Annotated in this window: 47 protein-coding genes (2 of these 47 running past the window's edge); 5 read left to right on the top strand and 42 right to left on the bottom strand. The window is 44.3% G+C overall.

The window, feature by feature from the left end; all coding sequences use genetic code 11:
- From nuoH to BW716_RS01440, 11 genes are all read right to left on the bottom strand, one after another.
- On the bottom strand, positions 1 to 321 hold the beginning of the coding sequence (nuoH, locus tag BW716_RS01490; RefSeq protein ID WP_179090958.1) for an NADH-quinone oxidoreductase subunit NuoH. Its footprint begins 717 nt before the window's first position; 321 of the gene's 1,038 nt are visible here — the first part of the coding sequence; the start codon lies at positions 319 to 321; the stop codon falls past the left edge of the window.
- Between the two features lie 23 nt (positions 322 to 344).
- Complete coding sequence (locus tag BW716_RS01485) at positions 345 to 1,433, bottom strand: 2Fe-2S iron-sulfur cluster-binding protein (RefSeq protein ID WP_083720324.1); 1,089 nt, start codon at positions 1,431 to 1,433, stop codon at positions 345 to 347.
- Positions 1,434 to 1,494: 61 nt separating this feature from the next.
- Entirely contained in the window at positions 1,495 to 2,859 is a 1,365-nt protein-coding gene (gene nuoF, locus BW716_RS01480) for an NADH-quinone oxidoreductase subunit NuoF (protein ID WP_083720323.1), read from the bottom strand.
- A 28-nt stretch (positions 2,860 to 2,887) separates the two neighbouring features.
- Positions 2,888 to 3,373: an NADH-quinone oxidoreductase subunit NuoE gene (gene nuoE, locus BW716_RS01475; RefSeq protein WP_083720322.1), complete on the bottom strand. Its 486-nt coding sequence runs from the start codon at positions 3,371 to 3,373 to the stop codon at positions 2,888 to 2,890.
- Positions 3,374 to 3,412: 39 nt separating this feature from the next.
- A complete protein-coding gene (locus tag BW716_RS01470; RefSeq protein ID WP_083720321.1) occupies positions 3,413 to 4,630 on the bottom strand; it encodes an NADH-quinone oxidoreductase subunit D in 1,218 nt (405 codons plus the stop codon).
- Between the two features lie 17 nt (positions 4,631 to 4,647).
- Positions 4,648 to 5,169 carry an NADH-quinone oxidoreductase subunit C gene (locus BW716_RS01465; RefSeq protein WP_083720320.1) on the bottom strand — a complete coding sequence of 174 codons (522 nt, stop codon included), beginning with the start codon at positions 5,167 to 5,169 and terminating at the stop codon, positions 4,648 to 4,650.
- Between the two features lie 51 nt (positions 5,170 to 5,220).
- Positions 5,221 to 5,784 carry an NADH-quinone oxidoreductase subunit B gene (locus BW716_RS01460; RefSeq protein WP_083720319.1) on the bottom strand — a complete coding sequence of 188 codons (564 nt, stop codon included), beginning with the start codon at positions 5,782 to 5,784 and terminating at the stop codon, positions 5,221 to 5,223.
- Between the two features lie 83 nt (positions 5,785 to 5,867).
- On the bottom strand, positions 5,868 to 6,260 hold the full coding sequence (locus BW716_RS01455; protein WP_083720318.1) for an NADH-quinone oxidoreductase subunit A: 393 nt from the start codon (positions 6,258 to 6,260) through the stop codon (positions 5,868 to 5,870).
- Between the two features lie 157 nt (positions 6,261 to 6,417).
- Positions 6,418 to 8,133: a lipopolysaccharide assembly protein LapB gene (locus tag BW716_RS01450; protein WP_143708679.1), complete on the bottom strand. Its 1,716-nt coding sequence runs from the start codon at positions 8,131 to 8,133 to the stop codon at positions 6,418 to 6,420.
- A 37-nt stretch (positions 8,134 to 8,170) separates the two neighbouring features.
- Entirely contained in the window at positions 8,171 to 9,094 is a 924-nt protein-coding gene (locus BW716_RS01445; protein ID WP_179090957.1) for a substrate-binding domain-containing protein, read from the bottom strand.
- 19 nt (positions 9,095 to 9,113) lie between these two features.
- A complete protein-coding gene (locus BW716_RS01440) occupies positions 9,114 to 9,353 on the bottom strand; it encodes a hypothetical protein (protein ID WP_143708678.1) in 240 nt (79 codons plus the stop codon).
- Between the two features lie 437 nt (positions 9,354 to 9,790).
- Here BW716_RS01440 and BW716_RS01435 point away from each other — a divergent pair, with 437 nt between their 5' ends.
- The 3 genes from BW716_RS01435 (at position 9,791) to BW716_RS01425 (ending at position 12,580) form a co-directional block, all read left to right on the top strand.
- Entirely contained in the window at positions 9,791 to 10,231 is a 441-nt protein-coding gene (locus BW716_RS01435; protein ID WP_083720314.1) for a low molecular weight protein-tyrosine-phosphatase, read from the top strand.
- 11 nt (positions 10,232 to 10,242) lie between these two features.
- Positions 10,243 to 11,595: a histidine--tRNA ligase gene (gene hisS / locus BW716_RS01430; RefSeq protein WP_083720313.1), complete on the top strand. Its 1,353-nt coding sequence runs from the start codon at positions 10,243 to 10,245 to the stop codon at positions 11,593 to 11,595.
- A 91-nt stretch (positions 11,596 to 11,686) separates the two neighbouring features.
- On the top strand, positions 11,687 to 12,580 hold the full coding sequence (locus BW716_RS01425; RefSeq protein WP_083720312.1) for a cation diffusion facilitator family transporter: 894 nt from the start codon (positions 11,687 to 11,689) through the stop codon (positions 12,578 to 12,580).
- A 100-nt stretch (positions 12,581 to 12,680) separates the two neighbouring features.
- Here BW716_RS01425 and BW716_RS01420 read toward each other — a convergent pair whose 3' ends face one another.
- The 17 genes from BW716_RS01420 to BW716_RS01340 all read right to left on the bottom strand — a co-directional run bounded on the left by BW716_RS01420 (position 12,681) and on the right by BW716_RS01340 (position 38,733).
- Entirely contained in the window at positions 12,681 to 14,651 is a 1,971-nt protein-coding gene (locus BW716_RS01420; protein ID WP_083720311.1) for a protein-disulfide reductase DsbD, read from the bottom strand.
- Positions 14,652 to 14,766: 115 nt separating this feature from the next.
- Entirely contained in the window at positions 14,767 to 15,222 is a 456-nt protein-coding gene (locus tag BW716_RS01415) for a protein-disulfide reductase DsbD domain-containing protein (RefSeq protein WP_083720310.1), read from the bottom strand.
- 49 nt (positions 15,223 to 15,271) lie between these two features.
- Positions 15,272 to 15,964: a phosphoribosylformylglycinamidine synthase I gene (gene purQ / locus BW716_RS01410; protein ID WP_083720309.1), complete on the bottom strand. Its 693-nt coding sequence runs from the start codon at positions 15,962 to 15,964 to the stop codon at positions 15,272 to 15,274.
- Between the two features lie 160 nt (positions 15,965 to 16,124).
- On the bottom strand, positions 16,125 to 17,111 hold the full coding sequence (locus tag BW716_RS01405) for a hypothetical protein (RefSeq protein ID WP_143708677.1): 987 nt from the start codon (positions 17,109 to 17,111) through the stop codon (positions 16,125 to 16,127).
- Between the two features lie 52 nt (positions 17,112 to 17,163).
- Positions 17,164 to 17,754, bottom strand: coding sequence for a Crp/Fnr family transcriptional regulator (locus BW716_RS01400; protein ID WP_083720307.1), 591 nt, complete (start codon positions 17,752 to 17,754; stop codon positions 17,164 to 17,166).
- A 9-nt stretch (positions 17,755 to 17,763) separates the two neighbouring features.
- Positions 17,764 to 18,837, bottom strand: a complete 1,074-nt coding sequence (locus tag BW716_RS01395) for a tetratricopeptide repeat protein (RefSeq protein ID WP_083720306.1) — start codon at positions 18,835 to 18,837, stop codon at positions 17,764 to 17,766.
- Positions 18,838 to 18,923: 86 nt separating this feature from the next.
- Positions 18,924 to 21,260, bottom strand: a complete 2,337-nt coding sequence (locus tag BW716_RS01390; RefSeq protein WP_083720305.1) for a mechanosensitive ion channel family protein — start codon at positions 21,258 to 21,260, stop codon at positions 18,924 to 18,926.
- A gap of 60 nt (positions 21,261 to 21,320) precedes the next feature.
- A complete protein-coding gene (locus tag BW716_RS01385; protein ID WP_083720304.1) occupies positions 21,321 to 24,029 on the bottom strand; it encodes a M14 metallopeptidase family protein in 2,709 nt (902 codons plus the stop codon).
- A gap of 9 nt (positions 24,030 to 24,038) precedes the next feature.
- Positions 24,039 to 25,487, bottom strand: coding sequence for an amidohydrolase (locus BW716_RS01380; RefSeq protein ID WP_083720303.1), 1,449 nt, complete (start codon positions 25,485 to 25,487; stop codon positions 24,039 to 24,041).
- Entirely contained in the window at positions 25,487 to 28,204 is a 2,718-nt protein-coding gene (locus BW716_RS01375; protein WP_083720302.1) for a M14 metallopeptidase family protein, read from the bottom strand. Before BW716_RS01375 ends, BW716_RS01380 begins: the two co-directional genes overlap by 1 nt.
- Positions 28,205 to 28,213: 9 nt before the next feature.
- Positions 28,214 to 29,509 (bottom strand): M20/M25/M40 family metallo-hydrolase, encoded by a 1,296-nt coding sequence (locus tag BW716_RS01370; protein ID WP_083720301.1) that lies wholly within the window; start codon positions 29,507 to 29,509, stop codon positions 28,214 to 28,216.
- A gap of 3 nt (positions 29,510 to 29,512) precedes the next feature.
- Positions 29,513 to 30,130 (bottom strand): hypothetical protein, encoded by a 618-nt coding sequence (locus BW716_RS01365; RefSeq protein WP_083720300.1) that lies wholly within the window; start codon positions 30,128 to 30,130, stop codon positions 29,513 to 29,515.
- A 26-nt stretch (positions 30,131 to 30,156) separates the two neighbouring features.
- Positions 30,157 to 31,740 (bottom strand): SusD/RagB family nutrient-binding outer membrane lipoprotein, encoded by a 1,584-nt coding sequence (locus BW716_RS01360; protein WP_083720346.1) that lies wholly within the window; start codon positions 31,738 to 31,740, stop codon positions 30,157 to 30,159.
- 10 nt (positions 31,741 to 31,750) lie between these two features.
- A complete protein-coding gene (locus tag BW716_RS01355) occupies positions 31,751 to 35,293 on the bottom strand; it encodes a SusC/RagA family TonB-linked outer membrane protein (RefSeq protein ID WP_083720299.1) in 3,543 nt (1,180 codons plus the stop codon).
- A gap of 204 nt (positions 35,294 to 35,497) precedes the next feature.
- Positions 35,498 to 36,418 (bottom strand): FecR family protein, encoded by a 921-nt coding sequence (locus tag BW716_RS01350; protein WP_083720298.1) that lies wholly within the window; start codon positions 36,416 to 36,418, stop codon positions 35,498 to 35,500.
- A 68-nt stretch (positions 36,419 to 36,486) separates the two neighbouring features.
- Positions 36,487 to 36,999, bottom strand: a complete 513-nt coding sequence (locus tag BW716_RS01345; protein ID WP_255373851.1) for an RNA polymerase sigma-70 factor — start codon at positions 36,997 to 36,999, stop codon at positions 36,487 to 36,489.
- A 219-nt stretch (positions 37,000 to 37,218) separates the two neighbouring features.
- Entirely contained in the window at positions 37,219 to 38,733 is a 1,515-nt protein-coding gene (locus BW716_RS01340; protein ID WP_083720296.1) for a hypothetical protein, read from the bottom strand.
- A 185-nt stretch (positions 38,734 to 38,918) separates the two neighbouring features.
- Here BW716_RS01340 and BW716_RS01335 point away from each other — a divergent pair, with 185 nt between their 5' ends.
- Positions 38,919 to 39,839 carry a TIGR01777 family oxidoreductase gene (locus BW716_RS01335; protein ID WP_083720295.1) on the top strand — a complete coding sequence of 307 codons (921 nt, stop codon included), beginning with the start codon at positions 38,919 to 38,921 and terminating at the stop codon, positions 39,837 to 39,839.
- Here BW716_RS01335 and BW716_RS01330 read toward each other — a convergent pair.
- The 8 genes from BW716_RS01330 to BW716_RS01295 all read right to left on the bottom strand — a co-directional run bounded on the left by BW716_RS01330 (position 39,829) and on the right by BW716_RS01295 (position 51,357).
- A complete protein-coding gene (locus BW716_RS01330) occupies positions 39,829 to 41,070 on the bottom strand; it encodes an anthranilate synthase component I family protein (protein WP_083720294.1) in 1,242 nt (413 codons plus the stop codon). The two genes, BW716_RS01335 and BW716_RS01330, sit on opposite strands and share 11 nt — an antisense overlap.
- Before the next feature lie 72 nt (positions 41,071 to 41,142).
- On the bottom strand, positions 41,143 to 41,604 hold the full coding sequence (locus BW716_RS01325) for a hypothetical protein (protein ID WP_083720293.1): 462 nt from the start codon (positions 41,602 to 41,604) through the stop codon (positions 41,143 to 41,145).
- 107 nt (positions 41,605 to 41,711) lie between these two features.
- Positions 41,712 to 43,001, bottom strand: a complete 1,290-nt coding sequence (locus BW716_RS01320; RefSeq protein WP_083720292.1) for an adenylosuccinate synthase — start codon at positions 42,999 to 43,001, stop codon at positions 41,712 to 41,714.
- A 122-nt stretch (positions 43,002 to 43,123) separates the two neighbouring features.
- Positions 43,124 to 45,376 carry a bifunctional (p)ppGpp synthetase/guanosine-3',5'-bis(diphosphate) 3'-pyrophosphohydrolase gene (locus tag BW716_RS01315; protein ID WP_083720291.1) on the bottom strand — a complete coding sequence of 751 codons (2,253 nt, stop codon included), beginning with the start codon at positions 45,374 to 45,376 and terminating at the stop codon, positions 43,124 to 43,126.
- A 136-nt stretch (positions 45,377 to 45,512) separates the two neighbouring features.
- Positions 45,513 to 46,229: a 2'-5' RNA ligase family protein gene (locus BW716_RS01310; RefSeq protein ID WP_083720290.1), complete on the bottom strand. Its 717-nt coding sequence runs from the start codon at positions 46,227 to 46,229 to the stop codon at positions 45,513 to 45,515.
- Positions 46,230 to 46,373: 144 nt separating this feature from the next.
- Positions 46,374 to 47,075 (bottom strand): response regulator transcription factor, encoded by a 702-nt coding sequence (locus BW716_RS01305; RefSeq protein WP_083720289.1) that lies wholly within the window; start codon positions 47,073 to 47,075, stop codon positions 46,374 to 46,376.
- Positions 47,076 to 47,362: 287 nt separating this feature from the next.
- Positions 47,363 to 48,820, bottom strand: coding sequence for an alpha-L-fucosidase (locus BW716_RS01300; RefSeq protein ID WP_083720288.1), 1,458 nt, complete (start codon positions 48,818 to 48,820; stop codon positions 47,363 to 47,365).
- 2 nt (positions 48,821 to 48,822) lie between these two features.
- Positions 48,823 to 51,357: a glycoside hydrolase family 2 protein gene (locus BW716_RS01295; RefSeq protein ID WP_083720287.1), complete on the bottom strand. Its 2,535-nt coding sequence runs from the start codon at positions 51,355 to 51,357 to the stop codon at positions 48,823 to 48,825.
- A gap of 140 nt (positions 51,358 to 51,497) precedes the next feature.
- On the opposite strand from BW716_RS01295, the gene BW716_RS38800 reads away from it, so the two are divergent.
- Positions 51,498 to 51,677 carry a DUF6728 family protein gene (locus tag BW716_RS38800; protein ID WP_083720286.1) on the top strand — a complete coding sequence of 60 codons (180 nt, stop codon included), beginning with the start codon at positions 51,498 to 51,500 and terminating at the stop codon, positions 51,675 to 51,677.
- Positions 51,678 to 51,790: 113 nt separating this feature from the next.
- On the opposite strand, the gene lpxB is transcribed toward BW716_RS38800, so the two are convergent.
- The 6 genes from lpxB to BW716_RS01260 all read right to left on the bottom strand — a co-directional run.
- Entirely contained in the window at positions 51,791 to 52,900 is a 1,110-nt protein-coding gene (gene lpxB, locus BW716_RS01285) for a lipid-A-disaccharide synthase (RefSeq protein WP_083720285.1), read from the bottom strand.
- Positions 52,901 to 52,996: 96 nt separating this feature from the next.
- On the bottom strand, positions 52,997 to 53,302 hold the full coding sequence (locus BW716_RS01280; RefSeq protein ID WP_083720284.1) for a hypothetical protein: 306 nt from the start codon (positions 53,300 to 53,302) through the stop codon (positions 52,997 to 52,999).
- A 51-nt stretch (positions 53,303 to 53,353) separates the two neighbouring features.
- On the bottom strand, positions 53,354 to 54,124 hold the full coding sequence (gene surE / locus BW716_RS01275) for a 5'/3'-nucleotidase SurE (RefSeq protein WP_083720283.1): 771 nt from the start codon (positions 54,122 to 54,124) through the stop codon (positions 53,354 to 53,356).
- A 93-nt stretch (positions 54,125 to 54,217) separates the two neighbouring features.
- On the bottom strand, positions 54,218 to 54,997 hold the full coding sequence (locus BW716_RS01270) for an ABC transporter permease (RefSeq protein ID WP_083720282.1): 780 nt from the start codon (positions 54,995 to 54,997) through the stop codon (positions 54,218 to 54,220).
- Positions 54,998 to 55,001: 4 nt separating this feature from the next.
- Positions 55,002 to 55,889: an ABC transporter ATP-binding protein gene (locus tag BW716_RS01265; protein ID WP_083720281.1), complete on the bottom strand. Its 888-nt coding sequence runs from the start codon at positions 55,887 to 55,889 to the stop codon at positions 55,002 to 55,004.
- A gap of 15 nt (positions 55,890 to 55,904) precedes the next feature.
- On the bottom strand, positions 55,905 to 57,671 hold the 3' portion of the coding sequence (locus tag BW716_RS01260) for a 3-hydroxyacyl-CoA dehydrogenase/enoyl-CoA hydratase family protein (protein WP_083720280.1). The gene runs 633 nt beyond the window's last position; only the last 1,767 of its 2,400 coding nucleotides appear in the window; the start codon falls outside the window, past its right edge; it ends in the stop codon at positions 55,905 to 55,907.

The raw sequence follows: 57,671 nt of genomic DNA, 5'->3' as shown, positions 1-57,671 counted from the left end.
TGCAATGGTCAGTGTATCGCCCCATGGAATTACTGCACTGGTCATACAGGCTACAATCATAGCCAGTGATGGACCTAAAATAAAAAGGAAATGATTGGAGGATCCTGGAATGATCTCTTCCTTGAAGAAGAGCTTACCACCATCCGCCAGCGGCTGAAACAAGCCCAAAGGACCCGCTCTGTTTGGTCCAAGCCTATCCTGCATAATACCCGCTACCTTTCTTTCGCCCCATGTGGAATACATGGCCACGACCAGAGATATTACCAATACACCTGATATCAGTATTATCTTCTCAAGAATGAAAAACCAGTCTATTTGCATCAAATACGAGTTATAATAGTTACTTACTTGTTAAAATCATCAGAGTGTGCAGGCCCCTCGATCTGCGACAGATCGATACTTGGACGGTTTACCTCGCTGATACTGTGAATATCCATCAGCAGTTTTGGCTGACGGCCATCCAGTACTTCTACCAGGGTATCCTTTGGCTTGTTTACTCCTACATAGTGGTTAGCAGAAATTACGCTCTGGCGTTCGATCTTACGTGGACCTTCCACTACCCAGTCTTTCGCTTCTTTCTTATCAAAACGGCAGGTATCGCAGATGAAATCTTCTACTTCGCCATATTTATCCTTACGTGCAGTTACACGGAACACTTCGTCACCACGCATCCAGAGTACGGTTTTACCACAGCACTTAGGATTCTCACAGTCACGGTGTGCATTCACCGGTTTCAGGAACCATACACGGTTTTTGAAACGGAAAGTTTTATCTGTCAGTGCACCTACAGGGCATACGTCAATAACGTTACCAATGAAGGGACTGTTTAAATTCTTGCTAAGATAAGTGCTGATTTCAGCATGCTCACCACGGCCCAGTACACCATGCTCACGGTTGCCAGCTACCTGATCGGCAGTGAATACACAACGGTAGCAAAGGATACAGCGGGTCATATGTAACTGGATCTTATCACCCAGATCTACTTTTTCGAAAGTACGACGTTGGAATTCGTAACGGGTACCTTCAGCACCATGCTCATAACCCAGATCCTGCAGGTGACACTCACCAGCCTGATCACATACCGGGCAATCCAGCGGGTGATTCAGTAACAGGAATTCCACCACACCTTTACGTGCTTCCAGCACTTCAGGAGAGGTGATGTTTGCTACTTCCATACCATCCATTACAGTAGTACGGCAGGAGGCAACCAGTTTTGGCATAGGACGGGGATCAGCTTCCGAGCCCTTCGATACTTTTACCAGACATGTACGGCATTTACCACCACTACCCTGCAGTTTGGAATAGTAGCACATTGCAGGCGGCACTATATCTCCTCCTATCTGACGGGCAGCATTCAGGATAGTAGTACCAGGTGCCACTTCCACAGAGATCCCGTCGATCTTGACTTTAAAGAGTTTCTGTTCTTCAGCCATTTTGTTCGCTTAAAAAGGCGCTCGTTCTTTACACGAAACGTCGTGTTAGTATTGTTGATTCTTATACTGCGGCAGGTGCAGCGATTTCCAGCGGATCTGCATAGTGTGCAAGACCGAAGTTGCGTGTTTGCGCTTCTTCAGGATTCAACACATGCCACTCAAATTCATCGCGGAAGTGACGGATAGCAGCAGCTACCGGCCAGGCAGCAGCATCACCCAATGGGCAGATGGTGTTACCTTCTATCTTACGCTGAATATCCCACAGCAGATCTATATCGCTCATTTTACCTTTACCCTTCTCGATGTTTTTGAGCACACGCTCCATCCATCCGGTACCTTCACGACATGGGCTACATTGTCCACAGCTTTCGTGGTGGTAGAAACGGGCAAAAGTTAAGGTGTTTTTCACAATGCACTGGTCTTCGTCCAGCACGATGAAACCACCGGAACCCAGCATTGTACCGGTAGCAAAACCACCGTCAGCCAGGCTTTCGTAAGTCATCATGCGCGGCTCACCTTTCGCTGTTTTCAGCAGCAGATTAGCAGGCAGGATAGGTACGGAGCTACCACCCGGAATGCACGCTTTCAGGCGTTTTCCATTGGGGATACCACCGCAATATTCATCAGAGTAAATAAATTCTTCTACTGAAATGTTCATTTCAATTTCATACACCCCTGGTTTGTTGATATTACCACAGGCAGAAATGAGTTTGGTACCGGTTGATTTACCAGTGCCGTATTTGGCATATTCTTCACCGCCGATACGCAGAATCGGTACTATGGTAGCCAGTGTTTCCACATTGTTTACCACAGTAGGACAATCGTATAAACCTTTCACCGCAGGGAATGGAGGTTTGATACGTGGATTACCACGCTTACCTTCCAGACTTTCGATCAGGGCAGTTTCCTCACCACAGATGTAAGCACCTGCACCACGTTGTACATATATTTCAAGATCGAAACCGGTACCCTGGATATTTTTACCCAGCCAGCCGTTTTTCTTTGCATCTGCAATTGCTTCTTCCAGGATATCAGGGATCCATGCGTACTCACCACGGATGTAGATATAACAGGTATTACATCCCAGGGTATAGCTGGAGATGAGCAGACCTTCTATCAACAGGTGAGGGATGAATTCCATCAGGTAACGGTCTTTGAAAGTACCTGGCTCAGATTCATCGGCATTACATACCAGGTAGCGGGGCACGCCTTCCGGTTTTGCAATGAAACTCCATTTCATACCGGTAGGGAAACCAGCACCTCCACGGCCTCTCAGACCGCTTTTCTTCACCTCTTCCAGCACCAGCTCAGGCGTCATGCTTTTCAATGCTTTCTCCGCCGATCCGTAGCCGCCGTTAGCCCGGTATACATCATAATACCGGATATTTTCTATATGTGCTTTGTCAAAAAGTAATTTGCGTCCCATCTTACTATTATGATTTGTAGATTGGCTTTTAGTTTGCGTTTGCCCTGCATTCTGCAATGATGGCATCCACCTTTTCAGGTGTCAGGTGTTCTTTGTAGTGCTTACCCAGCTGCATCATTGGCGCGTAACCGCAGGCACCCAGGCATTCTACTGCTTTCAGAGTAAAGAGGCCGTCTTTCGTCGTCTCTCCCACTCCTATATCCAGTTTCTTTTTAATATAGTCGATGATATTGTCTGAACCGCGCAGCATGCAGGGGCCAGTCTGGCACACCTCGAATACATGCTTGCCTACCGGCTGCAGGTTAAACATTGAGTAAAAGGTAGCCACTTCATACACTTCAATTGGCGTTATCTGCAGCAGGGAAGCTACGTAATCCATAGTCTCTGTGCTGAGCCAACCGCCAAACGCGTCCTGTGCAAGGTGCAGCACCGGAATAAGCGCGCTCTTCTGTCTACCCTGAGGATAGCGGGAGATGATCTCTTTTACTTTATTCAGCTTCTCTTCTGAAAACATATTCTATAGTTAAAAAAACAAAAAGGCGTTTCGTTTGCTTTATGCATCCAGCTCTCCTGCAATCAGGTTCAGGCTACTCATACAGATCAGGGCATCACTCAGCATGGCGCCTTTGATCAGTTCAGCATAAGCCTGGTAATAAATGAAGCACGGACGGCGAAAATGCAACCTGTAGGGGCTACGGCCTCCATCACTGATGAGGTAAAAGCCCAGCTCCCCGTTGGCACCTTCTACAGCATTGTACAATTCGCCTGGTAAAATATCGGATTCACCCATGATGATCTTGAAGTGATAAATGAGTGCTTCCATTTTGGTGTATACATCGCTCTTGTCTGGCAGGTAATATGCCGGCACATCTGCATGGTATACATCGGAGGGCAGGCCTTTCACTTTATCCATCGCCTGACGGATAATGCTGAGACTTTCCCACATTTCACCGTTACGAACCAGGAAACGGTCATAACAGTCACCGGTGGTGCCTACTGGTATAGAAAATTCAAAATCTTCGTAAGAGGAATAAGGATGAGCCACACGTAAATCGTAATCCACACCGGCAGCACGCAGGTTAGGACCAGTAAAACCATAGTTCATCGCTCTTTCAGCACTGATTGGACCTACGCCCTGTGTACGCTCCATAAAAATACGGTTGCGGTTCATCAGGGTTTCGAACTCCTTCAGGGCTTTGGGAAACTCAACCAGGAATGTTTCGATCTTATCGAAAGCAGCTGGTGTAAAGTTTCTTTCAAAACCACCCACACGACCAATGTTGGTAGTAAGGCGGGATCCACAGATTTCTTCGTAGATCTCATAAGCCAGCTCACGCCAGCGCATGAGGTACAGGAACCCGGTGAAGGCACCGGTATCTACACCTACAACCCCATTACAGATCAGGTGATCACAGATACGTGCCAGCTCCATAATGATCACACGCAGGTAGTCCACACGCTTAGGGGTTTGAATACCCAGCAGTTTCTCTACGGTAATGTGCCATCCCATATTATTGATAGGAGAAGAACAGTAGTTCAGACGGTCTGTAAGAGGAGTAATCTGGTAGTAAGGACGACGTTCTGCAATCTTCTCAAATGCACGGTGGATATACCCCACAGTAGATTCGGAACTGACAACACGCTCACCGTCTATTTCCAATATATTTTGAAACACCCCGTGTGTAGCAGGGTGGGTAGGTCCGAGGTTGAGGGTTTGTGTAACCCTTTCAATAGATCCTTCCGGAAGTGTTATATTATGTTGCTCTGACATGATCAACGAATAATTAATTATATGCCAATATGCCCGCCGCGGCCGAACATTTCATCATCTTTATCTATACGAGACTGGTCTTCCAGTGGGAATTCCTTACGCATTGGGAAGTAATCCATCTCATCCACGTTCAGAATACGCTTCAGGTTTGGATGCCCTACGAAGTTGACACCAAAGAAGTCGTAAGTTTCACGCTCCATCCAGTTTGCAGATTCATACAGACGGGTAGCAGTAAATACTCTTGGATCTTCCACACTGGTATAAACCTTCATACGAAGTCTTACGCGCTGGGCAAAATTGTAGAGATGGTACACTACTGCCAGCTCTTCTCCTGTACGATCAGGATAGTGCACAGCAGTGAGGTCTGTTAAAAAACGAAATTGCAGCTCCTCATCATCGTAAAGGAACTGCATCACTTTCAGGTTCAGATCTTTAGGTACTGTAAAATTAAGCATCCCAAAGGTTTCTTCCACCTGTGAGACAGCCTCACCAAACTTGTCGGTTAGTCGTTGTTTAATATTGTCGTTAGTCAAGGACATTGCAGTGTATATTTAAGAACACAGATACAGGAGTAAAGTGTATCGTGATCTTTATTGTATGCCGTAGGAATTCAACAGTTCTTTGTACTTATCGGAATGGCGGCGACGCAGGCTTTCCTGACCAATCAGGTCCTGGATACGCATAAAGCCATCAATAATTGCTTCAGGACGTGGAGGGCATCCTGGTACATATACATCAACCGGGATGACCTGGTCAATGCCCTGTAAAACGGAATAGGTATCAAATACACCACCGCTGCTGGCGCAGGCGCCTACAGCGATTACCCAGCGTGGCTCTGCCATCTGCAGGTATACCTGACGTAATACAGGTCCCATTTTCTTGGAGATAGTACCCATTACCATCAGTAAATCACACTGACGAGGGGTAAATGCCATTCTTTCTGCACCAAAACGTGCCAGATCATAAGTAGACGCCATCGTTGCCATGAATTCGATTCCACAGCAGGAAGTGGCGAAAGGCAGCGGCCAGATGGAGTTTTTACGTGCCAAACCAATCGCTTTGTCAAACGAAGTCGCAAAAAAACCTTCCCCGGAATATCCCTCAGGGATTTCCACTGTCTTCACTTTCGTATTATACTGAACCGGACGTGCCATAACCTTTCAGATTTAAAATTACAATATCAGATTTGTTCCCTTTAGCAGGCACAGCTTCACATGGGGCTGTGTGCCATCTTCTATTAATCTTCCCATTTCAGGGCTCCCTTCTTGAGTATATAGAGGAAACCTACCATAAAAAATACCACAAACATCAACATAGCCATAAACCCTTCCCAACCCAACAGACGGAAATTAATCGCATAAGGATAAAAGAAAATAACCTCCACGTCGAAGAGTACGAACAGGATGGCCACCAGGAAGTATTTAATAGCTACTGGCTGACGGGCGTTACCATGTTGTTCAATACCACTTTCGAAGGTAGCCAGTTTGTCTTTGGTTTTCCTTTTAGGACCCAAAAAGTGAGTGGCGAACATGGTAAGACCTACAAAACCCAGCGCAGCTATTAACTGTAATACAATAGGAAAATAGCTAAAAGGAGTAGTTGCTGACAATAATACTGTGTCTATAAACATAAGCTTCCCTATAAATCGTTCATCAGAATGAGCAAAAATAGGCTAAGTCTAGCAATATTCAAATCTATTGAAGGATTAAAATATTATGTTTTTTCCCCAACCGGAAATAAAAAAACCCCGGCAGTCGCCGGGGTTTTCTATTTAAAGCTCAGTTTGCTTATTTCTTGTTTCCCTGAGGAGCAGGCTTGGAGCTGGATTTAGCCCTGTTTGCCAGGTTTTCTTTGATCGCAGCAACAGTAGCGTTGTTAGGATCGATAGAAGCTACCTTGTCCATCCAGATCTTCATATTAGCATCATCATCTTTGTTGTAATAGTAGATCATCAGGTACTGATAAGGGAACATCAGCTGGTTTGGCTTCAGTTTCTCATCACCTTTGATCTCAAACAGATGCTGGAAGTAAGGCAGTGCGGCACCATCTTTTGCGTCTGGATCTTTCGCCATATTTGCACGACCTCTCCAATAAGTACCCAGTACTTCCTGGGTAGGATATTTAGCTACGAACTGACCCCATGTAGAATCTGCCTGATTGTACTCGTGTGCGTAGATTTCCATGGTACCTTTCCAGAACATATCCTGGATTTTACCGGTATTTTTCTCATCAGAGAAATCATTTACCAGTTTACCATACCATTCTGCTGATTTTTTGGTAGCACCCATTGCTTTGAAGGACTCAGCTACGTTTCTGTATTTTTCTGCATCTTTTGCAGTGTCAGCAAGTGCGTATTTTTCCAGGTACATAGCTGCCAGGGAGTCGTTCTGAGCTCTCTGTGCAGAATCACCTATGTTTGCCTGATATACAGCGCTTAACAGTTTGTAGTCGTTAGCCACCAGCTTGGAATCACCTGCCGCTTTTGCGTAAGCTTCCATTTCAGTTTTAGCGGTAGCTGTATCGCCTTTCTGCAGGTAAGCATCTGCCAGCAGGCGGGTAAATTTACCTCTGTTAGCTTCAGTTGTCTGTGGTAATACAGATTTAGCTTTGCTGATAGCTGCATCGTATTCTTTCTTGAAGAAAGAGATAGCCGCCAGGTTATACTCGTTTTCCAGTTTACCGGCACCTTCACCTACTACACTCATATATTTCTCCAGGTACTTTGCTGCATTTTCCAGTGACAGCTGAGCTTTGGTTGGAGTAATATAGAATTCGTACAGCTGATAGTACGCAGGACCATAGTTAGCATCCATGTTGGTTGCTTTAGTCCAGTCGTTTACAGCATCCTGCAGCAGCTTAGCATTGTAGTTTACCAGACCTTCTTTCATGGTAGCTTCAGCACTGTTAGGATCCAGCTCTAAAGCCTTCTCATAAGTGTTGATCGCTTTACCACCATTTTCACCACCCAGCATACGGTAAGCATCACCCAGCTCGATATAGTCAGCAGCGGTAGCTGTATAAACTTCTTTTTTCTTACGGCCTTCGTTGTTCAGCAATTTCTCCATTACACTCGCAGCATAACCGCGGTCACCGCCTTTAATTTCAGAGTTAGCATCTGCGATCGCACGGGCTACATCGCCATTACGACCCTGTGTTGCAGTAGTAGCAGCTTCAAACTTCTGCTTTGCAGCAGCAGCATCACCTTTCAATAGATCCAGTCTGCCCATACCCACCTGCAATAAAGAGGATGTAGGAACTGCTGTCAGACCTTTCTGAAAAGTAGCAGCAGCACCATTGTTATCACCCAAACCTAACTGAGCGATACCGAGATAATAATATGCTCTTTCTTCAGTAGGCTTGGCGGCTATTACTTTCTCCAGGTCTTGTTTGGCTGTTTCATACTTGCCATAATACAGGTCTTTCAATCCATCTTCTACAGATTGAGCCATTGCGCCGTTCGCGACGCATAGCATTGCAACAATTAAACTTTTCCGTCTGTTCATGAGCAATCCGGTTTTTAATTTTAGTTGTGTTAGTTTTTTACTTGATGTTCGCTTCCCTAAACACGATGTTCAATCTCGCAGGGAACAGTTTGAATTTACCTATCACCATTTGTCCTTCTTGTCCTCCGAGGAAGGTAGCGAACCCGGACCCCAATCCACTGTAAGGCTCTTTTAAGCAAAAGAATAAACCTCTTTTCAGCGGATATGAACCGAGAGCAATATATGCCTGAAATGGTTTTACAAATTCTGAACCATTATCAGCACGCACCTTCACTACGTTCACCTTGTTTGTAAATTCTATTGCCTGGGCATCGTTGGTATCTGATATCCAGCTTACCCCGATTACTCCCAGTGCATCTTTTGATTTAGCCACATAATCAACCACTTCAGGATTGGTTTTTGCCGCCATTACATTCTTTGGCAATGCCTTTCCCTTGTTGATTGAATCCTGGATATATCTTACTGTACTTGAATTCGAATTGTCAAAAATGATTTGCCATTTTTTTTCCGCATCTGTTCCGTCCATTATGTTGCGCACCTGGTCCAAAGTGAGGATAGAATCCGGATTACTATGATTAGTAATCAATGCTACGCCATCCCAGGCGAGCAACATACTTTGTGGCGATATCTTAACTTTTTTCAAATAATCCAGCTCCTGCTGATTGAAGTCCCTGGTTACGAGGATCAATCGTGCACTGTCAGCCATCAGGTCTCTGAAACAGTCTACTTCGGGTTTGTATTCCGCAATGATATGAGCTTTCGGATAAAGTGACTCAAAAACTTTTATTTCCGACTCAATCAACGGTCTGTATGTCTCATCTACACTTATTTTGATGGTGCCGGAAGTTGGCGTATCCTGCACCTGACCTGTTTTATTGTTCGATGTACAGGATGACAAGATAATCATTGTTGCCAACAATGCGATATAATTCCGGTTCCTTTTAATGATACTGGTAAACATATGCCTGACTATTAAATCGTTAATTCCTATTAAAAAATGCATTTTTCACTCCACGGTATACGCGGAAAATACCATAAGCGATTAAGACCCCTCCAAATATAGTGAGTACAGTCTGCGATACCTGGAACTGCCCGAAGCCGAGACGTTCAGCAAATATTGCAAATAATCCAAAGAGCATAAAAAATAACCCTCTAACTAACTCTCCAAGTGAGCGGTAATCGATGCTCATATTCCTTTTACCAGATCTTTCGTGTTCCATCAGCATTGTTGCGAATTACAAGTATACAAAAAAAAATTTCTAAACAAATACCTGTTCTATTAGAAGATTGTCAAGAAAAATGGGTTGCATGCTAAACGTACAACTAGAAAATCCGCCACTAGCGCAGGTTTCGTAAACGTCTGGCATTCATACATTTTTTCATATTCAATCTACAGTTAATTATAAACGAAGTTGTTAAAACCTTGTTAATACTAAGTAGAATCAAATTTCCCCCTATTTGCAATATATACGAGAATAATCTTCATCATAGTATCACGTAATTATTATATAGATGCAACATAATTTAAATTCCATAACTCATGCCAGGTAAACTGCACCGGCCCTGACAGTGCCCCAATTTCCGCCCTGCGGGCCTTTGGGCAAAATTGAGGTAGATTAATAAAATAATGTTAAAATCTTGTAGGTTTGCGGCAATTATGAAAATATTAATGGTTTGTCTGGGTAACATTTGCCGCTCTCCCCTGGCAGAAGGCATCCTCAGACATCTGGCAGACGAAAAAGGGCTGAACTGGGACATCGATTCAGCCGGCACTGGCAACTGGCACGTGGGTGACCCACCAGACAGACGGTCTGTTAAGGTGGCCAGGCAACATGGCATAGATATTTCAGGCCTCAGAGGCCGCCAGTTCCAGGTAAGCGACTTCGACGAATTTGACCGCATCTTCGTCATGGACCTGGACAATTACCGCGATGTGCTGCGCAAAGCCCGCACAGAAACAGACAAAGCAAAAGTACAGCTGCTCCTTGATAACCAGGAACCTGTACCCGATCCATGGTACGATGACGCCCTCTTCGAACCAGTTTATAATATGATCTATAAAGCCTGTCAACGCATAGTGTCAGGCACTGATATATAAAAATCAAAACGATGATAAAACCCAGTATACCAAAAGGTACCCGTGACTTCGGCCCTGTGGTAGTAAGGAAAAGGCAGTATATTTTTCAGACGATCCGCGAAACATTCGAACTGTTTGGCTTTCAGCCACTGGAAACCCCTGCCATGGAACAAATGGATACCCTGACCGGTAAATATGGTGAAGAAGGGGATAAACTGATTTTTAAAATTCTTGATAACGGCGAGATCCTGAGCCGCGCCCAGCAAGCAAAAGATAGCCGTGAACTGGGGATACTGCTGTGCGAAAAAGCATTGCGCTATGACCTCACCATTCCCTTCGCAAGGTTTGTGGTGATGAATCAGAATGATCTGGCGTTTCCATTTAAAAGGTATCAGATGCAGCCGGTATGGCGTGGCGATCGCCCTGCTAAAGGCCGCTACCGCGAATTCTACCAATGTGATGCCGATATCGTAGGTAGCAATTCCCTAATCAATGAGATCGAATTGCTCATGATTTACGATACAGTGTTCACAAAACTAGGGATGGAAGGCTATGAAATCCGAATCAATAACAGGAAAATCCTGGGCGCACTGGCGGAAGTCGCTGGTAAACCTGAGTTATTGACGGATATTACCATCGCTATTGATAAACTGGACAAAATTGGACTAGATGCTGTAAAACAAGAACTCTCTGAACGCGGCCTGAATGATAGCGAAATCTCAATTATTTCAAATTTCCTCAACATTGAGGGGAATAATGAGGAAAAATTGCAACAATTAGGCGAACTGTTCAAAAATAATGAAACCGGTAAAAAAGGTATTGAAGAGCTGACATATGTGCTTCATTCTCAGCCAGGTTCATTTAAAACCACGCCTATTCTTGATGTTACCCTTGCCCGTGGCCTAAACTACTACACTGGAATGATCGTGGAAGTAAAAGCACCAGCAGCTGTGAAAATGGGTAGCATCGGCGGCGGCGGCCGTTATGATGACCTCACTGGTCTCTTTGGTCTGCCTAATCTCTCTGGTGTTGGTATCTCCTTCGGTGTAGACCGTATCTATGATGTACTCGAAGAATTACAACTCTTCCCGGCTACTGCCCAGCAAGGTACCCGCGTGCTCATCTTTAATATGGATGCGAACACGACTGGCGTAGCTTTCCCTATGCTCGCCAGCCTCCGTTCCCGTGGCATCTCTGCTGAACTCTACCACGAGCCGGCTAAGATGGATAAGCAAATGAAGTATGCAAATAAACGCGGTATCCCATATGTGATCATCATGGGTGAAAGTGAAGTGAAAGAAGGCGTGCTCAGTATCAAAAACATGGTGAGCGGCCAACAGGAAAAGATCGCTGTACCTGCATTGGATAACTATAGCTTCGAATAAACATGTTACTACTTCTTTCACCCTGAATGCTCAAATTCAGGGTGAAAGAAGTTCTCCTCTACCTTCGGCATACTTTTATCAGGATAATAGTATGCACCCAAATAGAACTGTATATATCGCCCTGGCAGCTAACCTCCTGATTGCCATCATTAAATTCATTTCTGGCTTTGCTACCCGCAGCACCGCCATGCTCTCCGAAGGGGTGCACTCCTTAGTCGATACCGCCAACCAGCTGCTCCTCCTCCTTGGCATCCGCCTCAGCAAGAAATCTGCTGACGCCAAACGACCTTTCGGCTATGGCAAGGAACTCTATTTCTGGTCATTCATCGTCTCTTTACTGATCTTCGCCATCGGCGGGAGTATCTCTATCTTTCAGGGTATCAGTCACCTGCGTCATCCCGTCCCCCAACAGGATCCATTCTGGAACTACATTGTACTGGCCTGTTCTTTCCTCTTCGATGGCGGTTCCCTCGTAGTGGCGATTGTAGATTTCAAGAAAGTAAAAGGTAAAAAGTCGTGGTGGACAGCGGTGCATCAAAGTAAGGACCCCGCCAGTTTTCTCGTATTATTCGAAGACAGTGCTGCTGTATTAGGATTAGCCGTGGTAGCAATCATGATTTACCTGGGTCACAAACTCAATAATCCATATTTAGATGGTGTCGCATCTTTAATAGTAGGTGTACTCCTTACCGTCGTTTCAGTATTACTAGCCCGCGAAAGCCGTAGCTTGCTAATGGGTGAAGGCATTGCCACTGCTACACAATTCAAAATCCGTAGCATTGTGGAAAATGACGAAGCGGTTGAAAAAGTATTGCAGATCTTCTCTACCTATCAATCTCCTGAAGAGGTAATGCTATTATTATTAGTACGCTTCAAAGAAAACCTGGACACCCATGAAATAACAGATGCCATTGATCGAATCAAAGCCGCCATCAAAATAGAATTCCCTTTTGCCCATTACATCATTATCACCCCAGGGCAATAATAACCGACGACGACGCCAGTTTAAAAACAAACCGTCTTCCTTGCTGGCCCAGGCCACCCAGTAACAAAAAGGGCCGCTTTCTCAAGCAGCCCCTCTTTTTTTATTTTACTTTCTGATATGCCTCCAACCCCTTCTTCAACCAATCCGCATACTTATCCACATCCGGTGTATACCCCACCGGCGTAGTCAACAACTGCTCATCCGGACTAATCAACACATAATACGGCTGTGAATTATTAATAAAATTCTCCGTCTGCATCGTCGCATACTTATCTCCTATCGTCTTTATCTCTTTCTTCTGCCCATTTGTCGTCGTATACAAAAACTGCTGATCTTCCGGCAATACCTTCCTGTCATCTACATACAATGACACCAGAATATAATCGTCTTCTATCAGATGCTTCACTTCCTTCGTCGTCCACACATTCTCCTCCATCTTCCGGCAATTCACACATGCCCAACCTGTAAAGTCAATCAGAATCGGCTTATGCTGTGCCTTCGCCAGCTCCAACGCTTTCTCATAATCATTCACCACATTCGCTTCCACCCCTTTCACACGATTATTATAAATACTATAACTCAACGGTGGCGGAAAACCACTGATCAGTTTACGGTTAGCCCACTTTGTATTGCTCAAACCAGGCAACATATAAATAGTCAGTACGCTAAAGACTACAATAAAAGCCCAACGGGTAATGCTGAACTTCTTAATCGGAGAATCATGCGGGAAACGGATCTTACCCAACAAATACAACACAATCAGGATACCACAAATGATCCACACTGCGAAGAAAATCTCTCTTTTCACAATGCCCCAATGTTCCACCAGATCAGCATTAGAAAGGAACTTTATCGCCATACCTATTTCAATGAAACCCAGTACCACCTTCACAGAAGACAACCATCCACCGGATTTTGGTAATGCACTCAATAAATTAGGGAACAACGCAAACAACGCGAATGGCAATGCCAATGCAAAACCAAATCCCGCCATACCCGCTGTGAGCTGTACTGCACCACCATCAGCAGACAATGCGCCTGCCAGCAATGAACCCAGGATAGGACCCGTACAGGAGAAAGATACCAGTGCCAATGTAAGCGCCATAAAGAAAATACCTACCAGACCACCTACACCCGATTTGCTATCTACCTTACTCGCCAGACTACTCGGTATAGTGATTTCAAACACCCCAAAGAACGAAATAGCAAATACAATGAAGATCACAAAGAACACAAGGTTCAACCACACATTGGTAGAGATATTATTAAAGATCTCCGGCGCAATACTATTCAGGAAATAAAAAGGTGTGCTCAGTAATACATAAATCGCGAAAATGAAGAACCCATAAGTCACCGCATTCGCTCCCCCTTTCTTTCTGTCCTGCGACTTCTTGGTAAAGAAAGACACCGTCAGCGGTATCAATGGGAACACACAAGGCGTCACCAGCGCTACAAAACCACCGATCAGACCCAATAAGAAAATACCCCACAGGCTTTTCTTTTCATGCACCTGCTCTCCAGTTACAATGACTGCCTGGTCCAATTTGATATTGCTACGCTTCAGCGAATTGACCGCATCAGCCGACCCCTCCTGCAAACCTGCAGCTACACTCACTAATGTACCCGAAGCATCTGCCTTGAATTTATATTTAAACTCTTCAGGACCGCCTATCTCTTCACCTTTCTGGAACATATAGTTCACAGCACCTTCCAGTGATTTCACATCGCCATTCAGGTGAACAGCTACATTCAAAACCACTTTATCTTCAAAATATTTTACGACCGCATTGTCCAGCAGTGGCTCTTTCGCCTGTTTCAGACTACCTTCTTCTGTAATAGTACCAATGGTGGCTATGCTGTCAGCTACCACACGGGTATTGACCAGGGCATCATCAGGCATTGTGGTGGAGAATACTTTCACTCCTTTCTCAATAGTCCCTGTAAAGTGCAACACATAATCCTGCGCGCCCTTCTTCTCTGCGGTGTATTGCCAATGAACGACAGAATCACTCTGCGCCTGTACCCCAAGGGCTGCCGCAATAAGTATAATGAATGTGAGCAAATGCTTCATATAGATAATAGGATTTAGAGACTGATTCCCATTTCAAACAATAAACGAGTTCCTCAGGGAACTCGTTTCAATTGACGTGTACGGAAAAACTGTGGTGTACAGCTTCCTGTATTAATTATTTTCCTCCTACGGAAATAGCAAAGTCTACTGATTTCGGAGGCAGACACTCATGATCATCACAGGTCATGAATTCTACAGATCCTTTTACCTTGGTAGCTGCTTTACCTTTCACGGTTACTTTTTGTACGAAGTCTACCTGATTTTCGTAGTATTTCAGCTCTGAGTCAAAGTTCTTGTCGAAAGCCTTATGCAGCTTACCAACTTCAGTCACCTTACCCTCGTTTACTACCAGTGGGCTTTTGGTGAACTTGAAGGAGGTAGGTACCGGACCTTCTCCCGCTTCCTGTGCATACAGGTGCCAGCCACCTTCTATAGTAGCTGTCATGTGCAATTCATACGTGGTAGCGTTGATCTTCTTCGACGTAAAGCTCCACTTCACCGGATTCTCTATCTGCGCACTTGCCAGCAGGGGCAAAGCGAACAGACAGATCGCTGTTAATAATTGTTTCATACGTTTTTTTTAACTGGTTGGCTGATTTTATACTATACTTCTAAACAAATCAGTTGTTGTTGATCAGGCTCTGGAATATCAGCTGCCCATCGGTATTTCCCAGTACATCGCGGGTAGCCCTTTCAGGGTGAGGCATCAGACCAAATACATTCCGCTCCTTGTTGCAGATACCTGCAATGTTCAGGGTAGCACCGTTTGGATTTGCATCTTCCACTACGTTACCAAATTCGTCGCAATAGCGGAACAGGATCTGGTTGTTCGACTGCAGACTTTCCAGCGTCGCCTTATCAGCATAATAGCGGCCTTCACCATGTGCTACCGGAATCATCAGCGGACGACCGGTTACATCCTTAGTCATGGAAGCAACAGTATTTTCACTCTTCAGGTACACATTTTTACAAACGAACTGTTGATTCTCATTGCGCAACAGGGCGCCAGGTAACAGACCCGCTTCAACAAGGATCTGGAAACCATTACAAACTCCAATTACACGACCACCTTTATTTGCAAATTCGATCACGCTCTGCATCATTGGGCTAAAGCGGGCAATAGCACCACAACGCAGATAATCGCCATAAGAAAAACCACCTGGCAGTACAATGCAATCTTCTGTATTGAACATGCTGAGGTCTTTATCCTTGTGCCATAACTCTATCACTTCCTGCCCAAGGTCATTACGCAGGGCGTCTATCATATCATGATCGCAATTAGAGCCAGGAAAGGTGACTACGCCGAATTTCATATTAAATAGTTGAATTTTATGATCTTAAATATATCTTATTGATTTTAACCAATATTTACGACCTAGACCATTGGACGCAAAGTACCGGAAAAACCACAAAATTACTGTGCCGTTTGCACATTTCCATAGCCGTTCAAAATAAAAGCCGCTGAGAGGGGCTTTAATGATTCGCACTAAACCACTGCATCACAATCACATAAGCCACCGTTAATAGGTGGATTACATTAGCCATGGTATTATTCCGGATGGACCAGTATACATTGGCGACGAACATAGACAATGGCAATATAGCCAGTACCCAGTAAGCTGGAGAGAAATGTATATTAAAGAAAGGAATCAGCATGGCTACGAACACATATATCACCAATACTCCCCATATCTTCCGGCCCTGAATCAGCATCTTCTTCAGGCTTCGCTGCAACAGCAGCCATCCTAACAGGAAAAATACTACACTGATTACAATGGCACCCCATACCTTATAGTGCAACATGAGCTCTATGGAAAAACCAATTCTTGGGATTTTTGTGAATAATGCCCATTGGTCTGTGAGGAAAAGATAAGTACCCAGCAAATACAGCGGACCTACCAGTCCCAATACGGCAATAATCCATTCTGCCAGTCGGAACGGTCTCATTATCAACAAACTCATTAACAATAGCAGACAGAATATAATGGCCGGGAAATAGAATAATCCACAGATACCAAGTGCAAACCCTATATTAAATACCACATCTCTGGCGGAGGTGCGGGTATATAGCAATGTAATGGAAGAGAATACCCACAGCATGATGAGGTTCACAAGCAAAGCAGGTGAAAATACATTCCAGCCTTCCAGCAGGGAGGTGAAAAGCATGTATGCCATGGCAGGTAAATAGTTCGGCTTGGCAAAAAGACGCTGGTGATTCACAATCTTAGTGATCAGCAAAGCCTGCAATAACAGGATCATGATAGCCAGGGAGGTAAAAAAGAACGGACTGGGGCCTACGAGTGCCTTCAGCCATTTTACCAGCAGGTCATATAATAACCCTTCAGAGCCGTCGGCCAGGTAAGTAGCCGGATGGAGAAGGTAATAGAACTTTACTACCAATGTATATATTAACAGTAGTAATACTGTTAGAGGGTTGCCGGAGCGGAAGAATTTAACCACAATCTAGTTCTCTTTTCTACTTTTGAAAGCGTTCCAAAGGTAAAGTAAAATATTAATTTTTTTTCTGCATGCGCTTTCTGATCCTGCTCAATGATGGACCCGCTATGCCCAGGTAGGATGCGATATGATATAACGGCACCTGGTTCACCAAATCCGGATGCTGCTCCACTATCTGTACATACCGCTCTTCCGGACTCTTAAAGAGAAAATCCTCTGTATGCTCCATCATCAGGTTAAAAGCCACCTCGGCTATATATCTCCCAAACCGCTCCCACTCATGAGATTGTTTATATAATGCCTGTAAATGATCGACATGTATATATAAAATGGTAGACTCTACCATACTCTCCGTATAAAAATTACAGGGCCGACGGGTCAAAAAGCTCTTAAAAGCTGTCACCATCTGGTTCCTTGTATAAAACAACATGTTCTTCTCCTCCCCTGTCTCCGCATTCACATAATAGGTGCGGAACACGCCATCCACGATGAAACCCAGATGCTTACACACATTCCTGTACTCATTATAATACTCCCCCTTCTGGTACGTCCGCAATTCCCAATACGGCAATGACAAAGCAAAACTCTGCTCGTCAATACCGCAAAAGCTCCTTACCGCCGTTTCTAATTTTTCCAGTTCAGTCATGCACTAAAGTTAGTACTTCGCTCTATAAAACTTGTTCTCCTGTGTAATCTTCAAGGGATTCTTCTTAAACCACCCGATAAAATCCTCCCATTCCTTCTTATGTTCCCCTCTCCATTCTTCAAACTGCTTATCATCTCCTTCCGCAAGGATCCAGTAATTATATTCCTCCATGAAACCCGCATCTTTTACCTGCTGCTCATAGTCAAACAAAACGACCGGTGTCTTTTTCGCAAGTGCCATATTCTGGTAGTTTTCCACAAACCGGGTCCTGATCCTGTTTAAAGAAGGTAAATTAATAATCTTCTCCCCTGCCACGGACAGCAGCAATACAGGTTCATACACCATCACCCCAAAAGGCAGGTTGTACTTGCCATCCGGAGAAATTGCCATCACATTCTGCTTGCAAAAGCTCACCGTCACCAATGTATCGTCTTTAAACTGAATTTCCCCTTTATACGTCAGGTACAACTGCTTACTAATCTCGTCCGTCCGCCTGGAACCTCGTTCCAGGTTCAAAAAGATCTCTCCATATATCATCCCCCATACCTCTTCCTGTGTGCTCAGAAAGATTTTGGACGCCCAGTAATAATTGGAAGGAAACATAGGATCTACCTCGATCCCCTTTTCAAAATAACTTAAAGCTTTATTATAATCCTTGATACCGATCTCCATCACACCCCGTTCCAGGTACAGATTACCTGCATCCGGAAATGCCTTTAACCCTTTCTCATAAGCATCCAGGGCCTTATCCCGCTTGCCGGTCAGGTCATAGGCATTGCCTAGCAGCTGGTATACCCTGCTGTTGATATCCTTCCGCTTTGTCAGCTTTTTGGTAATATCGATCGCAGCTTTATAATCCTGTTGCATGTATTTCGAGTACGCAATCTCGTAATAATAACTCCATTCATCCGGGTTCAGTTTAATCGCTTCTTCGAGCAATGGTATTGCTGCTGCTGGTTTTCCGTCCTCCATCATTGCAATGGCTGCTTTATACCTGGCATCCGCCGTATCCTTGTTAGCCTGTGCCATAGCAGCTTGTCCCATCCAAATGCTCAATAACAGTAATAAGGTAATTTTTTGCATAAGAGGTTAAGTCGTTACGAATATAGGATGAAAAAAAAGCCCGGACTCCATAAGGAGTACCGGGCTTTTCTTTTTTAACATTTTTTTTATTGGGTCACAATACCCTTTTGCTCAAAATAATTGTATATGGCATTATTGATCTCTGCCTCTATCACAGTGACTTTCATGATGTCTCTGCACCAGAAAGCAATCCTTACAGACATGGTACCCGCACTGACCAGGTTCATAATAATCTCAACCTCTCTTCTTCCCAACACCTGCTCATTGGCGATGATCAGCTCTTTCAATTCCTGCTTCACAGTTTCAGGATCTTCCAGCCTGGCTACCTTATAATTGAAATTGATGCGGGCACTGTTATTACTCAGGGTCCAGTTGGTAATTTCTTTCGAAAGCACATCCCCGTTTGGCAATATCACCTCTGCCCCATCTTCGGTAAGCAGGGTACTACTGCGGATCCCAATCTCTTTTACACGACCTTTGTTACTACCAATCTCCACCATATCACCAATACGGAGTGGGCGGTCAAAGATCAGGATGATACCGGATACAAAGTTGTTGACGATGCTCTGTAAACCCAGACCAATACCCACACCCAAAGCACCCAGGATCACAGTAATCTTATCAACAGGCAAACCTGATGCACTGATAGCCAGCAGGAAAGCAAGCACCAGCAAGATCAGCCTGGTCACCAGCAATCTGGAACGCTGCCCCTTATCATCAAAGGCGGCATCGTCACCGATATCCCCAAAGAAATAGGCAATGTACTTCTGTAGGAAATTCGCCACCCAGATAATACCCAGGAACAATATCACCCCGCCAATTGTGAAGGAACTACTGCCAATGACAACAGAAGTCTGGAACAACGTCTTCAGGCCATCGTTGAATGTATCATAGATATTCAGGTTGGTGCTGAATACAATCGCCCAGATCAACACCGCCAGCACAGATATAAACCGGAAGAGGGATTTCTTGATATCTGCCACATCGAAGTGCTCAGGATAGTGCTTACGGATACGACTACCTTGTATTTGCAGGAGAAATGCCTCGATCGTTAATTGTACAAAAATGCTGAGACTCGCTACCTGTGCCAGTGCATATACCGCTGTGGAACTAAAGATCTGGGACAACGTCACACGACCAAACAGGTTCATTAATACTGCCAGCACATTCAGGAAGGTATACAATATCACCGCCCACCACATCAAACGATATTCTTTGCGGAAACTGCGGATCTGTATAAATAATACCCCAATTACAATCGCTACTACATCATGTACCACATTCGCATACCGCATAAGGCGCATAGGTAATCCTAATACCCTGATGATAGGCAGGAAGAGGAATAAGAGCATGAATAAACCCCAACCCATAAAGATCTGGCGGGGTAGTAATTTATAGAAGACAGGTGTCAACAACACCATCAGGAAAAACTGTGTCGTCTCTATATAAATAGCCGGTGCATTGTGATCAAATAAAGGCGCCAGGTTCAGGATCAGTACAAACGTCATAAGCCATGGTAACGCCTTGACATATTTGAAATCAAACTCCTTGATCGCACTGAGCTTATTTAATTTCTTCAGACTCCGGAAGTTAAAATTGATCCAGCCAAAGAATACAATGCCTATTATCCATAACAGGGAGCGCTTGCTGCGGGTATTTTTGAAGTAGTAACCTGCCAGCTTTTGCTCTGCATTCACAGACTTCTTAAAACCACCGGTAGGAGGTCTTCGTCCCAGCTCGGAAACGGGTTCCCACAGGTAGAGACGTTCTTTCGTAAATGCACGGCCACCGGCTGTTTTCAGGGCATCTTCTGTCTGATACCCCAATTCTTCGATGGTGATCGCATTGGTAGAAACTCTTGCCTTCAGGTCATTGAGGATAGCGGTATTAGATTTTACCAGACTATCCGCTCTTTTGAACTTGGTACGTAAAGTTTGCAGTTGTGGCGTAAAGGTGGCTCTGAGTACAGAATCCTTGAACAAACCACGCATCAGGGTATCCTTTCGGAGGTCCCGGATTTCCTTTTTGACCTCATCCAGTTTCTGGTCATAACCATTTAGTGTCTTTCCGAATTCTCCCATGGTATTGTTCAGTTCTTCCAATAAGGACTGGTACATCTGGAGGTTTCGGATATTGAGACTCCTGTCATTGCCGGAAAAACGGTCTTTCAGTATTTCCAGTACAGAATCGGCATCTTTCAGATGGGACTGGATGTCCGGAAGATGGGTAAAGGAACTCGTAACCAGTGGTACTTTATTCATGGTCTGAAAAACTTTTTCAAACCCGGCCAGGTAATCACTTCTTGTTGGTTGGTTATTGTCGCCGAATAAGGTCGTGTCGGAGCCACGTTGTGGTACTTTTTGTGCCAATGCGATACTACCGGTGTACACCAGCAGTAAAAGCAGAAGGATAGGTTTTTTCATGTGTGCTGTTGAATAGTACCGGAAATATAGGTGGAATTTTTGGTACAAAAAAAAGGGGGCTTATTGCCCCCCTTCCTGATATAGTGTGTTGAATAATAACTTAAACGTGCCGTGCGACTGTCCTCTGAAGGTGACTTCCGGTCCATAAGCATAAAACATTCCTTTGCCAACCGGTGCACAAAACGCTGCTACACCGTCTTTTAGGTAAGCTTGTCCCCAGGCCCATCCACTATGAAGTGGCGTTTCCGAAGTAAACCAGGCAATGGGTTTTACTTCTTTTGCACCTGCATCAATTTTAAAAACAGGGCTGTTATCAAAATTGATGTCACCAGTAGCAGGCATACCATATGCCGCCATTAGTGTACTATCAAATTGAGCCTTTAATATACTACCAGGTATAAAGTACTTCGTACCCGGCAATGGCTTTCCATTTTCTACCAGTGCATTCTTCACAGGTAAGCCTAAATGATAAGCGAGGTTCGTACTGGTACCGATAGTAACTATATTACCACCTGCTTCTAAGAAGGCCTTTAACTGAGGGATGGATGTGTCTTTGGTGATCTTACCGAGCATGCCACGATATTGCTCAGGGATTTCATTTGGTGAAGGCGCTTTTTGTGCAAAACCATAACGGTTTGATTCCTCTCCTGAAACAGGTGGGATGGCTCTTGTTACAAATACAATGACATCGTAGTCTTTCTTCAGATTGCCTTTGTCAATGTCTTTTGCATAGATCACTTTGAATGGGAAGTGGTATTGTTCTAATAACCATCTTACCCAACCGGAAGGAATGGAACCACCGTAACTATCCCACAATGCAACGCGTGCAGGTTTTACGGCTGCCAGATCAGCTGGCTTTTTGCTCAAAGGCTTTATATTGATGGATGCACCACCTAATATATCTACTGCTGCTTTCTTATTGCTTACATAGAAATCGCCCGTCTTTGTTCTATACACATCTATCCCTTCGTTCAGCAATTTGTTAACGACTGTGAATACATCATTCTGTTTACCACTAAGTAAATAACCAGCTTTGCCTGCTGGCAATGTTCCTGCCTTCACCTCCTGCAATTCACCATAAGGCAATTGTGCAAAAGGACCCCTAAAATCATTCAGTATCCTGTCAAACTGCACACCCATCTGGTAAGCCAACGTCCACCCTGCAGCATCATAAGGATGAATAGGAGGACCTCCCGGATACTGAAAATCATTCGGGTGATCCTGTGGTTCAAACATATCCAGTACATGCGGACGAAACGCCTGATTCGTACGAACAATAAAGGACCCCGCAGGATATTGTTGCCCTTCTATCGTAAAGGCAGTAGTCGCTTTCTGCACACTGATACCAGTTTTAATCAGTGCATTGATAAACTTCACAGCCGTAGGAAAATCTGCCTGATCCGCTGATATGATATACCCTCTTGGATCACGTGTAGCAGGATTCTTATACACCGCATCATAGTATGACATCGGAATATTATTTCCACGCTTCATCCAGCCATAAGGATCACTACCATCATCTTTAGTCGTATCATTCTTATCTTTTTTATAAGCAGCAGTAATAGCATTCGCACCTTTTGGAGATAATGTCCAGTTATCCCTGTTACCACGATCTATCGCATTCTTCCCCATCTTATAAATGTTGTACAACACTTCATCACGCTGTCTGGCAGCATAATCCAGCACAGAATAGTTCAGCGATACGGAATAATCGATTGACTGCCGGAAGTGCCATACATCCTGTGGCAATACCGGATTTGGTGTAGCACCATTCGGAATTAAACGCTGTGGTACTACAGGTACTTTTTCAGGTGTTGGGTTCCCAATGATCTCAGTAAGCAACCCGATCATATTGTGAAACTGTGTCGTAGTACGTAATCCACCATTATACCAGGTGGAAAAACTGGAACCATTCAATCTGGTATACCCCGGTTTATCTTCCGCATTCAGGCGATTGTACATAGCCGCACCCAATGCATCGATACCCGTAATCATCAAAGGATCGAATACATAATTGAACGGATCGCGGTATGGAGGCCCTGCTAATACAGAGCCTTCCGGACCGCGTTGGTGATGATTATACATGATCTGGGGCATCCATTCTAAGAACAGCTGCTTACCCATATTTACACTTTCGCTCATGTTCATCATATAGAAGTCACGGTTATTATCGTGACCAATATACTTTTGATACAACACAGGCACCTGGTCTGTAGTACGCTTCAGCGTATCTGTATTACGCATGTACCAGTTAGCCACCAGCTCCTGTCCATCAGGGTTGGCGTGCGTCATCAATACGATCACATTATCCAAAATGCGTTTTGTTTCATCATCATTTCTGCTGATGAGTTGATACGCCGTTTCGATCAACTGATGTGAACCCACCACCTCTGTTGCATGCAATCCTCCATCTATCCACACTACAGCTTTACCTGTAGCAGCCATCGCTCTTGCCTGTATTTCACTGATACCTTCTGCACGTGCCAGTTGCTGTGAAATCTTTTTATACTTTTCTAATTGCTGGATATTTTCAGGTGAAGAAATAACGAGCATATACTGATGCCTGCCTTCTTCAGTCAATCCAATATCCACCAGTTTTACACGTGGACTGGCAGCTAGCTTCTGAAAATACGCAGCTGTCTGTGTATAATTTGCCAGCTTGTAATCATCTCCCATATTAAAACCAAAATGTTCTTTGGGAGAAGGTACGGTTTGCCCATACAAAGTAGTGGCGCAAAATAATATGATGACGGACAATAACTGTTTCATACAACTATTTTATTTCTTCCTGTAATCCAGTGCCGGGGCTCTATCGCCCAGCATGGCTTCGTACTTGAAATCTTTTCCTCTGCGCTCTTTCAGTTCTGCCTGTGCAGATGTAACTGCCGTAGGATCATTGAACAGGTCATAGGCAGTGAGTGCTATCGTCTTGGCAGCTACCATCATTCCTTTCGCACCAATGCTGGACCCAGCAGCGGCCACGTTCTGCCAGCTATGCCCACCGGAACCCGCTACAAAAGTAGCCGCGCTCATACCTGCTGTAGGTGTCACCCAGCTTACATCTGCAACGTCAGAAGAACCGATACCGCCCTCTTTTACAATCGTGAATGGCTGTACTTTCATAGAAGCACTATCCATATCAGGAATGTTCTTCTGATCGATAAATGAAGATTGAATCTTCTTGCCAAATTCCTTTTCTTCAGCCGTATATTTAAATCCACCCACCAGATGCAGGTTCTTATCCATCATGTGAGACAGTGTTTCATTCGGCATCATGTTATACACACCACCGATGATTTCATATTTCATGGTAGTACCTGTTCCCATTGCCGCACCTTCTGCACATTTCACCAATCTATCCCAGGTATCTTTTACAACCTGCATATCCGGATGACGTACGTAGTAGTATACTTCTGCAAAAGCAGGCACTACATTCGGCGCATCACCACCTTTGGTGATCACATAGTGAATACGGGTATCCTGTTGGACATGCTCACGCATCATATTCACCATATAATCCATCGCCTCTACCCCATCCAGTGCAGACCTTCCTTTTTCAGGCGCACCTGCAGCGTGAGAAGCGATTCCATAAAATCTAAACTTTGCATTTTTATTGGCTAACCACGGAGCTAAACCCGCAGAGTTATCATTGCCCGGATGCCAGTGCAACACAGCACTTACATCATTGAATAAACCAGCTCTTACCATATACACTTTACCTGAACCACCTTCTTCTGCCGGGCAACCATACACTCTTAAGGTACCTTTGCCACCACTTGCTTTCATCCAGTCTTTCACTGCAACAGCAGCAGCTACGGATGCAGTACCAAACAGGTTATGTCCACAACCATGCCCTGCACCCTCCGGTACAATCGCCTTCTTTTCAGGGTTGGCTTCCTGCGATAATCCAGGCAGTGCATCAAACTCTGCAAGAATACCAATCACAGGTTCACCACTTCCATAAGTAGCGATGAAGGCAGTTGGAATACCTGCAATACCTGCTTTCACTGTAAACCCTTCCTGTGTCAGTTTCTCTTGCAGCAATGCAGAACTTTTCACTTCCTGGTAACCTACTTCTGCAAATCCCCAGATCTTTTGCTCTATGGTTGTATACGCAGGTGCCTGCGCATCCAATGCTGCAATGATCGCCGTTTTATCTTTATTTGCTTTCTGTGCATAGACAAAGGCAGGTGCACAACAAAGCAGAGACAATATTACTTTCTTCATTATTTATACAATTGGTTGAATAGTAACTTAAAGGTGCTATGTGATTGTCCACGGAATGTGATCTCAGGACCAAAGGCATACAATTTACCACTGCCTACAGGTGCTACGAATGCAGCCACACCGTCTTTCAGGTAACTCTGTCCCCATGCCCATCCACTGTGTAAAGGAGTGGCAGTAGAATACCACATCAGCTTCTTTACATCACCACTGATGTTGAACACAGGACTACGATCAAAATACACATCTGTCTTTGCATGCATACCGGCATTTTCGGCAGCCGTAGTATCTACATCTGCAATCAATAAGCTACCCGGTATATATAGTTTACTACCAGTTAATGTCTTATTCGTTTTAGGATCGATGAGTGCATTTTTCACAGGCAGTTTTAAATGATAGGCCAGATTCGTACTGGTGCCAATCGTAACAATATTACCACCCGCTTCCAGGAATTTCTTCAACTGAGGAACAGAAGTATCAGCAGTGATACGACCTAACCATGGTTTGAATTCAGCAGACAACTCTTCTGCCTTAGGCAACTTGCCAAACCAGTAACTATCTCTCTTGGGTTTGCCTGTATCAGGAATAGCCCCAGTGGCAAATAAGATGATATCATATTTCTTACGCAGGTCCCCTTTGTCAATTTCCTGTGAATAAATCATGGTACACTTATAATGATATTGCTCCATCAGCCATTGCATCCAACCGGCAGGAATAGAACCACCATAAGTATTCCAGATGGCAATCCGTGCAGGCGCTACAGCCTTTAATCCCGTAGGCGCCACATCAGCAGCAGTGACGGTTATACCCAGTTCGGTAGTCGCTTTTGTTAATATCTCTGTTGCTTTTGAAGAAACAGGTACATAGAACATACCTGAAGATATACGGGATACTTTTACACCTGCATTCAGCAGATCATTCACGGCAATGAATACATTATTGCCGGACGGGCTCAGGTAATATCCTTTTTTCCCAACAGGTAATGTCTTTGATGCCGGTGATTCTATCTGTCCATAAGGCAATTGTGCCAATGGCGCATTTATTCCATCCAGTACCCGATCGAATTTCACCCCCATCTGGAAAGCCAGTGTCCAACCCGCTGCATCATAAGGTCTGATAGGAGGACCTCCCGGATACTGAAAATCATTCGGGTGATCCTGTGGTTCAAACATGTCTAATACATGCGGACGAAATGCCTGTGCTGCTTTTACTACATAAGAACCCGCAGGATATTGCTTACCTGCTATAGTAAAATCAGCAGTTGCTTTGTGAATAGTCACACCTGCCCGACTCATTGCATTGATGAACTTCACCGCTGTTGGAAAATCTTCCTGATCTGCAGGAATGATATAAGCCCTCGCATCCCTGTATATGGGATTTTTAAAATAAGCATCAAAGAAGTTATTCTTTATAGTATCTTCTTTTCCAAGTGAAAGATCTCCACCACCTTCTTCTTTTTTAGCGGTATCTTTTTTAGTGGTATCTTTTTTAGATGCCGCCAACTTAATACTATCTACCAGGCGTGGATAGAACGTCCAGTGATCTTCGTTCCCTCTGTCAATCGCATTCTTACCCATATGATAGATGTTGTACAACAACGTACTCCTATATTTCGCAGCATAATCCAATACCGCATAGTTCAGCGAAACGGAATAATCTATTGACTGACGGAAATGCCATTCCTGTGGCACCACCGGATTAGGTGTCGCACCATTTGGAATCAACCTGTCCGGCGCCAATGGCACAGTCTCAGGTGTAGGCCCCCCAATGATCTCCGTCAGCAAACCCACCATGTTATGAAAGTAGGGCGCTGTACGCAACCCACCATTCCACCATGTGGAAAACTGAGATCCTCCCCGTTGCGTATACCCCGGTTTATTCTCTACATTCAAACGGTTATTCATAGCCGCACCCACTGCATCTATACTAGTTACTATGAGCGGATCAAATACATAATTGAAAGGATCACGATACGGAGGTCCTGCCAGTACAGAACCTGCAGGTCCACGCTGGTGATGGTTGTACATGATCTGCGGTATCCATTCTACGAACAGTTGTCTGCTGATGTTCTGGCTCTCTTTCATATTCATCATATAAAAGTCACGGTTGTTATCATGGCCTACATACTTCTCATACAACCTTGGAATGTTCATGGCCCGCTTCTTTGGATCTTCCGTTCGCATATACCAGTTGGCTACCAGCTCCTGTCCATCAGGGTTGGCGTGCGTAAAGAGGATGATCACATTTTGCAGGATGTTCATTGTTTCCTCATCTGTACGCGACACTAACTGGTACATACTTTCTATGAGCTGATGAGAACCGACTACTTCCGTAGCATGTAAACCACCATCAATCCATACCACCGCTTTACCTGTTACAGCCAGTGCGTGTGCCTGATCATCGGTAAGACCTTCGGCATGTGCCAGTTGCTGGGAAATAGTTTTGTACTTTTCCAGTTGCTGGATGTTTTCAGGTGCAGAGACAATGAGCATGTACTGGTGCCGGCCTTCTTCTGTGAGACCAATGTCTACCAGTTTCGTTCTGTTGCTGGCTGATAGTTTTTTGAAATAAGCTTCCGTTTGTGTGTAGTTGGCCAGTTGGTAATCATCTCCGATATTGAATCCAAAATGTTCTTTCGGAGAAGGGATCTGCTGTTGTGCCAATGCTGTGGTCGTTGAGAGCGTGAGCACCATCAGCATGCCGTAGAATGTTCTAGTCATAAGCCTTTGTTATTTTGCTATACCGGCTTCCGCCAATAAGATCAATAGAGCCTGCTGGATGCCCTTATATCCTTTATCATTCACCCACCATTCAGGGAGTGCATGTGCATTGCCGCCTATACCACCGGAACCAATGGTAATGGCGGGTACGCCTTTGGATATAGGAATATTGGAATTCGTAGAACCTACCCTCAGTGAAGGTGTGTCTCCCATATAAGTTACGACGGCCATCATGTGCTGTATCAATAGCTGTGTAGTATCACCCACACCTGATGGACGATCGCCGATCAGTTTCATGTCGACGGTGAGATCGACACCTGATTTCTTCATTTTATTCTCTTCTGCCAGTGCGCGGGCCACGGCTGCGTGCAATAATTTATCACAGTTATCCACACGTTCCGGACTTTCTGATCGCATATCCACCTCCATCCATGATTCAAATGGAATAGAGTTCACCGATGTACCACCACCTATCACACCTACATTGTAAGTAAGTCGTAAACCGGGTGCCTGTGTGAGTGAATCAGCAGCTACACACCAGTAGGCAATGGCACGACCCAGTGCATTGTGTGGGTTACCCAACCCAAAAGAACCGGAGGAATGACCACCCGGACCTTTGAAAGTAACACGATACCGGTGCGAGCCTAAACCTCTGTGTGTAATGCTTTCGCTATTCCAGCCATCTATGGCGATGTAACTATCTATCTTTCCGGGACCTTTGTCGCTGAACAGGTTCTTTACACCTCTCAGATCACCCTGTCCTTCTTCACCCACAGTGCCGATGAATAGCACATTGGCACTGGTTTCAATACCCGTCTTTTCCATAGCGGTCAATACCGTCAGTACAACGGACAATGCCCTTGTATCATCAGCAATACCCGGTGCTGCCAGCGTATCGCCCCTATGTTTGACTTTAGTATCGGTGCCTTCAGGGAATACGGTATCCATATGGCCTTCGAGTACCACCGTCTTCTTACCATCTTTGCCTTTGCGCAGTGCAATTACATTCCCCACATTATCTATCCACACACTATCCGCACCCGCTGCTTTCAGCATAGAGGCATATTGCTTCGCCCTCATATCCTCCTGGTAGGGAGGTGCAGGTATTTCTGTCAGTAAGATGTGATTAGCCATCGTCTGTGGTTCCATCTCCACAATCGTCTGAAAGGCTTTTTTCACCGATGGTTTCTCTGCAAGCGATTTGATTTCGGTTACGTATTTCTTATCTGCCACGCCTTTGCGGTCCTGTGCATACATACTCATCACCGTATGCAACAGTGCAGCCGTCAATATTATTTTTCTCATTTCTTACTGGTTTTTAAATCTTACTCCAACCCGACAGTCACCCGGTTCGCCACGGGATTCATCACAGATATTATTATAGAAGGTGACCACCCTCCTGCCATCGGACAGGTTTACAATGAATTTGAAAAGAAAATAATCGTTGACAGCCACTGCACTAAGGTCAACATTATTTAGTGCTGCTAATTCCGCTGCTGTGAAGTTAAAAGTTTTTGGGAATTCTGTAACAGTTTCGTACAAATGGTCATTCGTACCTACGATACTGGGCAGCGGAAACTGTGCTATATTGGTATATTGGTTACCTGGCGAAGAGATCACCAAAGGATAAGCGGGCACACTACTCTCTGCTTTGTTGTAACTGTTGTATACTTCAATAGAAGTGACCGTTACCTTATTGAACCCTGCCCATTCCAAAGTAAATGAAAACTGCTGCGTTGCCAGGTCAGCATCCTTCTTGTTGAAGAAAACGACCTTCCCTGCCTGACGGGTAGCCAATGCAGATTTGGTGGTATCTATGGTTACAATCGGCACCCCGGTATATTGATAATCTTCCCACTCATAGTGTGCTTTCTTACAGGCACCCACACAGATCATTAGTATTGAAAGAATGAATATTGGCTTCATAAATAATAATTTGGTTGATAAGTATCTTATTTATCCCAGAACACCGGCGTAATTTGCTGCGCCACCTGCAGACTGCTCACATCATCCCCCAGACTGGTGTTGGCACTCAGCTCTGTCTGTGAATAATACAGCCGCAGCGGGAAAGTATTGAGTGGCGACAATGGCGTGCGCAATACAGGTAATGCTGTTCTGCGGTAATCATTATATGTCTCCATGCCATTGCCATAAGTCGCTATATATTTTTGTGTCATCACCAGCGATAACTTACCCGCATCATCCGCTGCATCATAGGCAGCTAATTGCTTGTTCACATAACCTGTGATGGTTGCGGTTGACATCGTTACGCCTCCTCTTGTAGAACTGAAGGTGCTCACACTATTCAGATTTGCCGTGATACCATCTGCAAAATTCTGACGGGCATCATCACCTGTACCCAGCGTAAGTGAAGCTTCTGCACGGATAAATTTCACCATGGCATTTGTAATCAATGGTATGATACCTGATCCTGTACCATCTGTAGAAGCCACCACTTTTACACTACCTGTTGCATCGGTATTGGTCAGGTACACATTCGTTGATGGAAGATTATTGATAGGAGTCGCATCGTACAAACCACCAGCCGGATAGATCCCAAATGTAGAACGACGATTCAGATCCGCAGGTGCAGCCGTACCATCACCAGGATTACGCCCGTAATACCCATTGCTGTTTGTAGAGTTATTCAACCCAGCTGTAGCATTTTGTCTGAAGATAAAATAACGCAACCTTGGATCATCGTTATTAAATAGCAGGTCAATAAACGCCTGGTTCATGTAAAACGTCTTGCTGGATTGATACTCTGAACGATGCCATGGATGCCTGTTGTTCGGGTTCTGCAAAGGACCGAACTTGAATGTATAATCCAGGGTATTGCTATTGATCAAAGTAGAATCTGTCACCAACGCCTTGATAGCAGTGGCAGAACGGGTAGCATCCACCAATCTGATCTGATTGTACAATTTCAATTGCAGAGAGTGCGCCATCGCCAGCCAGGAAGTCTTTGTTCCACTGTACATCATATCTGCTGATGCAGGTACCAGTGTAGTAGTGGTCACTTTATTCGCATCGGCAATCGCATCCTGTATCAGCGTGAGTACGCTTTCATAAATATCGGCTCCCTTATCAAATGCAGGACTTACATTGGTTTGTCCATTCTCTGCTTCGGAGTAAGGAATATCTCCCCACATATCCACCATCAGACTCACCAGATAAGCCTTTTCAAGCTTCGCAATAGCTACATATCCCCAGTCGTTTTCCGTTGTTCCACTAGTAATGATGGCTTCCAGGTCATTCAGCGTCTGGCTGTAAAAACCATCCCATGGCTCATCAAAACTGGTGCCCTGCTGTTGGTAACGGCCCAGATCTGAAGAGAAGACAGTATGTTGTATAAACGTTTCCGTACCACTATTCAGCTCATACATGTTGGCTGCCATCGACACTTCGGTAGACGGTAGCAACAGGGAGCGCTGTGCAGTGGTCGGGTTATTCGGGTCTGTATTGATATCTACAAACTTCTTACAGGAACAAAGCCCTGCTATGAGAAAAGTATATAAAAGCGTTTTTGACTGCATAATCATACAATTAGAATGAGCACCTTAAATTGACACCAAATCTTTTAGTAGTAGGAACTGAGAGGTTATCATACCCCTGTGAGTTACCTACACCCAAAGAACTTACCTCAGGATCGAAATTGCTGTACTTAGGGAAGTTAGGCGCATTGTACCACAGGTTACGACCTGTTACTGAAATGCTGGCAGAGCCGAAAGGTGTTTTACCCAGGAAGCTCTTAGGCAGTTCATATGCAAGCCCTATTTCTCTTAATCTGAACACCGTCGCATCAAAGATGGAACCTTCCATCACACCACCAGGCCCCATACCACCGTTAAAGAAGTGGTCTTCGTAAGACATGGCCACATTGTTTTTGATCTTATTCCCATTCTCATCCCGCAGGGCGGTGAGGGTATTTGCATCACCCAGTACCCCTGGTGATACTAGCTGGAATTCACGCTTCTCTGTATCACGTGTCACACCACGCGACATCATCTGACCCACCGTATTGGAGTACATCTGTCCTCCCTGTTTCCAGTCGAACTGAATATTCAGCGAGATGTTTTTAAAGCGGAAGGTGTTCGTAATCCCCACGATGAAATCAGGATTCGGATTACCAATAGCTTTCAGTGCACCAGATACCAATGGTTTACCTGTACTAGGATCTATCAGTATATTGTTCTCATCATCACGTGCATAAGCTGTACCCTGTATCAAACCATATGGATTACCTACTATGTGCACACTGCTTGTACCACTCGTACCACCATAACTGAACTTCTCATAACCACCCAGGTCTTTGATCATATTCCTGTTACGGGTAAAGTTGGCATTGATATCCCAGTTGAAACCATTCTTCTTCTGGATCGGCGATGCATTGAATCCAATTTCCACTCCCTTATTAGTCGCCTCACCCAGGTTTAGGATCTGCGTGGTATAACCAGAAGATGGCGCAGCTGTTACTTCAAAGATCTGTGAAGTACTACGCTTGTTGTAGAATGTGAAATCAATACCAATGCGGTTATTGAAGAATTGTAACTCTGTACCCACTTCCAGTTCTGTAATGAACTCTGGCTTCAGGTTCGCATTCGTAAGCAGGTTGGACTGTGTTACAATATTATAAGTACTACCACCAGCAGGTGTGAATGGCAAACCTACATTTGAAGGAGTGGATGCACCACCAAGAATGGCATTGATCTGGTAGAAAGCGGCCGTTTGATAAGGCGAAGCCTCGTTACCTACACGGGTATAACCGGCTCTTACCTTACCAAAGTTCAACACATCTTTAGGTACCTGAAAAGCTTCCGTGAACACCAGTGATCCATTCACACCACCATAAAAGTAACTATGGTTGTTAGCAGGCAGCGTAGAAGAGATATCGTTACGGCCTACAAGATTCAGGGATAAATAGTTCTTATAATCGAAGGTGATATCCGTGAAGAATGCATAATACCTTTGCTTCAGCAGGTTCCTGTTATTCGTAAGTTGTACCCCTGTGATGGAACTGGTATTGTTAATATCATGGAGGTCTGCCACGATGATATTATCGCCATAAAATGCTTTCCTGTCAGTAAAACGCTGGTTCACGTTATTACCCAAAATCGCACGAACAGATATATCGGAAGTTACAGAATGAGTGGCTGTTAATAATAAGGTGTTATCCAGTTCCTGTCTGTAGATATTATCAGTAGTGATACTACCTGCGGAGTAAGAAGATGAACCTTTCCCTCTCACGCTCATTCTACGATCAGTATACGCATTGAAACCGATTGTATTTTGAACGTTGAGCCAGGTGAACGGATCGAAACCAACAATCAGGTTACCATAATACCTGTCTACATCACTGGTATTCGGGCTGTGTTTTACAGACCAGTAAGGGTTATCCACACCTGTATAATCATACACATTACTACCATCAATAGGGTTTTCATAGGGATAGCGGGTGAGGTCATAACTTGTAGGCACATACATCAGTGTTGACATGATAGACCCTGTAAGACCACCTACTGGCGGGGTCTTCTGGCGGGTGGTTACATAGTTAATGGAACCACTTGCATAGAATTTATTTTCAAGTTTGATATTACCACCGATATTCACAGAGGTACGTTTGATTTCATTTTCAGGCACCACCCCTTTGTTATCAGTGTTAGAAAAACCAGCTGTAAAGTTGCCTCTTTCTGTACCTGATGAAATAGAAATTGCATTCTCAAATACATTCCCGGTACGGAAAAAGTTCTTCGCATTTTGTGTCGCATAAGAACGGTAAGGCACCTGTATCGGTGTAGTACCATCTGCTTCATAAAACTCAGGAAACACGGCCGAAGTAAACTGCCTGGTTAGCTGATGCGGAATAGTAGAGCGGGTAGGCAACATGCTTTCCACTCCTTCAAAAGGTTGTCCCCAGGAAGCATATACCCCCTGACGATAATCATTATTAGTACCCTGACCATATTTAGTCTGATATTCTGGTAAACCAGCTACCTGTTCAAAAGAATAGCCGGCATTATAAGTGATCTCTGTTCCTTTGCGCGTTTTCTTCTTACCTGCTTTTGTAGTAATGATGATCGCACCATTCGCAGCTCTCGAACCATACAACGCAGCAGCAGCAGCACCTTTCAGCACTGTCATACTTTGTATATTATTCGGATCCAGGTCAAAGGCGCGGTTGGTTACCCCCACACCACCTACCGTAGATGCACCTACACTTGCAAACGTACTGTTATCAAAAGGCACCCCATCTACTACAAAGAGTGGCTGGTTATTTCCATTCAGCGAAGAGTTACCACGAATAGTGATATTGGTACCACCACCCGCTACACCACCTGCTGATTGAATATTCACACCTGCTACTTTACCTTGCAGGGCACGCACCGGATCAGGTTCTGATTTCTGTGCTAACTTATCTGAAGAGACAGTACTTACTGAATACCCCAGGCTGTTCTTTTGACGGGCAATCCCGGCTGCGGTTACCACTACATCATGCAGTTGTTTTACCGCTGCTTTCAGTTGAATTGTACTGGCATCTCCCACAGGTATTTCCATCACATGATACCCGATAGCAGTCACTACCAGTATAGCCCCTGATTTTACTTTCAGTGTGAAAGAGCCATCACCGCCGGAAGTGACACCGTTGTTGGTTCCTTTTTCCACAATGGTAGTACCAGGAAAAGGTTCGCCGTTTTCACTCAACACCTTTCCCCTGATGACGGTATCCGCTGCTATTATTGGAGTTGCGGGAATAACATTTTGTTCACTGCGATCTTTTAAAATAATAAAACCGTCATTCACTACGTACTTAATATCCAGCTGTCCCAATACCTTATTGAGTACGCTACCTAATTCCTCATCCTTTGCCCGGGCGCTTACTTTCGTGTCCATGGCAATGTGATTGGAGCTGTACACAAATTTTACATTAGTTTTATTTTTGATCTGGCTGAGCACATTGCGCAGACTTACATCATCCGCCTGTAGCGAGATCTTTTTATTTAGAATACTCTGGGCATAGACCATCTTCCCGCAGAGACAGACGAGCAGCGTCATCCGCAGGCCTCTGGTGATAAAAGCTTTTACACTCATAGACGAATTACTTTGTAGATTTCTGGTTGATTAAGGCAAAGCATTCCCTGACCACGTCAGTGCGTAGTGCATGCAGGGGCATCATTTTTTTAAACAGGGATTACATCCTGTACTGTTGAAGTTGTAGTATTAGTGAAGCTACTGTCATAGGCAATTGTTTTTTTGTGTGATACTTCCTGATCCTGGTTGATAGTTCATGACGACTTATTTTTTTGGTTGCATTGTTACAGTCTTCCCTTTGATTGTCACCTCCAGGTTGAGTGCCTGACTAATCATCTCCATCGTTGTGTTTAAAGACTGGTCTGTCAAATCTGCTGTGAACAGACTGTTGGCGATAGCAGTGTCGCCGGTTTGTATATCTATTTCAAATTTCTTTTCTATACGTTGAATCACATCTTCCATGCTGGCATCATTGAATGCCATGTCGTATTCTGTTCCTTTTGTCAATTCATGTACTGCTTCTCTGGTGGCGTGACCTTTCGTCACAGTGGCCTGTGCTTCTGAATACACGGCGTTTTCATGTTCAATTAATATGTTTTCACCATTGAGAGATACAGCACCGGTGAGCACAGAGATGGCTACTTGCTGCCCGGTTTTCTTTATATTAAAACTTGTCCCTAATACTTTGGTAGTAAGCGATCCGCAATAAATGAGGAAAGGATGATTGGCATCTTTCGTTACTTCAAACAGGGCTTCTCCATCTAATGTTACCGCTCTTTCCGGGCCACCAAATTTTACAGGAAACACCAGTTTGCTTTCTCCTTTTAACCACACAATAGTGCCATCAGATAAGATCTGTTTTGTAATCTTTCCTTCCACACTGGTAGCATAGGTTTTACGATGTGGTGCTACCAGGTTAAGCAAAGTCGTTTTGAAAATATACCCTGCTACAATCAGTAAAGCCACTGCAGCAGCAACTTTGAATAAATAAAATACAGGTCGTTTGTGTTCAATACGTTGCTGCAATCGCCTGAACGTCGCATCTTTTGAAGCCTGCAACTCTTCGGGCGACAAACTGTCGAATGCCGTTTTATCTTCCATTGCATCCAGCCATGCTTCCAGCTGCTCATTTGGCTGACCGGCGGTATATTGATCGAGAATATGTTTGAAATCCTTACTATTCATCAAACCTGTTTTCTATATAGTAAGTAAACTGAGAGAGGGCAAACACCCAATGACAATCAAAATATTTTTTATAACAGCCAGAAATATTCCCTGAAGGCGATACGCAGGTGCTTCAAGGCCCTTGTCAGGTGGTTTTCCACAGTCTTGTGCGAAATGTTTAGGGTAGTGGCTATATCCTGTATAGACCGGTGCTCATTCCGGCTCATGCGATATACCTGCTGGCATTTTTCAGGAAGGCGCGATACTTCCTTTTCTACGGCATTCAACAGGTCTGTATATTCTATATATTGTTCATTACTATGGTCGGCACCCACAAATTGTGCATAACTGCTGGCATAAGCTCTCCGTACCTTGTCCGCCTTCATATAATTAAACAGCTGGTATTTGACGGCGGTAAATAAATAAGCATTGAGTGAATGGGTGAGCGTCAATTCTGCGCGGCGGTTCCAGAGAGAAAAAAATACTTCCTGAATAATCTCTTCGGTCACTTCCCTAGATTTCAACCTGTTGTACACATAGGCAAATAACCGGGGCCAATATTCATTGTATATAACTTCGTACGCATCCTGATCGTCCTTTATTAATAGGGCAATACTATCAGCTTCACTGTATGTATTTGTTTTTTTAATAATATCGACAATTTTGGCTGAAAGAAGTAGTTGATACTATAAACAAACAAAAAAAAATCAATAATTCATAGCTATTTAGGTATTTTTTTAGGTATTTGACAAAATTTCTCAATAAAAAACCCCTTCCGTCAATAAACAGAAGGGGATTCTTTGTACTATAATTACAAAATATCAGAAATCTACTTTAGCAAAACAAATGTAACTTCTATACACACAAGGTACCAACACCGTCCTTCCACTAATCTGCTTACCATACCTTGGCATCCAGGTAAATCCTTTATCCAGATTTCTCAGGGTTGGTTTGGTTGAGGTAGTGCCATCCGGCTCAACGCCTTTATCAGTCACCATAAAATCTCTTCTGTTCAGTTCATTGTACAGGAAGCGCAATTCACTACCGATATTCACCATCAGGTAAGACAGGTTTAAATCTGACCCGTCGTCGAACTGACTCTTGTCGATAATATTGCTCCACAGCAGGTTGCCCTCATCATCCACTGACATCACAGCGATGTTGTCATAGTGGTACCTGTTCCCCATATTATAGTTATTATACCATGGGTTGTAATACCATGGAGAATATGGAGAATAATAGTAAGGCGTATACATACCATAAGGACCATACATGTAATTCCATCTGTTCCATGGCTGGTTGTTCCGGGAGGTTGTATAGAAAGATTCTGCGGTCAGAATGAATCCACCATTTTTGGTGTTGATGATCTTTCTGATGAAGTAATCATTGAAAGCAGCGTTGGTAGAAGATTCTCCCTTCGCCCTGCTTTTCATTTCCGGTGCAAACACCACTTCTTTTTCATACAACAGGGTCTTGGCAGCGTAGTCGTACTTACTTACATACAAACCTTCCACATTGCCCCGTTTCTGCCTGTAATAAAAAGAAGTGACCAGTGCTTTGTGCGTGTTGTTATCAATCTTCATCTTCACTTCATCCAGCAGGGTCGTTTTCAGTTCCATGGGCACGGTTTCAAAACTATCCACTGCTGCACGTTTGATAACGAGATGACCACTTACAATATAATCCCTGTTATTCGTCCGTTCCAGTTTATTGAAAAGGAGGTCGCCTTCATTGGTCAGGGTGAAGTTGCTGAGGAAACTTCTCTTTGACTCCATGGGCAGCGACAACCTGCTGTTGTTCATAAAATGGAACGCACTATCGTACAGGAAGGTGTAAAATACGTTGTCGCTTTCTTTGTCCTGGTTGATTTTGTAGACCAGGATTTTGCTTTTGTCTTCAGAATATTCTACAGAATATACCTTGTTATTGTCCTTGGCATAGTAGCCAATGCGGGTAGAATCGACCATTACCGGGGCGTCGTTAAACTTCCCATCCCCGTTCATAGTAGCACAGAAGCTGTACACAGCGTCTTTACGCTGGAACTGGTATAACATATAAACTTTGTCGGCATAATTGATAAAGTCGACACTGATCAGTTTTTTAGGAAGAAAGTCCAGCTTTACCCTGTCTTTGAGTTGCATAGCATTGTCGTACACAGACACTACGTAATCGCCCCTGTCACTCTTATAGACCAGAATATTGCCTGAAACACGCCCGATAATTTCGAATTCGGTGCTTTTGTAATCATCCTTTTCTGGTTCCGTATAAGTGATCTTTTGAGCCATTACCGCCCCACTCCACAAAAACAGTAAAGCATAGAGATATAATATGCGCATGCTGATTTATTTAAAAAATTGCAGTTTTAGGATATAGATTTAACGGTAAACGACTGGAATTCATTGTATCCCCTGCATACCGGTTACACTAAAATAAGGAATTACGGATTACCAACGCCAAAACCGTGATTAACGGCACCCGGCACCTTAATTGATATAAATAAACTGTATTTTTGAAATTAACTATGGACACGGTCTTAATTACAGGTGGAACGGGCCTCGTAGGCCGGGCACTCACCAGATTGCTTACAGAAGTTGGATATAAAGTCATTATCCTGAGCAGAAAAACAGCGCTCCCCGCAGAAAACGGGTTGGTTACCTATGCACATTGGGACGTACAACGTCAGACTATTGATGAAACTGCCCTTTCCCAGGCAGATTACATCGTTCACCTGGCAGGTGCTAACGTAGCTGATAAACGGTGGACTGCAGCCCGCAAAAAAGAGATCCTTGACAGCCGTACCCAGAGTGCAGAGCTACTTTTCAATGCCCTCTCCCGCACCCCAAACAAGGTAAAGAAAGTGATCAGTGCCTCTGCTACCGGCTACTATGGCCCGTATACAGGTGGTGAACCCTTTACCGAAAATGATCCTCCTATCGACGATTACCTGAGCACTACCTGCGTAGCCTGGGAAAATGCCGTACTGAAAATGCAATCCCTGCAAAAAAAAGTACTCATCTTCCGCACGGGTATCGCACTCAGCCCCGAAGGCGGTGCACTCAAGGAATTCTATAAACCTCTCAAAGCAGGTTTTGCCACCATCCTCGGCAATGGAGAGCAAATGGTACCCTGGATTCACATTCATGACCTGGTCAGGTTATACCTGAGCGGTATTGTGAACCCCGATTTGCAAGGTATCTATAACGCTGTGGCGCCTAATCCGGTGAGGCACAAAGACCTCGTAATGACGCTGGCACAAGTGTCCAGGGGTAAAAGCTTTATCCCTGTATACGTACCTGCATTCGCCCTGAAACTGGCTTTAGGTGAAATGAGTATGGAAGTATTGAAAAGTGTGAGCGTATCGGCAGCTAAGATCATGAGAACAGGGTTCGTCTTCTCTTATCCTGATATCAGGAGTGCATTGGAAAATTTCTTTAAGCGGTAATAATCTTTTTCATGGCAGCAGCTTTGAGCAGGCATTCTTCCCATTCCTGTTCCGCACTGGCATAATAAGTTATGGCAGATCCTGTCTGAAAGGACAGGTATCTGTTTCCTGCATTGTACAGGATACTCCTGATCACTACATTGAAATCAAAATCCCCATCCGGGGTAATATATCCCACTGCACCGGAGTACAATCCTCTCTTTGATTGTTCATATTCCTCAATCAGTTCCAGTACACGTTTTTTAGGTGCTCCTGTCATAGAGCCCATGGGGAACGCCTGTCTGATGGGTTCCGTGAGTGGCAGGTTCGGGTCAGGCATAGCCGTAACCGTCGATATCATGTGGTGTACCTGCGCAAATGAGTAAATACCAAAGAGTTCTGCTACCTGCACAGTACCTTGCAGCGCAGTATGCGAGAGGTCATTCCGCACCAGGTCTACCACCATTACATTTTCTGCCCGTTCCTTGCTGTTATGCAGTAATTCCAGTCTGCGCTCTTTATCTTTTAGCACATCGCCATCTCTTTTAATGGTGCCTTTGATAGGCTGAGAGATGAGTAAAGGGCCTTTTTTCTGGAGAAAACGCTCCGGACTTGAGCAAACCAGGTATTGATCGTCAAAGTGATAATAAGCCGAAAATGGGGCGGGAGAAAGTTGGTTCAGTCGTTTGAACAGTTCAATGGGTGCAGCATCTGTATCGCGGATAAAATTCTCTCTGCAAAAATTCACTTCATAACAATCTCCTCTATGGATATGTTCCTGCAGGGCACGTACTGAATTTATATACTGTTCACGATCCATGTGTGCCGTAATCTCAGTATTAGACACAGCCTTGGTCACCGTGTGCACTTCAGTGTGCTGCACGGCGTCAAATATCGTTGCTGCTGCCTCCTGATCCATGTTCCATCCTCCAATACTGACTTCCTTTCCTTTCAGCAATAAGACAGTTTCCGGCCTGAAAAAGAACAGGTCGGGCAATTGTAAGCCGTCGGCATTTCCGGAAGTCATTCCATGAAATACTTCGTTCTTGAGGTCATATCCCAGGTGGCCAAAGAGCCAGTCGGATTGCGTGTCGTAAAATTGCTGCAGTTGTGAAAAGGCAGTGCCGGCATTGCAGGTGAGAGTAGAGATAGCGCCAGCAGCCAATATAGCTTCGTACCGGTGGTAAGCAGACGAATAATGATTGTTGTCTAAAAAACAACAGATGTTGCACTGGTTGCCCCAATTCAACATCTGTTGTTTAAATAACGTTTGATCATTAACCGGGAAATGGTGAAATATCCTGATAATGCTGATTTTTAGTGCTTAAAAATCGTCGTCGTCATCGTCAAAGCCACCTCTGTCGTTAAACAGACCCATGTCTTTGAATTCATCGTCGATGCCGAGATCGTCATCGTCATCTACACTTTTCTTTCCAGGACGGCCACGTTTGCTCTTAGCTTTAGGCATGTCAAACTCTTCGAAGTCAGGATCGTAATCCTCATCTTCGGCTTTTCCCCAATTATCATCATCATCGTCGTCGCCCAAATCATCATCATCCTCTTCCAGGTCGTCATCATCGTCATCGTCAGATTTACGTTTTGATTTTGAGGCCGGCTTATCTGATTTTTTAGAAGCAGCAGACTTACGGGGAGTTTCCTCCTCATCCTCATCATCTTCGTCCTCCTCTTCCTTCTTGGGCTTACTAGCAGCTTTAGGCGTTGCTTTAGTAGTCTTTGGAGAACTCGTCTTTTTGGTCTCTTTTTCGTTATCAGATTTTGATTTCATAATAGGTTCACTTAAGTCTTTAGCGTATTACTTTAGCGTAAAGTTTTAACAGTTTTTTTGATTAGCCAAATTTTTTTTGCCGTTTTTTTTTGTAAATTATTGGTATTTTACTGTGGCAGTATTTGGTCTCTTCCAGGCCCGTTGGACACATATTTCACAGGAACGCCCAGGTAAGTTTCAACAGCTTTTACAAAGGTCTTCATCTCGGCTGGTAATTCACTGAAGGTATTGCTCTTCGCCGCAGTCTCATCGCTCCAACCTTTATATTTTTCCCAGATTGGCGTTACATCCAGATCATTGATCTGGAAAGGCATCGCTTTCGTCTGCTTTCCATCTATTTCATATGCGGTACAAGCGTACACTTCTTCAAATACATCGAGTACGTCACTCTTGGTCATTACCAGTTGGGTTACGCCACTCAGCATACAGGTATAGTTTAGTGCTACCAGGTCAATCCAGCCACAACGACGTGGACGGCCGGTAGTTGCGCCAAATTCATTACCTTCTTTACGCAGTTTTTCGCCTACGGCATCGTGCAGTTCTGTAGGGAATGGACCACTACCTACACGGGTACAATATGCTTTTGTTACACCGATCACTTCTTTTACCCATGACGGAGCGATACCTAAACCGCTACATACACCGGCGCTGATAGTGTTAGATGAAGTTACGAAAGGATACGTTCCAAAATCCACATCCAGCATACTTCCTTGTGCACCTTCTGCCAATACTTTTTTACCAGCTTTCAGGTAGTCATTCAGGAAATACTCACCATTTACTATGTTCATTCCTCTCAGGAATTCAACAGCCTGGAAGAATTCAGCTTCCCACTCAGCAATATCGTTCGCAATTTCAGCCTTTACTTCAGCAGCGAAATCATAACCCGCCAGCAGGTGCTCATGCTTTGCCTTCAGTTTCGCATAGCGCTCCTGGAAGTCAGCACGCATTACATCTCCTACTCTCAAACCGTTACGGCCTGTTTTATCCATATAGGCAGGACCGATCCCTTTCAGGGTAGAACCGATTTTATCCGCACCTTTCGATATTTCTGAAGCCTTGTCCAGTGCTCTGTGAGTGGGCACAATCACGTGCGTTCTCTCTGCTATAAACAGGTTTGCCTTCAGATCTACGCCTAATGCAGTGATCTTATCACATTCCTTCTTGAAAGTGACAGGGTCTAATACGACCCCGTTTCCAATCAGGTTGATGATGTTTTTGTGAAACACGCCGGAGGGGATCGTGTGCAATACTACTTTCTGACCGTCGATATATAAAGTGTGACCAGCGTTTGGACCACCCTGAAAGCGGGCAATGATATCATAATTGCCTGCAAAATAATCCACAATCTTTCCCTTGCCTTCGTCGCCCCACTGCAGGCCCAGCAAAACATCTACCATAAGAATTGATATTGATTTTAAAAAGAAGTGGCAAAATTACGGGGAAAAAGGAATAATTACAATTATACCTCGTTGTCAATTGACAAAAAAAAGGGTTGCCTGGCGGCAACCCCATAAATAGTTTACTCGTCTTCCAGCCGGTTTACGGACTGAATACCATCCAGCTTACCCAAACGCAGGAACAACTCATCCAGCTCCTCCTTGTCGTGCACAAACACCTTTATCAACCCCTCAAACAGGCCTTCCTTGGACTCGATCGTCAACCCTGCTATATTTATTTTTAATTCGCCGGAAATAATATTAGTAATCTTGTGAATCACCCCTACATCATCCATTCCTACCAGGCGCAGACCGGTCAGGAAGGAGATCTCCCTGTTCTTCACCCACTTGGTCTTTACAACCCTGTGACCGTAATTAGCCAGCAACTGGGCGGCATTCGGACAGTTCGTACGGTGTATTTTCAATCCTTCACTGGCAGTAATGAACCCAAATACATCGTCTCCCGGAATCGGACGACAACAATTGGCCAGTTTGTAGGCAATCTTGTCAGAACTTTCACCAAATATAATCAGCTCCGCATCCTTCTTGGAAGGCAACTGGTGCTTGATGTGGTCTTCGGCTATGTGCTCCGGTGACTTAACCGGTACCGGCTTAGGTGCATCCAGCTTATCGCCCAATATATTGAACTGTTTCAATTCTTTCAGGTCAATATTCTTCACCGCGATCTGATAATACAGATCTAGTGGAGAAGGTTGCTTATAGAATTGTACCAGTTCATTAATATTATGTTGACTGGCAGATACTTTCAGGTGATCCAGTTTCCGCTCCAGCACATCCTTACCATCCATGGCTATCTTACGCTTCTCTTCCTTCAGAGCGTCCTTGATCTTGGACTTAGCCTTGGCGGTCAGTACGTAGTTCAGCCAGTCTTCAGAAGGCTTTTGCTTATTGGAAGTAATGATTTCCACCTGGTCCCCGCTGCGCAGTTTATGGCTGAGTGGTACCAGTTTGTAATTCACCTTGGCGCCTATACATTTATTACCTACCGCACTGTGAATAGCGTAGGCAAAGTCAAGCGCCGTGGAGTTGACCGGCATGATCTTGAGATCCCCTTTAGGAGTATATACATAGATCTCTTCTGTGAACAGGTTGCTCTTGAAGTCGGCCAGAAAATCCAGGGTATTGGAATCAGGGTTGTTCAGGATCTCACGGATCTGGTTGAACCACTGATCGAATTTGTTTTCGGTATCCTGCTTCTGGTTACTACCTTCTTTGTAGCGCCAGTGGGCAGCCAGGCCTTTTTCGGCGTAGTCGTTCATACGCTTGGTCCTGATCTGGACTTCCACCCATTTACCGGCTGGGCCCATTACAGTTACGTGCAGGGCTTCGTATCCATTGGATTTAGGATTACTCAGCCAGTCGCGGGTACGCTCAGGACTGGGGTGGTAAAAGTCGGTGATGATGGAATACACTTTCCAGCAATCAGACTTTTCCTTATCCACAGGGGAGTCCATGATAATACGGATCGCAAAGAGGTCGTACACTTCCTCGAAAGTGATGCCTTTCTTCTTGATCTTATTCCATATAGAGTGAATGGATTTAGGTCTCCCGAATATTTCGAAAGTTAATCCCTCTTCCTGGAGAACTTCTTTGATTGGTTTGATGAACTCGTTGATATACCGGGTACGCTCACGCTTGGTCTCCTTCAGTTTACGGGCTATTTCACGATAGGTCTGCTGTTCCGTATACTTCATGGAAAGGTCTTCCATCTCGGACTTGATATCGTACATACCGAGACGGTGAGCCAGCGGAGAGTAAATAAAGACGGTTTCTGATGCGATTTTCAGCTGTTTTTCACGACTCATGCTATCCAGGGTACGCATGTTGTGAAGGCGGTCTGCTAATTTGATCAGAATAACACGGGGGTCATCTGCCAGGGTGAGCAGTATCTTCTTAAAGTTTTCCGCCTGTGCGGTACTGGTACTGGAATCGACCACGATCGATATTTTGGTAAGACCGTCTACGATGTGAGCGATCTCCGGACCAAAAGCCCGTTCTATATCTTCCAGTGTCACTTCTGTATCTTCTACAGTGTCGTGCAGGAGCGCACAGATAGCAGAGCGAACACCTAATCCTATTTCATCCACACAGATCTGTGCTACAGCCAGGGGATGGAATATATAGGGCTCACCTGATTTACGTCGCATTTCCTTGTGAGCATCTGCTGCCATTTCGAAGGCAGTACGTACCAGCTCGCGATCACCTTTCTTTAGTCGCGGTTTTAAGGCGCGTAGTAAAGCACGGTAATGACGAACAATTTCTTTTTTTTCCTGTTCCTCGTCGAGGTTATATGTTTTGACTGCCACTGTATCCATCTGGACTAAAGTTACAATTTTCTTGCATAAGAACCATAGTCCCAAATCCCACGGTAGTGCTATCTTTTATAATGGGTTACAGCGTCTGCTCCCCTACCTGAAAGGGTCATTTGGTTGATTTCTATTTAGAAAGAAATTATTCTCCCCCCAATTTACATTTGTGCAATACTTCCCAGGAAGTGCCGGTATGTCTCAAAAGATACAGGTTATTGACCCTGAAGGCGGCATGGAATTCTTTTTCCTCGTATTCCAGCCGGGCCAATTCAAAAGCCCCTTCCGCTATATCATTCAGTGCCAATGAGATGTGTGGATTAAACCCATACTTAGCCAGCATATTACTGAACCCGAAGTCCTTTCTCAGCAGCAAAATTAATTGCTTATGCAGGTGCATAATAGGGGCAGTCTTCACTACATTGATAAAGATGAGTCTTCTGTTCTCAAGAGCAACAGCGCCAAAACCATCCAACTGGATGTCGAAAGGGGTCATGGCAGATGCAAAATCCGTCAATCCCTCGCAAAAGTCCTTTTCCAGTACGGGATCGGCTGTGAACGGTACTTGTATGGTAATGTACGGTAATACCTTCAATGCTTTGCGGGCATCATAGAAGTCTGCAAATTCCTGCTTCATTCTGATAATTTCCTTGCCCACTGCGGCATTAGGTAATAAAGCAATAAAATAGATCTTACTTTCCTTCTTTGGCTTTTTAGGGCGTGATGGTTTGCGGGGATTAACCTCCCTTCCCTGTGAGTGGCCGTTCCGGCGGCGATCATTGTTCTGTTGCTCATATCGTGGTTGTCCATGCCCGAACTTACCGCCGTTTACCAGCCCGGGCCCTTTTCTTTCATAGTGCATTGTGTACAGTTAGTGGATGGTGATGGGGTTCTATTGCCTGAATCCTTGCTTTGTAATATGATTGTGCTCTCTTTTTTAAAATTTATTCGTCCGGATATTATATTCCTGCCTGATTCTAACAGACTTACTCCCTTAATATTGTGATTAGTCTTTTGGTATGTTTAGCCGGATGCCCACATTGTGCAACGTCTCTAAATCGATGCCCGGTTCCATCTTAAAATGCTTGCGTAGTCGGGTGATGAATACATCCATACTTCGGCTGGAGAAGAAACTACTGTTGCCCCAAACTTTCAATAATATTTCATCACGCTTGACCAGCTTATTGCTATTTTCCACCAGGTACTTCAACACTTTCGCCTCTTTTTTGGTCAGTGCTGCGATGGTTTCTCCATCTTCCTTGGTGAGTTCTTTTTCGTCGTAATTAAAACGCACATGCCCGATGCGGTAAATGCCATCCCCCGGTATTTCCTTGGGCAATGTCCTGCGCAAAAATACCCGGATGCGCATCACCAGTTCCCGCATGCTAAACGGCTTTATGATATAATCGTCTCCCCCGATCCGGAAACCGTGCAATCGATCTTCGTCCAGTGAACGCGAAGAAATAAATATAATAGGAATCATCCCATTCCGCTTTCGAATGTCCTGCGCGAGCGAAAAACCATCCCTCTTAGGCATGACCACATCTAATATGACCAGATCAAAATCATCTCTCTGAAATTTTTTCCAGGCTACCTCCCCATCAAAGCAATGCACCACATGATAACCCGCCTGTTCCAGATGTTTTTTAACTACATTTCCGTAGTGATAATCGTCTTCTGCAAGAAGGATCGATACATTACTCTCCATAAGTAAAAGTTTTCCCCGTTACAATTTAGGTCGTTAACAAAACTGCTTGTACCCTTTTTCTACTTCCAAATTTTTACAATATTGCTGAATTAACTTTTGAATTTAGTTAATAAGAAGTTATTGATCAGAAATACTCGCTCAAGACAACAGATGTAACGGTTTTGAATTAGGGTTACTCAAAATGGTATTCTAAATATCGAATTTATAATATGTCATTACTCATATTAACAAAAAAAATGGCCACCAGTTCACCGGCGGCCATTTTTTTAAAGTTTTTTTTATCCAGCTCAGGATGCAACTGCAGAAATTCTGATAGCTATAGCATGCTGAAAACCTTTTTTCTGTAACGCAGCCGGGATTGTGATAGTGGTAATATCACCAGTTGCTTTCCAGCTCAGTTTTTCTTTCGCACCCAGCATTTCCAGCTTAGCACCTTTAGCAGGTGTCAGCCCCTTAAATGCAATGTCAGCCGGCAATTGCTCATCTTTATCCAGCAGGTATATCGCATATACACTGCCGTCTTTCTTCCGTGTAAAACATACTTTTCCATCTTTATACGGAGCAACAGATTTTGTGGCATAGATCGCATCACCATTTACATGCATCCATGCACCAATAGCAGTCATGGTTGTATACGCCTCGTCGTGCAACTGACCATCAGGACCCGGACCTACGTTCAGCAGGTAGTTACCACCTTTTGCCACGATGTCGATCAGGTGATGGATCAGTTCATTCACAGATTTGTAATGATCGTTCGGTACATAAGACCAGCTATTCGCCATGGTCATACAGGTTTCCCATGGGTAATCCAGTGGTTTGTCAGGAATCTGCTGCTCTGGAGTACGATAGTTTTCGTTCGGACCATGTACCTCGCGGTCTACCACGATCAGACCTGGCTGGTGTGTACGCGCCATGGCCGCAATACCATCCATGTCAATATCTTCATCCTGCTTGATCATTTTTTCACCGGTTTCAGCGGCGGTAATGTCTGCAGCAGATTTTTTATCCTGTTTACGAGGACGTACCCAGCCACCATCTAACCACAGGATGTCAATTTTACCATAACCTGTCATTAGTTCTTCGATCTGGTTGTAGGTATACTGACGAAAAGCTTTCCAGCGATCAGGATATTTACTTACATCATAGTTTACATGCCTGTCTTTGGGTGGAAAATAAGACCACCAATAGTACTGGCTATGCCAGTCAGGTTTGGAGAAGTAAGCACCTGCGTGCAAACCTTCTTTGCGGAAAGCTTCAAATACTTCTTTAGCAATGTTTGAACGGGGATCTTTTCCGAATGCAAAGTTTGGATTGGATACTTTGTAATCAGTTTGTTTGGTATCAAACATACAGAAACCGTCGTGGTGCTTGGTAGTGAATACTACGTATTTCATACCTGCATCCTTTGCCGCTTTTGCCCATTTGGAAGGGTCGAACTTTGTAGGATTGAAAGTTTTACCCAGTTCTTCATACTTTTTCACATAGTCATAGTATGGAATACCGTATGGCTGACGTTGTGTCCATCCTTCATCTTCAGGACAGATGCTCCATGATTCTACAATACCCATTTGAGAATATGCCCCCCAATGGATCAGCATACCGAATTTCCAGTCAGACCACTCTTCCAGGTTCTGTTGAACGGCTTTGTCTGTAGGTGGGATGTAGGGTGGAATTTGTTGGTGCTGCGCACTGGCTGAACCTATTAGCAATAGTGCGCTGCTTAAAAGCATACAAAGTTTTCGCATGTTTAATTTTTAAATGTATCTCTGAGACTTATAACCTTTATCTTATCCATTAGCGGTGCCGCTAATTTGTTGAGCCATATATCCTTCGTCTGGCCAGGCAGCAGATCAAAATAGTTATCGCTAAAAGTCAATTCCGGATCTTCACATTGCAGGTATACGTTCTTTGCAAGTTGAGTCGCCGTTACCAAAATATGGAGAGCCAGGGTATCATCATTCGCCACTTCTATTTTCAATCCAGGGTCCGGTAATATTAGATCTTTGGTTTTAGCAAAATAATATACATTCTCACTTAATAACTTATCACTATTTACCACTTTCGTATAGAATATTACCTTTCCGGTGTCTGCCGGCTGCAAAATAGTGTTCAATGGTATTTCGTGAACAATGGTACTTTTGTTACCTTCTATATTAATATTCACTGATTTTTCCCACAAAATCTTGCCGCCAAAGTCCATTAGTTTCATTTCGAGTTTTGCCTTGCGGTCTTTATTTTCATCAGAAATAAGATAAGTCTTTAAGTTACCATTTTTTACGATATTGCTCACTAACAATGGTTCATATGCCTTCTTTACAAAGAACTGCATGGCTTTCCAGCGACCGTAATAATCAATACCTGACCAGGATGGGCCAGGCCAACAATCATCTAACTGCCAGTACAGCGTACCCATACAAAAAGGCATGGCCCTACGATGCGCTTCGATACCCATTTTCATACCTTCTGCCTGCAATACATGATTCACATACAGGAAGAATTCAAAATTTGTAGGTTCTTTATAATAATGTAAGAGATAAGTCCTGATAGCAGCATTCCCCCTGTTGAAACTCTTTTGGTGTGATAACATCACAGGAGAATATATATCTCTATCCTGCGCTGATGTAAACCGCTTTACTGTCTGGATATCAGGGAAAGACTGAAAACCATATTCACTCATAAACCTTGGAATATGTTCTTCAAAAGCTTCGAACCATTCCATACCATGCCACACCCCCCAATAGTGATTATCACCAATAGTGAAATCTTCTTTGGTACCCCAGTTGCTAATAGGTGATGATGGGAAATAAAATCTGTCTGCATCATATTGCTGAATGATTTTTGGTAGCTGCACTTTGAAGAGTTCATCATACCCAGCTCTCATATCCGCCCATTGTTTTTCTGTATAGCCATACCCTTCTTTCCAACCCCAATGATCAATCGCAACACCTATCTCATTATTACCACACCACAGTGCAAGTGAAGGATGATTACGTAGACGGGTAATGTTAGCACCCAGTTCCGCTTCCACATTTTTCAGAATTTTTGATGTAGGATAAGTTGAACAGGCAAAGAGTAAATCCTGCCATACCAGTATACCATATCTATCCGCGAAATCATAGAAACGGTCATCTTCATAAATACCACCACCCCACACACGAACCATGTTGAAATTGGACACCTTCATATCATTGAACAACTTTGCATACCTTTCTGTAGTTACACGCGGCAGGAAGTTATCCAACGGAATGTAATCAGCACCTTTCATAAATACAGGCCGTCCATTTACTTTTACATAAAAGCTCACACCCATACTGTCAGGTTTATTCACCACTTCTATCGTGCGCAGACCGATGTTCAATGCACGTGATTGTAACAATTCATTTCCATCGTAGAGAGATACCTTCACTTTATATAAGTACGGATCGCCTAAGCCGTTAGGCCACCAGCGACGTGGGTTTGAGATAGTAAAAGAGGCAGATAAAGTATCTCCTTCGAATGGTTTAGTAATGGTGGAAAATAGCTTGTCAGGGCTTTCTATTTTAATAGTGTACTTCTTTTTTGCGGCTGTCTGGAATTTCAGTTTCGCCAGTATCACCGCTGATTTATCAGTCAGTTGTTTTTGCTTAAGATATACATCTTCAATACTTACTTTATCTCCATATTCCAAATACACAGGCCGCCATATACCTGATGTCACTAATCTTGGCCCCCAGTCCCATCCATAATGATAAGGTGCTTTTCTCGCATACACACTCAAAGGAATATCACTCGCATCATTACCGGCAGGATAGATCACATCATCATGTAAGAAGTTGTTCATATCATGCCTGATAGGACTGTAGAAAACAAGACGCAAAGTATTGTCCCCTTCTTTTACCTTTTGCTTAATTTGTGCCTTAAGTGGTACAAACATATTGGAACTGGTAGCAATAGAATCGCCATTGATGAAGATAGCTGCATAAGTATCCAGACCTTTAAAATCCAGCGCAAGCCAGTCGTGCTGTAACATCTCTTTTGTTACAGTAAAAGAGGTTTGGTATTGCCAGTTTTTCTTATCCACCCATTGTACCGACTTTTCATTCATACCAACGTAGGGATCAGGAATGAGATGGTGGGCCATCAGGTCAGTGTGGACGGTGCCTGGCACGGTAGCTGAGCGCCATGCAGTGTCGTCAGTGCTTGAGAATTTCCAGTCTTTGTTTAGTTCAATTTGCTGGAAAGACTGTGCTCCTGCTGTGGCCGTAAGCAGGCACAGGCAGGCAATATTCACATAACGTCTCATTATTGAAATTGATTATTTTTTTTGCATTCAAACCTGCTGCCGCAGGTCTTTTCATTGTCCAAAGAAATTCCCATCAGGCATCAGCCCAAAAATGAGATTTCTTCCTTGCTGCCGCAGGCCTTTTCAATTATCTTTGTTGCATGAAAAACATATGGCAACAAATACTCCGTTATCTCTACATAGGTAAAAAAGATAAAAGCTCGCCGAATACGACAAGTGTAAAACTCATGCACGGCATGAACCGGATTTCTATCCTGGTCTTCCTTTTTGCATTAATTGTATTCGCGATTAAAATGATTTTTTTCAGACATCATCACTAAGCAGGTTTCCTACCTACATAAAACCTTAAACACTTCCTGCATAAAGCAGATCTACTTCCCACATTTAGTACACCTACTGCCTGCCCGAAGTACCTACCACCTGCCTTAACCGCTTACTTTCCTTGCCTCGCCTCTTCCACAATCACCTCAGCGGTCCTTCTGCTCGCCTTCTTCTCCCCTAACTTAGTCCAGAGCTGGCTATAATCTTCTTTAATCCGCTGGCGGGTAGCATCATCCTCCAGCAATAACGTCAACTCCCTGAGCAGGTTCTCCTCTGTCAGGTCATTTTGAATTAACTCTGTTACAACTGGTTTATCCATCACAAGATTCACCAGTGAAATATATTTTACCTTAATCAGCCGCTTGGCAAAGAAATACGATACGGCACTTCCTTTATAACATACCACCTCCGGCACACCGAACAATGCTGTTTCCAATGTAGCTGTCCCCGAAGTGACCAATGCCGCCTTCGCCTGTCTTAACAAGGCATAGGTTTGATTTTTTACTGTAGATACATTTGGGTGTGCACCTGTCAACTCCTGCATAAAAGCATCATCCAGGCTAGGCGCCTGCGCCACCACAAACTGATACTGGGGAAAATGCTTCGCCATCGTCAGCATAATCGGCAACTTCACACGCACCTCCTGTCTCCTGCTCCCCGGCAATATCGCAATGATAGGTTTATCAGCAATTGCCGGCTCTGCCGGTGCATCTTTGGCCGCTTTGACCACCTCTACCAATGGGTGACCTACATATTCAACAGGATACGCCCATTTGTTGTAAAAGTCCTGCTCAAAAGGCAGGATACAAAGCATTTTATCAACAGATTTCTTGATCTTCTTCACCCTGTTCTCCTTCCAGGCCCATACCTGCGGAGAAATATAGAATACAATCTTATACCCTAAAGGCTTCGCCCACTCTGCAATACGCAGGTTGAAACCAGCATAGTCAATCAATACTAATACATCTGGCTGATAAGCAGCAATATCCTGCTTACACCATTCCATATTACGCAATACGGTACGCAGGTTCATCACTACCTCTATAAACCCCATGAAAGCGAGATCCTTATAATGCTTTACGACCGTTCCCCCGGCTTGTGCCATCAGATCCCCGCCCCAGCAGCGGATATCCGCGTTGGTATCGAGTTGTTTTAACTGTTTGATCAGATTACTGCCATGGAGGTCACCGGAGGCCTCACCTGCTATTATGTAATATTTCATTTTATCATTAAATCAGCCAGAGGCAAATATATGGCATAAAAAAGAACGGTTTCACCTGATGGCGAAACCGTTCTTTTTATTTTAATTAAATTTCTCTTACCCATGCAATATCTTCAACAAAATAATCAGAATCGCATACAACATCGTCACCAGAAAAATCCCCTTCGCCGTCACATCTCTCTTAATCCTTGTATACAAATAAAACACCAGCCCATTCAACAACAAACAAATACTGATCAACTTCGGTTGCATCTGCTTATTATCACTTATCATCGTGAAAAACTCTCCCAGGCTTATATGCCTCGGCATCATCACAAAAAATACATAGTACAGGAAAAAAGCAATAACCGGGGTAAAGACCCCCAATATAATGCCCAAAGGAAGATTATCTTTTCTAAACATAAATAACTGTTATAATGTGCGGTGATTTGGGTTTTCTAGCGCTAATGCTTATTATTTCCAGATTTTCTCTAATTCTTTTTTCATTTTATAATCCGTCAGATCAAACTGTACAGGCACCAGCGACGCATAGTTATTCGCCAACGCCCACACATCCGTATCATCTCCATTATCCCTGTTTGTAAACTCTCCCGTCAGCCAGTAATATTTCTTCCCTCTAGGATCCCTTCTCTCATCAAAGGTCTCCACATATTTCGCATCTGCCTGTCTGACCACCTTCACTCCTTTGAACTCTGCCTTTTGCACAATAGGTATATTCACATTTAACAATGTTCCCCCCGGCAACGCTGATTCCAGCATCTGCTTTGCCACGGAATGAGCCACCTCCTTACACAAAGAGAAGTCAGCATCAAAACTATAATCCAGGTAAGAGAATCCTACTGATGGAACACCCTCTATCGCTGCTTCCATGGCTGCAGACATAGTGCCTGAATAGATAACATTGATAGAATGGTTCGCGCCATGATTAATACCGCTCACACATAGATCCGGTAATCCATGCAATATCTTATCCCTCGCCAGCTTTACACAGTCCGCCGGTGTACCGGAACACTGCCAGGCCTCTACCCCTTCGAAAATATCCACAGGATCCAGTCTCAAAGGTACCCCGATCGTGATCGCATGCCCTTTACCCGATTGCGGGCTATCTGGCGCTACCACCACTACTTTACCCAGCGGTTTTACCGCTTCTATCAACGCTTTGATACCCGGAGCCGTAACCCCATCGTCATTTGTCACTAAGATGATCTTTTCCTTCTTCGCCACTGTATTAATTATTTTAATCCTTAATAGTCATTCTCTTCTGACAACAAATTTAATATTCTTAAATATATTACCTTGATAAAGAATGTTAATTTCTTAATAATCTACCTTTAGCATCCTTCTGCATGTGATCCCTATAAACAGTGCGATGTACAGGATTATTGTGATTTCGTACACGCCATGACCATAATCAGCACTGCTCGGCAGCACTTTATCCACCACCGGGAAAGGCAATAACTCATCTCCCGCCTGCAAAGGCAACAATCCCCCAATCGGCCCGAAAAAGTGCTTCACCCCCACTGTCAGTAACTGTTCCAGCACCATGGCATACCCCAGGTAGATCACCGTGGCCAGTCCGGACCGCTTGATAAACATACCCAACAGCAATGCCAGTGACAACGACACCAGCACCTGCAAAAAATAGAAGAACAGGAACTGTACTCCCTCAAAGCTAAAATTAAAAGCGCTATAAGCAGTGCCAAAAGCAATAGCTGTTATAAAACTCACCACAAACGCTATCAGGGACAGGGCTACTACCCAGAAAACCTTTGACAACACCAGATCCATCCGTTCCCAGCCGTCAATCACCTGTTGCCGGTGGGTTTTATAAGAAAATTCATTTGTCACCAGCGTCACCAGGAGCAATCCAAAGATTACGGAGGTAAAGCTATTCACATTCGCCACCGTCTGCCATACCACAGGAAAATCATAAAAGTTCTTCCCCAGCAGATCTGTAGCCTGCTTGGGTATCCGACTCACCACATCCGCTACGATCATATTGGATGCAGGGATCACGATGATGGCCAGTATCAGTAAAATCCAGAATGTCCGGTAGTTCTTTACCTTCAGCCATTCTATTCTAATTATGTTCAGCATAACTTCAGTTTTGTGTCATTTCAAGGAAAGCTGATTCCAGACTCTTCCTCCTTACCTGTAAATGATTGAGCCAGATGCCCTGTCCTGCCAGCCAGCTATTCAGCTCTCCGGGATCTACAACACCGTTGAAAAACACTTGCAACACGCCATCCCCTATCGACAAATTCCCAAACATGGGATGCTGCCTGATTAAAACCTCCAATCCATTCATATCACTGCTCCCGATCTCCACAAAATCCTCTCTCACCATCACCGTATTCACAGGTCCTGATGTCAGCAACTTCCCTTTTTGCAAAACAGCCACATGGGTACACACCTTTTCCACTTCATCCAGCAGGTGACTGGCCATAATAATGGTCTTCCCCGATTGCGCCAGTTGTTTGATCAATCCCCTGACTTCTGCAATCCCTGCGGGATCCAGACCATTGGAAGGTTCATCCAGGATCAGTACATCCGGGTCTCCCAGCAAGGTATTGGCAATTGCCAGCCGTTGCTTCATGCCCAGGGAATAAGTTTTGAATGCAGCATGTTGCCGGGCAGTTAACCCCGCAATCTCCAGCACCCGGGCAATGTCCTTTTCATCCCGCTGTTTCACAGCTGCTGTAATCTGTAAATTCCTGAACCCCGACAGGTAGTGATAGAAGTTGGGGGTTTCCAGCAAAGTGCCGATCTGTCGCCTTTGCGTTGCAGTGGGTAGCTGGTCAAACAAGGTAAAGTCCCCGGTATCCGCTTTCAATACATCCGTCACAATACCTAACAGCGTGGTCTTGCCACTTCCGTTAGGACCAAGAATACCAAAAACACTGCCGCGAGGCACCTCAAAGGAGACCTCGCGCAGCGCTTGTAGGGAACCATATCTTTTTGAAATGTTCCGAAGTGTAAGTATAGACATAAGTTATATGGTGCGCTAATTCCGTATGGGTTTGCCGGTTTTGATCACGCTTTGCAATCTTTCCAGCGTCTTTCGTTCACCAGCCAGGCTCAAAAACGCCTCTCTTTCCAGGTCCAGCAGGTACTGTTCGCTTACTACACTGGCCTCTGTCAGGTCACCGCCACACATCACGTAAGCCAGTTTACCGGCAATTTTTGAATCATGATCAGAGATATAATTACCAAACCGCATACTATGTATGCCGGTCAGCAACATGCCTAAGGCTCCACGCCCCAGCACCTTAATATCTTTGCGTTCTATAGGACGGGTATATCCTTCTTCTGCTATTTGCAGTACACTACGCTTCGCATCTGCAATCAACCTTGACTGGTTCATGGTGATCTCGTCATGACCAGCTCTCAGTATACCCAGGTCAAAAGCTTCTTTGCCAGAGGTACTTACTTTCGCCATGGCGATCGCCATAAAACGATCTTTCAGCGGCTCTTCTTCAATCCTGCCTTCTTTAAATTCATCACTGGCCCTTACCGTCATTTCCTTTGTACCGCCACCACCAGGTATCAGGCCCACACCCAGTTCTACCAGTCCGATATAAGATTCAGCAGCTGCCTGTACTTTATCTGCATGCAAACACATTTCACAACCACCACCTAACGTCAACGCATGTGGCGCCACGATCGTTGGAATGGAAGAATAACGCAGTCGCATCGTTGTTTTCTGGAACAATCTCACCGCCATATCCAGCTCATCATATTCCTGCTCAGCCGCAAGCATGAAGATCATGCCCACATTTGCACCTGCAGAAAAATTCGCCCCTTCATTGGCTAAGATCAAGCCACGGAAATCTTTTTCCGCACGATCAATCGCTTTATTCACACCTTCCAGCACTTCCCCACCAATGGTGTTCATCTTGGTTTTCCAATCAAGGGTCACAATGCCATCACCAATATCATACAGGGTACATGCACTGTTTTTCCACACGACATTACCAGAGAGATTTTCGAGGATGACGAACGTGTCTGCACCAGGCAGTACTTTATAATCCTGGGTAGTAATATCGTAATAATATTTCTTACCGTTTTCTACTTTATAGAAATGTTTGATGCCTTTGGCCAGCATCTCCTGCACCCACTTCGCTACCTTGATACCTTTTTCAGACATCGCCTGCACTGTCTTTTCCACACCCAGCAGATCCCAGGTTTCAAAAGCACCAATCTCCCAGCCAAAGCCGGCTTTCATGGCATCATCTACCTTATACAGATCGTCTGCTATTTCAGGGAGACGATTAGAAATATAAGCAAACAATAACGTGTGAAACTGTTGGTAAAACTGTCCTGCCTTATCTGTAGCCGCTGCCAGCATACGCAGACGTTGCTTCAGATCTTCCACGGGTTTGGCCGCTTCCAGACTGGCAAATTTAGGTCGCTGTTTAGGACCATATTCCATGGTTTTCAGGTTCAGGGTTAAGATCTCCTTGCCCCCTTCGCCTTTGGTCTTTTTGTAAAAGCCCTGTCCCGTTTTATCACCCAGCCACTTGTTTTCCACAACTTTTTCAAGGAATGGAGGAATCACAAAAATGTCGATGGCTTCATCATCCGGACAATTCTCTTTTACCCCCTTCGCCACCTTCAAAAGGGTATCAATCCCCACCACATCAGCAGTACGGAAAGTAGCAGATTTGGGTCTGCCGATGACCGGACCAGTGAGTGTATCTACTTCATCAATATTCAGGTCCATCTCCTGCATAATGTGGAAAATGGCCATGATAGAAAATACCCCAACCCT

The organism is [Flexibacter] sp. ATCC 35208, assembly GCF_001975825.1.
In the GTDB taxonomy this organism is placed as follows: domain Bacteria; phylum Bacteroidota; class Bacteroidia; order Chitinophagales; family Chitinophagaceae; genus Chitinophaga.
Note: the sequence above shows the minus strand (reverse complement) of the source record. Positions and strands in the feature narration are given on the sequence as shown.

Excerpts from the sequence above, each read along its gene's own strand:
- BW716_RS01485 (WP_083720324.1), bottom strand. The coding sequence starts at position 1,433 with ATGGCTGAAGAACAGAAACTCTTTAAAGTCAAGATCGACGGGATCTCT.
- nuoF (WP_083720323.1), bottom strand. The coding sequence starts at position 2,859 with ATGGGACGCAAATTACTTTTTGACAAAGCACATATAGAAAATATCCGG.
- nuoE (WP_083720322.1), bottom strand. The coding sequence starts at position 3,373 with ATGTTTTCAGAAGAGAAGCTGAATAAAGTAAAAGAGATCATCTCCCGC.
- BW716_RS01470 (WP_083720321.1), bottom strand. The coding sequence starts at position 4,630 with ATGTCAGAGCAACATAATATAACACTTCCGGAAGGATCTATTGAAAGG.
- BW716_RS01465 (WP_083720320.1), bottom strand. The coding sequence starts at position 5,169 with ATGTCCTTGACTAACGACAATATTAAACAACGACTAACCGACAAGTTT.
- BW716_RS01460 (WP_083720319.1), bottom strand. The coding sequence starts at position 5,784 with ATGGCACGTCCGGTTCAGTATAATACGAAAGTGAAGACAGTGGAAATC.
- BW716_RS01455 (WP_083720318.1), bottom strand. The coding sequence starts at position 6,260 with ATGTTTATAGACACAGTATTATTGTCAGCAACTACTCCTTTTAGCTAT.
- BW716_RS01450 (WP_143708679.1), bottom strand. The coding sequence starts at position 8,133 with ATGAACAGACGGAAAAGTTTAATTGTTGCAATGCTATGCGTCGCGAAC.
- BW716_RS01445 (WP_179090957.1), bottom strand. The coding sequence starts at position 9,094 with ATGTTTACCAGTATCATTAAAAGGAACCGGAATTATATCGCATTGTTG.
- BW716_RS01440 (WP_143708678.1), bottom strand. The coding sequence starts at position 9,353 with ATGGAACACGAAAGATCTGGTAAAAGGAATATGAGCATCGATTACCGC.
- BW716_RS01435 (WP_083720314.1), top strand. The coding sequence starts at position 9,791 with ATGAAAATATTAATGGTTTGTCTGGGTAACATTTGCCGCTCTCCCCTG.
- hisS (WP_083720313.1), top strand. The coding sequence starts at position 10,243 with ATGATAAAACCCAGTATACCAAAAGGTACCCGTGACTTCGGCCCTGTG.
- BW716_RS01425 (WP_083720312.1), top strand. The coding sequence starts at position 11,687 with ATGCACCCAAATAGAACTGTATATATCGCCCTGGCAGCTAACCTCCTG.
- BW716_RS01420 (WP_083720311.1), bottom strand. The coding sequence starts at position 14,651 with ATGAAGCATTTGCTCACATTCATTATACTTATTGCGGCAGCCCTTGGG.
- BW716_RS01415 (WP_083720310.1), bottom strand. The coding sequence starts at position 15,222 with ATGAAACAATTATTAACAGCGATCTGTCTGTTCGCTTTGCCCCTGCTG.
- purQ (WP_083720309.1), bottom strand. The coding sequence starts at position 15,964 with ATGAAATTCGGCGTAGTCACCTTTCCTGGCTCTAATTGCGATCATGAT.
- BW716_RS01400 (WP_083720307.1), bottom strand. The coding sequence starts at position 17,754 with ATGACTGAACTGGAAAAATTAGAAACGGCGGTAAGGAGCTTTTGCGGT.
- BW716_RS01395 (WP_083720306.1), bottom strand. The coding sequence starts at position 18,837 with ATGCAAAAAATTACCTTATTACTGTTATTGAGCATTTGGATGGGACAA.
- BW716_RS01390 (WP_083720305.1), bottom strand. The coding sequence starts at position 21,260 with ATGAAAAAACCTATCCTTCTGCTTTTACTGCTGGTGTACACCGGTAGT.
- BW716_RS01385 (WP_083720304.1), bottom strand. The coding sequence starts at position 24,029 with ATGAAACAGTTATTGTCCGTCATCATATTATTTTGCGCCACTACTTTG.
- BW716_RS01380 (WP_083720303.1), bottom strand. The coding sequence starts at position 25,487 with ATGAAGAAAGTAATATTGTCTCTGCTTTGTTGTGCACCTGCCTTTGTC.
- BW716_RS01375 (WP_083720302.1), bottom strand. The coding sequence starts at position 28,204 with ATGACTAGAACATTCTACGGCATGCTGATGGTGCTCACGCTCTCAACG.
- BW716_RS01370 (WP_083720301.1), bottom strand. The coding sequence starts at position 29,509 with ATGAGAAAAATAATATTGACGGCTGCACTGTTGCATACGGTGATGAGT.
- BW716_RS01365 (WP_083720300.1), bottom strand. The coding sequence starts at position 30,130 with ATGAAGCCAATATTCATTCTTTCAATACTAATGATCTGTGTGGGTGCC.
- BW716_RS01360 (WP_083720346.1), bottom strand. The coding sequence starts at position 31,740 with ATGCAGTCAAAAACGCTTTTATATACTTTTCTCATAGCAGGGCTTTGT.
- BW716_RS01355 (WP_083720299.1), bottom strand. The coding sequence starts at position 35,293 with ATGAGTGTAAAAGCTTTTATCACCAGAGGCCTGCGGATGACGCTGCTC.
- BW716_RS01350 (WP_083720298.1), bottom strand. The coding sequence starts at position 36,418 with ATGAATAGTAAGGATTTCAAACATATTCTCGATCAATATACCGCCGGT.
- BW716_RS01340 (WP_083720296.1), bottom strand. The coding sequence starts at position 38,733 with ATGCGCATATTATATCTCTATGCTTTACTGTTTTTGTGGAGTGGGGCG.
- BW716_RS01335 (WP_083720295.1), top strand. The coding sequence starts at position 38,919 with ATGGACACGGTCTTAATTACAGGTGGAACGGGCCTCGTAGGCCGGGCA.
- BW716_RS01330 (WP_083720294.1), bottom strand. The coding sequence starts at position 41,070 with ATGTTGAATTGGGGCAACCAGTGCAACATCTGTTGTTTTTTAGACAAC.
- BW716_RS01325 (WP_083720293.1), bottom strand. The coding sequence starts at position 41,604 with ATGAAATCAAAATCTGATAACGAAAAAGAGACCAAAAAGACGAGTTCT.
- BW716_RS01320 (WP_083720292.1), bottom strand. The coding sequence starts at position 43,001 with ATGGTAGATGTTTTGCTGGGCCTGCAGTGGGGCGACGAAGGCAAGGGA.
- BW716_RS01315 (WP_083720291.1), bottom strand. The coding sequence starts at position 45,376 with ATGGATACAGTGGCAGTCAAAACATATAACCTCGACGAGGAACAGGAA.
- BW716_RS01310 (WP_083720290.1), bottom strand. The coding sequence starts at position 46,229 with ATGCACTATGAAAGAAAAGGGCCCGGGCTGGTAAACGGCGGTAAGTTC.
- BW716_RS01305 (WP_083720289.1), bottom strand. The coding sequence starts at position 47,075 with ATGGAGAGTAATGTATCGATCCTTCTTGCAGAAGACGATTATCACTAC.
- BW716_RS01300 (WP_083720288.1), bottom strand. The coding sequence starts at position 48,820 with ATGCGAAAACTTTGTATGCTTTTAAGCAGCGCACTATTGCTAATAGGT.
- BW716_RS01295 (WP_083720287.1), bottom strand. The coding sequence starts at position 51,357 with ATGAGACGTTATGTGAATATTGCCTGCCTGTGCCTGCTTACGGCCACA.
- BW716_RS38800 (WP_083720286.1), top strand. The coding sequence starts at position 51,498 with ATGAAAAACATATGGCAACAAATACTCCGTTATCTCTACATAGGTAAA.
- lpxB (WP_083720285.1), bottom strand. The coding sequence starts at position 52,900 with ATGAAATATTACATAATAGCAGGTGAGGCCTCCGGTGACCTCCATGGC.
- BW716_RS01280 (WP_083720284.1), bottom strand. The coding sequence starts at position 53,302 with ATGTTTAGAAAAGATAATCTTCCTTTGGGCATTATATTGGGGGTCTTT.
- BW716_RS01270 (WP_083720282.1), bottom strand. The coding sequence starts at position 54,997 with ATGCTGAACATAATTAGAATAGAATGGCTGAAGGTAAAGAACTACCGG.
- BW716_RS01265 (WP_083720281.1), bottom strand. The coding sequence starts at position 55,889 with ATGTCTATACTTACACTTCGGAACATTTCAAAAAGATATGGTTCCCTA.